This is a genomic window from Companilactobacillus bobalius, assembly GCF_002179915.1.
Taxonomy (GTDB): domain Bacteria; phylum Bacillota; class Bacilli; order Lactobacillales; family Lactobacillaceae; genus Companilactobacillus; species Companilactobacillus bobalius.
The window spans coordinates 173,015-230,685 of sequence record NZ_MYFM01000001.1; the positions used below are offsets into that span (position 1 = coordinate 173,015).

Sequence of the window (57,671 nt, forward strand, 5' to 3'; positions counted from 1 at the left end):
GAAGTATTTGAGGATCCAGAAGTTTTCTGAGTTCCTTGGATAAAGTTGGATTTAACCCAACCAGCAGTACCGTTATACAAGATCTGTGTCCAATCTTGTTCTTGATACATGATAGTAACCTTCTCCGATTGTTCGATTGTTCCGAGAACGTTACTATTAGCATCTGCATTTTTGAAAACAGTTGTGTTCGGTACTTTGACAATGCCCACTTTATTAGTGGCTGAACTTACTTCGGTATTATCAATTAGCCAGCTGGCAATCCAGCCGATTTTATCTCCGGATAATCTTACTTGATACCATTTGTTTTTTTCAGCTAGGATAGCTAGTTTGTCACCTTTTTTAACTTGACCCATATTAGCGTAGGCAAGTCCGGGTCCAACACGAACATTAACTGAGTTCGACTGAACGACGACCGAGTTAGCACTAGCTAAAGCAACCGTTGACCAACTCGACAAGGCAAGTAATAACAAAATAGCAACAAGAATCCGGTTTTTAATGAATAATTTAATTATTTTTTTCATTTAACTGATTCCTTTGTAGTCTAATTTACCGATACTACTATATGTATATATTACTGAAAAAAGCGCTAACTTGAAAGATACAATGTGAATTTTTTGGAAAAACTTCGTAGAAGAGGGAATAATTTTTCACATATTCCCAATAAATTCCAAATCTACCTTGACTTTAAAGGCTATTTCGGATAGTTTATAAATATATTCGAAATCAGATAATTACCTTACAGAGAATCTGGCTGCTGAGAACAGATAGTAATTGATTGCGTGACGTTTCTAATCGTTTGGCAGGCGTTAACTGCAGCAAAAATACTAGGTGGTACCGTGCAAAAGAGCACCCTTGTCTGAATTAGACAGGGGTGTTTTTTTATTAAGGAGGATTTTATGCGTTATCAAAAACCAAAAGGGACAATGGACATTTTGCCTGGAGAATCAGAAAAATGGCAATATGTAGAATCTGTTGCCCAAGATACTTTTAATAAGTATCGTTTTTCTGAAATCAGAACACCAATCTTTGAATCATATGAAGTTTTTGAACGTTCGTCAGGTGATACATCTGATATCGTTTCAAAAGAAATGTATGACTTTAAAGATAAAGGTGATAGACATATTGCTTTGAGACCTGAGGGAACAGCCGGTGTTGTTCGTGCTTATGTTGAAAATAAGTTATATGGACCGGAACATATCAAACCTTACAAAGTTTGGTACAAGGGTCCAATGTTTAGATATGAACGTCCACAATCTGGTCGTCAACGTCAATTCCATCAAATTGGGGTTGAAGCTTTTGGTTCAGATTCTCCTGAATTAGATGCTGAAATTATTACTGTAGGTCTAGAGTTCTTGAATCGTTTAGGAATCAAGAATTTGAAGGTGGCTTTGAACTCATTAGGAGATCCAGAGTCACGTGCAGCTTATCATAAAGCTTTAGTCGACTACTTCACACCATTTAAAGACCAATTGAGCGATGACTCGAAAGTTCGTTTGGAAAAGAATCCATTACGTATTCTTGATAGCAAGGATGCAGAAGATAAGAAAATTGTTGCTAATGCACCATCTATCTTGGACTATTTGAATGATGCTTCTAAGGAACGCTTTGAATATCTACAATCATTATTGGATGATCTTGATGTAAATTACGAAATTGATCCAACAATGGTTCGTGGACTTGATTATTATAACCATACTATTTTTGAATTCATGGTAACTGATCCTGCATTCGACAACAAAGAAATCACTGTTTTGGCTGGTGGTCGTTACAATGGCCTTGTTGAAGAACTTGGTGGACCAGAAACACCAGGTATCGGATTTGGACTTGGTGTGGAACGTTTAATGTTGTTGCTTAAGGACGAAGACATTCCTAGTCAAAATGATTTGGATGTTTACTTAGTAACAATTGGGGACAAAGCTGAACGTGCTTCAGTGAAGATTCTTTCTAACTTGCGTAAAGCAGGTTTTGTTGCAGATAAAGATTATCTACAAAGAAAAATCAAAGCTCAATTCAAGACAGCCAATAATTTGAATGCTAAATACACTGTAACTATTGGTGATACAGAGTTAGAAAATGATACAGCCAATGTTAAAAATATGGCAACTGGCGAACAAGTCAGCGTATCATTAGAAAACTTAGCCGAAGAATTGAAAAAAATCGAGGGATAAACATGGAAGAAAGAACAGATTATTGTGGCAACATTACTGAAAAGTATGTTGGTCAAAAAGTTTCTCTAGACGGTTGGGTTCAACGTCGCCGTGATTTAGGTGGACTAGTTTTCGTTGACCTAAGAGATTATAAGGGGATTGTTCAATTAGTATTTAATACAGATCATCAAGATGTACTTGATGTAGCTGAAACATTGAGATCAGAATATGTTATCAATGTTATCGGTACAGTTAGACTTCGTGGTGAAGGTGCTACAAATGATGATATGACAACCGGTAAAGTTGAAGTTGTCGTTGAAAAAGTTGAAATTCTTAACAAATCATTGACACCACCATTTGAAATCAAAGATGGTATCGACTCATCTGAAGAAACTAAATTAAAGTATCGTTATCTTGATTTACGTAGACCTGAAATGCAAAAGGCAATCAGAACTCGTGCTCAAATCAAGCATTCAGTTAATGAATACCTATATGAAAATGGTTTTATTGATATCGAAACACCAAATCTAACACCATCAACACCAGAAGGTGCTCGTGATTACCTTGTTCCTTCACGTGTTTACCCTGGACGTTTCTTTGCACTTCCACAATCACCACAATTGTTCAAACAATTATTGATGGTCGGTGGCTTTGACCGTTACTTCCAATTGGCTCATTGTTTCCGTGATGAGGACCTTCGTGGTGATCGTCAACCAGAATTTACACAAATTGATATTGAAACTTCATTCATGAACAAGAAAGAAATTCAAACTGTTACTGAAGGACTTATTGCCCGTGTTATGAAGGATGAAAAGGGTATTGAAGTTAAGACTCCATTCCCAAGAATTGACTGGGACGATGCTATGGACCGTTATGGTTCAGATAAGCCCGATGTTCGTTTTGGTATGGAACTACAAAATTTGAATGATGTTTTGAAAGATACAGAATTCAAAGTCTTCAAGAATACTATTGATAATGGTGGTCAAGTTAAAGCTATTGTTGTTAAAGATGCTGCTGACAAGTATTCACGTAAGAATATTGAAAGCTATCAAGAATATATCAAACGTTTTGGTGCTAAGGGACTTGCATGGTTCAAGTACAATGACGATGATATGACTGGTGGTGTATCTAAGTTTATTAAGGATCACAAAGATGCTCTTGTTGACCGTCTAGGCCTTGAAAATAATGACTTAGTACTATTTGTTGCTGATAAGAAGAAAGTTGTTGCTGACGCTTTAGGTTACTTGAGAAAAGCTATTGCCAAGGAACAACACTTATATGATCCAAATGAATTTGCCTTTATCTGGGTTGTTAACTGGCCATTATTCGAATATGACGAAGGAATTCAACGTTGGACTGCCGCTCACCATCCATTCACAATGCCAAATGAAGAAGATGTTCATTATCTAAACGATGGTGAAGATCCTCATAAAGCCTATGCTCAAAGTTATGATATTGTCTTGAATGGTTATGAGCTTGGTGGTGGATCAATCCGTATTCACGATTACAAGATTCAAGAGAAGATGCTTAAAGCCTTGAACTTCACCAAAGAAAAAGCTTATGAACAATTTGGCTTCCTACTAGATGCCTTGCAATATGGTTGTCCACCACATGGTGGTTTGGCTATTGGTTTGGATAGATTTGCTATGCTTCTTTCAGGTAAGGATAACATCAGAGATGTTATTGCGTTCCCTAAGAACTCAAATGCTACAGAACCAATGACACACGCTCCACTTGAAGTTGCAAAACAACAATTGGATGACTTAGGTATTGAAGTAAGTAAAAAAGACTAGAGAGCGAAGCAAGGGAGTTACCCTTTCGTAGCTCGTTTCCACAATTGAAAATGGAACAATGGTTCTCTAAAAACATCAAAATAACCGTGGTAATAATCAATTTAGATTATTATTGCGGTTATTTGTTTTGACTAAAAGTATTTCTGTTTTCATAAATAAATTGTAAAGTCCGCGGATGAGAGAATGTTTTCTAAAGTATTTTTATATCTGAATATTCCATTGCAATATAATAGTTTATTGTTGTAAACTTAGAACAATATTAGAAAACTATTTAAATTGTGTGCAATTTAACAAACTAACCGATTGCGGGAGTATGTTTTTGAGCATATTTGTAGATTTAATATTTCTGATGTTTATACTGGAACCTGTAGTAATAGAGAAGGAGTGTTTTTTATGGCAGAGTATAAGAAAAATTTAGAAGGTTTATCTAGTGAGGAATTAGATGTAACCCAAAATGCAGCAACAGAACGTCCTTTTAGTGGCAAGTATGATGATTTTTATCAAAAAGGAATCTACGTTGATATCACAAGTGGTGAACCTTTGTTTTCATCAGCTAAGAAGTATGATGCTGGTTGTGGTTGGCCTTCATTCAGTGAACCAATCGCTAAGTTAAAGGAAAAACGCGATACAAGATTGAGTAGAGAAAGAACTGAAGTAAGAAGTGAAAATGCTGATTCTCATTTAGGACATGTTTTCACTGATGGTCCACAAGAATTAGGTGGATTGAGATATTGTATTAATTCTGCAGCCTTGAAGTTTGTTCCATATGATGAGATGGATGAAAAAGGATACTCAGATTATAAGAAATACGTTGAAGAGGGAGATGCAGAATAAATGAAAGAAGAAACCGCAATTTTTGCTGGAGGCTGTTTCTGGTGTATGGTCAGTCCCTTTGATCAACAACCTGGTATTATTTCTGTTATTTCTGGTTATACTGGCGGTCACGTCGCTAATCCAACCTACGAACAAGTATGTACTGGTACCACAGGGCATACAGAGGCTGTTAAGATAACTTATGACGCTGATGTTATTTCTTACCAACAATTAGTTGAAACTTACTGGCAAGTCGCTGATCCAACTGACGCTATGGGTCAATTTCAGGATCGTGGCGATAACTACCGCCCAGTAATTTATTACGCTAATGAAGAACAAAAAGCCATTGCTGAAAAATCTAAAGAGGACTTAGCTAAGTCTGGAGAATTTGATGATCCTATCGTTACTCAAATTCTTCCCGCTAAGCCATTTTATGACGCTGAAGACTACCACCAAGACTTTTACAAGAAGAATCCTCTAAGATACGAACTTGAAGAAAGCGGCGGTCGTGGGGAATTTATTAAAAAACATCGTAAATAAATCTAAAATTCTGATCATTTGTGCTAATATGTTTAGGTAACTTAAGACAATTAGGAGAACTTTTAGTATGGGTGAATTAGATAAGTTGATCGAAAGACATCAATACTTATCCAAAGTTTCAGTAGCATTTTTATATTCAATTGCTGTATCAGTTGCGGTTAACATGTTTTGGACACCGGGGGGAATTTATGGTTCCGGTGTAACTGGTGCCGCTCAGCTGATTTCAACAATTTCACATCGTTGGCTGCCATTTAATTTATCGACAGCGGTAATGTATTTTGCATTGAATGCGCCACTGTTTGTGTTATCTTGGCGAAAAATTGATCACAAGTTTACTGTTTTTACAGTGATTGCGGTTGCTTTGGCCAGTACGATGATGCATTTGTTGCCTCCAATCAAAATCACTGCTGATCCGTTGGTGTGTGCAATTTTTGGTGCTGTAGCTAATGGATTTGGTACAGGGATGGCATTAAGAAATGGTATTTCAACTGGTGGAATTGATATTTTAGGAATCATTTTGCGTAAGAAAACTGGTAAGAGTGTGGGAACGATTAATATTATGTTTAATATCTTTATCGTTGCCTGTGCTGGCTTCTTATTTGGTTGGGTGCACGCTTTGTATAGTGCGGTCAGTATCTTTATCAATGGTCAAGTTATTGATATGATTTATAACAAGGATCAGAAACTTCAGGTTATGATTGTTACTTCCAAACCTAAGAATGTTATTACACAGATTCAAAATGAAATGAGACGTGGTATTACGATTGTGCATGATGCCGAGGGCGCCTATAAACATGAAGAGAAAACAATTCTGTTTACAGTTATCTCACGTGCTGAGTTACATGATTTAGAGACCGCGATGATTAATTCGGATCCACATGCGTTTGTCAGTGTCACGGATACTGTCAAGGTTATGGGACGATTTTATCAGGCTCATATATATTAAAAAGGACAAAACCGTTTGGTTTTGTTCTTTTTTTGTCGAAATTAGTTGCTTCATGTTTGACTGTATGACTTAAGAATAATTCTTTATATTTGCTGTTAATTTCATAATATTGATTGATTTTAGTATTAAAAATGCTTTTTTACTTGTCATTGTAATTAAAAAAAAGATTGATTAAGAATAAATATTTTATTAATTAAACAATATTGTCACAACTATCCTTGATATATCAATATACAATACAAATTTTTGTTTGTAGAAAATTTTCTACATAAAAATGGAATTTATAAAATATTTGCCACTTACAAAATGTTTTATAAAAGAGATATTAAATAATTCTTTATGTTGTATACTTCTGATGACGAAAGGATTGATATTTGTATGTTTTATTTTGGGAAGAAAATAAATATTTATAATGTAAATTATCGATTGTTTTTTGTGTTAATTAGTACTTTTTTTATGGCGGCAATTTTTTTAAAAAGTAATCAAACAGTTAAGGCGGATACCACAATAGGCATTCAGAAAATGATGACTATAAATAATGATTTTACGACTAACAAAAGTACGACTTCTTTATTATTCACACCGTTAACGACTACTATTGTTAGTAGTGGTAAAGATGGTACTTGTACGTGGGATATTGATAGTGATGGTAAATTAACAATTCATGCTGGAGTTTTAGCAGATGGTCAAGGAAGTTGGATTTCGTATGCTAGTTCAATTACTAGTGTTTCTGTTGATAAAGGGGTCAGTATTTTAGGTACAAGTGGGGATTATGGGCCCTTCTCGGGATTGACTAATGTTAAAACTATTGACGTTACAAATTTGGATGTTTCTAACGCTACTACCTTGAAAGCATTTTTTAGAAATGACTCTAATCTAATTCAAATCAGTGGTTTGAATACTTGGAATACTTCAAAATGTACAGATATAAGCTATTTATTTATAAATGATAAGTCACTGACTAGTATGGATATATCTAAGTTTGATACTTCTAATGTAATAAACTTAAATTATACTTTTTCTGGTGTTGATTTCACAAAGAGCGATTCCAATGAGATTAAAAACTGGAATGTTTCAAAAGTAAATACAATGAATTATTTGTTTAGAAATACAGTTTTTGATTCATTAGATTTAAGCAATTGGGATATTTCCAGTGTAACCAAAATGAATGGTATGTTTTCAGGTGATAATAACATTGATAAAGTGAAGAATATTGCTGATTGGAATACATCAAAAGTAACTAGTATGAGTAGTATGTTTAGTAATACTAAAGAGACTGATTTATCTTTTCTTGAAAATTGGGATGTTTCTAATGTCAAAGATATGAGTTATATGTTTTCGGGAAATTCTAATTTAACGGGACTCGATATTTCTAAATGGAAAACAAATAGTCTTTCCAATGTAGGGTATATGTTTTATAACTCTCGTTTATTGAATGAGGATAATTTAAAAGGGTATCAAACATTGGTAACCGACAAGGTTACAAACATGGCAGGAATGTTTAGTTTTACGAGTTTTAAGACTATTGATTTGTCTAAATATGATACATCTAGTATTAAGTCAATGGATTATCTTTTTATCGGTGCAAGTAATTTAAAGAAGGTAATTGGAGATTTTGATACCAGCTCGGTAACTAGCATGAATTATATGTTCAAAGGGACCAATCTTAGTGATACTAGTGAATTTAATATCGCCGACTGGGATACTTCCAAAGTAACATCAATGGATAATATGTTTGCTGACGCAGAAATATTTGATATTGATTTTTTAAAAAATTGGAATACCAGTTCATTGACCAGTATGAGTTCAATGTTTTCAGGATTTAGTGGTGCAAAAACAATTCCTTTGCAAAATTGGGATGTTTCAAAAGTTACAAATTTTTCCAAAACCTTTTATAACGCAAAAACATTAACGGATTTGCCAATAGAGAATTGGGATACTTCTAATGCAAAAAATTTTAATTCTATGTTTAATTCGATGACCAGTTTGGAAACATTGGATCTTTCAAATTTCGATACTATTAAAGCAGCCACGGTTGCCGATGCTGTTTCAACTAATGAAACTGAAAATAGTAATGTTGATAACATTTTTACTAATGACACTTCCCTTTGGAAAATAGAACTAGGTCCAAAAGTTGTATTACGGACGTCATCAGGAATCCCTGCACCTGTTTCAGGAACGGCTATTCCGGGTACATCTTGTAAAGCAGATAGTGATAGATGGCAAGAGGTAGATAAAGTAAATGGGGGTACTGATCATGTACCAGTCGGTGATTTGATAACTAATGAGGCAATTATGAAGAAATTCTCTTCACCTGGAAGTCCTGCCGTAACTTATGTTTGGCAACAACAACCTAAAATTGACGTATCTTTGAAGGTGCCTGACATAGAGTTCGGAAGTGTTTCAAGCTATTCAGGCTTAGTTCATCGAAAGACGAATGAATTTTCTATAGAGATCATGAATGATAATTATCCAGAAGAAGCTATGCAGGCATCTTTATCAGTTTCAATGGAAAGGCCTCTGACAGATATTTCTGATAACACAAATACTTTAAATAATGTACTGATCTTTAAGGGTAATGGTAATGATAATGATAATGTCCTTTCATCAGAACCAACCGAAGTTTATGATGGAAAAATTGGTGTGGGAACCAATGATTTGAAATGGGATGAGTATCATGGTGTTTTACTAAATATGAATAATGATAAGTATGCATTGAACGGTAATTATTCGACAATCTTAGATTGGACCCTTACGAGTAGTGTTTAAGACCTTTATGTCAGTAATTGAGTATCTTTGGTTCTTTAACTTACGATGATGTTCTATTTCGTTGAATCTGAAATCCTCAACTGAAACATTTTTAATGTTATTACTTTTTATGCCTGGTACACATAGTATAGAATCGTCTTAAAATATTATTTTTTGTGTTAGGTTCAGTGCTTGTGTTTTAATGTGGGAACAATAAGGTATAGAATCTAACTTGTTTGATTTGTTAAAGAGGGAGAAATTTAAATGATAATTGGTTCACATGTTGCCATGAAGGCACCTAAAATGCTAGCGGGTTCTGCTAGAGAAGCACATAGTTACGATGCTAATGCAATGATGATTTTTACCGGTGCACCGCAGAACACGCGTCGTAAGGATATTTCAGAAATGAATATTCCAGAAGGTCAACGTTTATTAAAACTTTATGGAATTGATCACATTATTGGTCATGCCCCATATATTATTAATTTAGGTAATACGGTAAAACCGGAAAATCTTAAATTTGGAATTTCCTTTATGCACGATGAAATAAAACGTGCTGATGCTTTAGGTATTGAGGCATTGAGTTTTCATCCGGGAGCACATTTGAAACAAGGTCCGAATATTGCGCTTAAACAAATTGGACAAGCTTTGAACGAAGCAATTGACCCTAATCAAAAAGTTTCCATAGCAATTGAAACAATGGCCGGCAAAGGAACAGAGGTCGGTACTAGTTTCGAACAAATTGCACAAATTTTTGATAATTGTGTTCAAAATGATAAGTTGTCCGTCACAATGGATACTTGTCACATGAGTGATGCCGGATACGACATTAAAAATGATTTTGATGGTGTTTTGAATGAATTCGATCATATTATCGGTTTGGACAAGTTGTCAGTGATTCATTTAAATGATTCTAAGAATGAACGTGGTTCTCATAAAGACCGTCATGAAGACATTGGCTTTGGAACAATTGGTTTCGATGCCTTGAATTATGTAGCTCATCATCCACAACTGGAAAGTGTCCCTAAAATCATGGAAACACCTTATGTAAAAAAAGATGAGAATGATAAAAAGGGAATCGCACCTTTCAAGCCAGAGATTGAAATGCTTCGTGCGGGTAGATTTGATCCAGAAATGAAAGAGAAATTAATTCAGAACAATTAAAAAAGCTAACTCATTTGAGTTAGCTCTTCTTATATCCATTAAAATTTAATTGTTCCATGATAATAGCAGCGGTTTCCTCAATTGAACGATCGGCTACATTGATCACAGGACAGCCCAATTTTTCGTAAATTTTATTTGAGTAGTCTAATTCTTTTTGAATTTCGTCTTCTTCAGAATAAGTAGTGTTGGCATCTAAGCCGTAAGCAATCATTCTTTGACGACGAATTTTTTGCAAAACATTCATATCATTAGTTAATCCAACTATCTTATGTGAATCAACGGCCCATAGTTCGTCTGGGATGGCTAATGAGGGACCTATAGGTAAATTAGCTACCTTGATGTTTTTATTAGCGAGATAGAGTGATAGGGGTGTTTTAGAGGTTCTGGAGATACCTAGAAGAACTAAGTCAGCTTCTAAGAAACCTTTAGGATTCTGACCGTCATCATTAGTTACAGTAAATTCCATAGCGGAGATCATGTCAAAATAATCTTTATCCAATTCATGTAAGAGTCCTTTTTTACGCAAGGGTTTTTGATGAACCATTTGAGAGAAAGTACCAATGATTGGATTTAGAATATCATAATAAACTATATGATTATCCTGACAAAATTCATTGATGACATTACAAATTTCGGTTGAGACAATTGTGTGTAAAATGACCGCTTGCTTCTTTTTTGCTAAATTTAGGATGTTTTCTAGCTGCGGATTATTTTTTACGAATGGATATTTAGTGTAAGTTGTATCCATGTTGGGGAATTGCGCAAATGCCGCTTTAGCAACTCTCAGAGCCGTTTCACCGACACCATCAGATAGAACGAAGACGTTTAATTTCTCTTTCATAATAAATTCCTCCAAAAAAATTTAAAAAAATATTTGAACATTATCTTCTTTTTGTTATAATAACATATGAACTGCAAGAGCAATAGACAGTTACGTTAGAATGCGGAAGGAGGGATTATCATATGGCAAAAACCGTCGTTCGTGAAAACGAGTCGCTTGATGATGCTCTTCGTCGATTCAAACGTTCTGTTTCAAAGAGTGGTACACTTCAAGAATATAGAAAACGTGAGTTTTACGAAAAGCCAAGTGTCAAGAGAAAGTTAAAGTCAGAGGCTGCTCGCAAGCGCAACAAGAAACGTCGTTAATAGTTTCTTTTAAGGTTAAAACAATTTAAATTGTTTTAACCTTTTTTTTGTCAAAAAAATTCAGCTTTGTGATATCATTCAAAGTAAGATGGAGGTTCGTTTTTATTGACAGAAAAAGTTGAACAAAGTAAAGAAAGCATTCAAATTAAGAATCCTCAAAACGCAATCAGTCTTTTTGGCGTAAATGATAGCAACTTACATTTAATTGAAGAAGGATTAAGTGTTGAAATCCATGCCTTTGGCGATCGATTAGATGTTACGGGTGCAGAGGACAATGTTAAGCATGCCGTTAATCTTTTAAATAAATTCATGGAATTAGTCAACAGTGGTGTGACTCTAGGGTCAGCTGATGTTGTAAGCGGTCTAAAGATGGACGAACGTGGTACGCTGGATTATTTTGGCGACTTATATAAAGATGAGTTGATCAAAGATTTCAGTGGCAAGCCAGTTCGTGTACGTAATTTTGGTCAGAGACAGTATGTCAATGCCATTAATCACAATGACATTACCTTTGGTATTGGACCTGCTGGTACTGGTAAAACTTATTTAGCCGTTGTTATGGCTGTGGCAGCCTTGAAACAAGGTAAAGTTCAAAGAATCATCCTTACTAGACCCGCTGTCGAAGCCGGAGAGAGCTTAGGATTTTTACCAGGTGATCTTAAAGAAAAGGTTGATCCATACATGAGACCTATCTACGATGCCTTGTATGCCATTCTAGGGTCTGACCACACTAGTCGCTTGCTTGAAAGAGGTGTGATTGAAGTTGCACCATTGGCTTATATGAGAGGCCGTACACTGGATGAATCATTTGTTATTTTGGATGAAGCTCAAAATACTACTAGAGAACAGATGAAAATGTTCTTAACACGTTTAGGGTTTGATTCTAAAATGATTGTAAATGGTGATATTTCTCAAATTGATCTACCTGGTCATACTCGTAGTGGTTTGATCCAAGCACAATCAGTTTTGAAGAATTTGCCACATATTGAATTTGTTAACTTCACATCAGCTGATGTTGTTAGACATCCAGTTGTTGCTGAAATTATTGACGCTTATGAGGATTCAGATAAAAAAGAAAAATAATATTGGGGAATTATTATGGACTTAGAAATTTTTAATGATGATAATTTGATCGACAAAGATAGAGAAAATTGGGTGAAAGATATTGTTCAATTTACTTTTAATCAATTGGAATTAAAGGAAAATACACAACTATCAATTCATTTTGTAACTAAAGATGGTATTCATGATATTAATAAAGAGTATCGTAATGTTGATCGTGCGACTGATGTTATTAGTTTTGCCATTAATGATGGTGAGGATTCACTAGACTATCTAGAAAATCAAATTCCTGATTTACCAGTTGATTTAGGTGATTTGTTTATTAGTACTGAGATTGTAGCGGAACACGCTAAAGACTATGAACATTCATTTGATCGTGAATTGGGTTATACAATTGTGCATGGAATTCTTCACTTGAATGGCTATGACCATATCAAGAAAGAAGACGAGAAAGTCATGATTGGTTTACAAGAAAAGATTTTGGGTGCTTACGGTTTAGAAAAATAAAATTGAGAGCAGGTAATCGTATTTTGATTGCCTGCTCTTATTTTTGAAAAAATAAGTGAGCTTTTACTTTTTAGTTTGCCTAATCTCTTGTATTATAAACATAGTAGAAATACAAAAAGGAGACTGAAACTAGTGGAAATTAACGAACAACAGCTATTTGATGTTGCTGATAAGGCTATGCAAAATGCTTATGCTCCTTATTCTCATTATCAGGTTGGCGCAGCAATTCTTTGTGATAACGACAAAATCTATTCTGGTGTTAACATCGAAAATGCTTCATTTGGTTTAACTAATTGTGCTGAAAGGACAGCTATCTTTAAGGCTGTTTCTGAAGGTGCTAAGAAGGCTAAGGCAATCGTAATCACTAATGGGACCAAAGAGATATCAAAACCCTGTGGAGCTTGTCGTCAAGTGATGAGTGAATTTATGGGACCAGATGATATTGTTTTCTTAGCTAATAATCGTAATGACTGTAAGAAATATACTTTCAAAGAAATTTTGCCACTAGCATTCAGTGATGAGGATATGAATTAATATGGATAATAAAAATTATAAATCGGGTTTTGTAGCAATTATTGGACGTCCAAATGTTGGTAAATCAACATTTATGAATCGTATTATTAAAGAACAAATTGCTATTACATCACCTAAAGCACAAACAACACGTAATAAGATTCAAGGGATTTTTACTGATGATGAACGTCAGATTATTTTCTTGGATACACCAGGAATTCACAAGCCACATAATGACTTGGATCAATACATGGATAAGGCTGCCATTTCAGCTCTTAAAGAAGTTGATGCTGTACTATTCATGACAGAAGCTGGAGAACAAGCCGGTCCTGGAGATAAATTTATCATCGAAGAATTAAAGAAAGTTAAGGCTCCAGTTTTCTTGATTCTAAACAAGATTGATTTGATCAATCCTGATGAAATGATGCCACAAATCGACGAATACAAAGATTTGATGGATTTTGCTGAAGTTATTCCAATTTCCGCAACTAATGGTAACAATGTTGATGATTTGATTGATTCTTTGACAAAGGCTTTGCCAGTTGGACCACAATATTATGCTGATGACCAAATCACTGATCACCCAGAATACTTTATTGTTGGCGAATTGATTCGTGAAAAGATTTTGGAAGATACACGTGATGAAATTCCTCATTCAATTGCGGTTGTAGTTGAATCGATGAATCAACGTAGTGCTGCCGGTAAACTTCAAATTGAGGCTTATATTTATGTTGAACGTGATAGTCAAAAACCTATTGTTATTGGACGTGGCGGTTCTATGTTGAAGAATATCGGTATTGGTTCACGTATTAAGATTGAACATTTGTTAGGTGAGAAGATCAATTTGAAACTTTGGGTACGTGTTAAGAAAAATTGGCGTGATGATCCAGCCTTTTTAGCTAGTGCTGGCTATTCATTGAAGGACTTGAATAATTAATGCATCAAACGGCAACTAATTTCTTCGGAATTGTTGTACGACGTCAACGTTATAAAGAACGGGATGCTTTGGTCACAATTCTGACGAAAGAATACGGGTTTAGAACTTTTTTGGTTCGTAGTACGCAAAACTCTAAATCAAAAATATCAGGTTCAGTGATTACCTTTTCGTATGGTGAATACTCAGGTGTAGTTCGAGATGATGGTTTGTCATATTTGAATTCAGCTAGTAATATCAAACAATTTGATGAGATCGTACAAGACATTGAATTGAACGCCTACGCTACTTTTCTATTTGACTTGTATCATGAAGCTTTTATTGATGATCCTGTACCAGATAATTGGTATCGAGAACTCTTTAAAGCTCTGCTGTACATTGATAATGGCTATGATGCGCAGATCATTGTCAATATCATGCAAATGAAATTGTTGGATGCTTTTGGAGTTAAACCCAATATGGATGCTTGTGTGGTTGGCGGTGAAACTGAAGGTGTCTTTGATTTTTCCGTCCTTTTAGGTGGATTAATTTGTTCAAATCACTTTGATAACGATATTCATCGTTTGCATATTCCAAAACGAATCATTTGTTTTCTACGTTTGTTCAGTAAAATCAATTTAGATCAAGTTGGTAAAATTGAAATTAAAGAAAATAATAAAGATTTGATCCAACATGCGATTGATGCTATTTATTTGGGGACAGTTGGATATTATCCTAAAAGTAAAACTTTTATCGATAAAATGAAGCGTTGGCGCTTTTAGCCAATTGACAATCTTTATGAAAATGGTTATATTTGTAAATGTGAAAACAGCGACAGGGGATGGTGGAAGCCCTGACTAAGATTTATGGCGTATAATTTTCATTTGAATATAAAAGAGCAGGACTTTGTCCTGAATTAGGGTGGAACCGCGAATAATCGTCCCTTGCAGAGAGTGCCTAAGTGTACACTGCAAGGGATTTTTTTGTGTTTTGCCTGAAGGGAGAAAACATGGTTAAGAAGTTAAATATACAAGATATGATTCTTACTCTTCAAAAATTTTGGGGTAGTAAGGGCTGCATGTTAATGCAAGCATATGATACAGAAAAAGGTGCCGGAACAATGAGTCCATACACATTTTTACGTGCAATTGGACCAGAACCATGGAATGCTGCCTACGTTGAACCATCAAGACGTCCAGCTGATGGTCGTTATGGTGAAAACCCTAACCGTTTATACCAACATCATCAATTCCAAGTAGTTATGAAACCAGCTCCAGAAAACATTCAAGAGTATTATTTGGATTCATTACGTGCTTTAGGTATTGAACCACTAGAACATGATATTCGTTTCGTTGAGGATAACTGGGAAAACCCATCAATGGGTTGTGCCGGTGTTGGTTGGGAAGTTTGGCTTGATGGTATGGAAGTTTCTCAATTTACATACTTCCAACAAGTCGGTGGACTTCAATGTCATCCAACAACTAGTGAAATCACTTATGGTGTTGAACGTCTAGCATCATACATCCAAGATGTAAACTCTGTTTATGATCTTGAATGGGGCGACGGTGTTTTGTACGGTGATATCTTTAAAGAACCAGAATATGAACATTCAAAATATTCATTTGAAGAAAGTAATCAAGATATGCTTTTCAAATTTTTTGATGAATATGAAAAAGAAGCTAACCGTTTGATGGATCTAGGTTTGGTTCACCCGGCTTATGATTACATCTTGAAGTGTTCACATACATTTAACTTGTTAGATGCTCGTGGTGCTGTTTCTGTTACTGAACGTGCTGCTTTCTTATCACGTATTAGAAAGATGGCTCATAAGGTTGCTAAAGCCTTTGTTGAGGAAAGAAAGAAACGTGGCTTCCCACTTCTAGCAAACAGTCAAGCAAAGGAGAACGAAAATGACTAAAAATTACTTATTAGAAATTGGATTGGAAGAAATGCCAGCCCATGTTGTAACTAAGAGTGTTAATCAATTTGCTCAAAGGGCAGAGAAATTCCTTAAAGAAAATCGTATTTCTTTTGATTCAATTGAAAAATTTTCTACTCCTAGAAGATTGACAATCCTAGTTAAAGGTATTGCTGATAAACAAACTGATATCGATGTCAAAGCTAAGGGTCCATCTAAGAAAATTGCCCAAGATGCTGATGGTAATTGGACAAAGGCTGCACAAGGGTTCGCTCGTGGACAAGGCATGACACCAGATGATATCTTTTTTGAAGAATTAAAGGGTGTTGAATACGCCTATATTCAAAAACATGAAGATGGTCAAAAAGTTGAAGATGTATTGAGCCATATGGATGAAGTTATTAAAGCTATCACATTCCCTACAAGAATGCGTTGGGGTTCATATGATTTCGAATATATCCGTCCAATTCACTGGTTGGTATCTCTACTTGATACAGAAGAAGTACCAGTTAAGATTCTTGATATTACTTCTGGACGTATGACTCGTGGACACAGATTCTTGGGTGAAGATGTTGAAATCGATGACGCTAAGAACTATGTTGAAAAATTAAAATCACAATTTGTTATAGTTGATGCTAAAGAACGTAAACAAATTATTTCTGACCAAATTAGTAAAATTGCTACAGACAATAACTGGGATATTGATGTTGATGCTGATCTATTGGAAGAAGTTAATAATCTAGTTGAATTCCCAACAACTTTCTACGGCTCATTCGATAAGAAATATTTGGAAATTCCTGAAGAAGTTCTAATCACTTCAATGAAGGATAACCAAAGATACTTCTATGTACGTGACCAAAGTGGAAAATTGGCTCCTTACTTTATCGGTGTTAGAAATGGTAATACAGAACATATTGAAAATGTTATTCGTGGTAATGAAAAAGTTCTTGTTGCTCGTCTAGAAGACGCTGATTTCTTCTTTAAAGAAGATCAAAAGAAGACAATTGCTGATTATGTTGAAAAACTTAAGTCAGTTAACTTCCACGTTAAAATCGGTACAATGTATGAAAAAATGGCTCGTGTTCACCAAATTGCAGAACATTTGGCTAAATTATTCAAACTAGATGAAAATGAAACTAAAGATTTGCTACGTGCCAGTGACATTTATAAATTTGACCTAGTAACAAACATGGTTGATGAATTCCCAGAACTACAAGGTGTTATGGGTGAAAAGTATGCTGAAATTATGGGCGAAACAGAAGCTGTTGCTCATGCTGTTCGTGAACACTACATGCCTATTTCAGCTGAAGGTGAAGTGCCTGCAAGTAAAGTTGGTGCAGCCTTAGCCATTGCTGATAAATTAGATTCGTTAGTTACTTTCTATGCAGTTGATTTAATTCCTAGTGGTTCAAATGATCCATACGCATTGCGTCGTCAAGCTTATGGTATCGTTAGAATTCTTAATCAATATCAATGGTCATTGAACTTGAATGACCTTCAAGATTACTTAAAAGCTAACTTAACAGTTCCTGCTAAATTAGACCTAAGCAAACATGAAAAAGATATTGATGACTTCATGATCGATCGTGTACGTCAACTATTGAAACAACAAGATGTTCGTGGAGATATTATTGATGCTGTTGCTGGTGGTTCAAATGTAGATCCGATTGCTATGATTGACGTTGCCAAAGTGCTACAAAATCATATTTCTGATGATGACTTCAAAGTTGTCATGGAAGCATTGGGTAGAATTGTTAACTTATCTAAGAAAGCTAAGTTTGGCTATTCAGACGATTTGACAGTTGATGATTCATTGTTTGAAAATCCATCAGAAGCTAAGTTAAAAGAACAAGTTGCTGAAGTTAGTGACGAGAATGCTGAGGATTTATTCAAACAATTGGCAGCTCTACGTCCAACAATTGATTCATACTTCGATGAGAATATGATTATGGCTAAAGATGAAAAAGTTAAGAATAACCGTTTGACACAATTAGTTATTGCTAACAATTTGATTGCTAAGCTTGGTGACCTTTCTAAGATCGTTACAAAATAGTTTTATATAAAAAATTAAGCTCTCAATATTCGTTGGAATATTGGGAGCTTTTTTTAGAATTAATTAATATATGTATGAAACTTTATTTATTAAAAAATTTGCCTTCTTTTGTTGTTCAAATAATAGTCAAATGTTATTTTGAAAATATTAAATTGAATAATGGTTGGTTTTTGCAAATGAATATAGAAAGATGCTATCATGGAACAACATTTGGTAATGCAAAAAGAATTATGAAAAATGGCTTTTTATTAGGTAAAATTCCAGGTAAGAATAATATAATTGGTCGTAAGAATTATAATCCTGGGTCTTTAGGATTAGGAATTTATTGTTTTGTGGATGATTATATTAGTGCAGTTTTATTCACCAAAAGAAGAAACAGTTGGACTAAGGAAAGACTTGCAGTTCTAGGCTTTGAAATAGAATCAAATGACTATATTTTAGATTTTACGGATATTAATACAATCAAAATTTTCAGAGCGTTTTGGTCTAAAACATCTCAGGTAATAAAAACATTACGATCCAAGTATAATAATGATGGATTTGCATCAAAACTTGACGGAGCAATTTTGGATTTGTTTATAATCTGGCTTGTAAAAAATAAAAAAGTAGATAAAATTCAAGGAATATATAAATTAAGTCAAAATAACCTGACAGATGTCAATATTTATATAACGGGACTTCCAAATTCAGCGGAACTATGTATTAAAGACAACGAAGTAATAAAAAAGAGTTCCATGTATTATGAAATAATAGATTAAATTGAGGAGGTGTAATTTATTATGAGATGGAATGAAAATGAAAAACAAATCATAAATGAAATAGAAAATACTGATTTAGAAAAATTTGTAGAAGATAATATAGATATTGTTGATTCAAATTTATCTCAAAATTTTGAAAAGCAAAGAAACGTTATTACTGAAATGACCGGATCAGAGGCTACTGGATATGCAATGATTGCACCGGATAAAAATAAACTTTCTGTTCCAGATAGATTAGTACTTGTACGGCTTGGTCCTAAGTCCTTAGGTAAAAGAAGTCGGATACGCGCACGAAATAGAAAGTTAAGAAGAATAGAAAATAGAAAAGCATTAGGTAGAAACCTTCTAAAAGAAGAACTCATATATAGAAATCAAAATTAATAATCATGTCTTTGGTGGCGTGATTTTTTTATTTGAAATTTTTCTACAAAAAATGATTATCATATTAAATAGGTTAATCACGTGACATTTATACCAAACCGTGTATAATAAATAGTTGACAAGCGACTAGTGGTCCCAGTTTGCACTTTTTTGTGGGAGCACTTTTTTATTCCTAGGTCGTTAGTGAGCAGTTCAACATGTTTGTTTTCTTGAAATGGATGTGTTAAATTGTGTGCCTGTCTTATAAATATTCTGTGAGGAGGTGTATGCTATGGCAACACGAATTCCTCAGGAATTCATCGATGAGGTTACTTCAAAGACTAATATTGTTGATGTGATTAGTAAGTATGTACAGCTGAAAAAATCCGGTAAAAATTTGTTTGGACTTTGCCCGTTTCATGAAGAAAGAACTCCTTCATTCTCTGTAGCGGAGGACAAACAAATTTTTCATTGTTTCAGTTGTGGTCGTGGTGGGAATGTTTTTAAGTTCATTATGGAAATTGAGAATAAGACTTTCCCGGAAGCTATAATTGAAGTCGCTCAAATGGGAAACATTTCTGTACCCGATCAGTACCAAGCAAGTACGCCATATCAGAATTCTGATAGTCACGTTTTGCTTAAGATGTATGCTGATGCCGCTAAATTGTACAGCCACATTTTACTAAAAACGGAAAATGGTACACAAGCTTTGAAGTATTTGAATAATCGTGATTTGGGTGAAGATTTAATCCAAACTTTTAATATCGGTTATGCTCCAAATAATAACGATCTCTTATTGCAATTCTTTAAGGGACGGGATGTCAGTGAAGATATCTTGAGAAAATCAGGATTGTTTGCTGAGAATCAAGAGGGACAATTATTTGATCGATTTCGTGATCGAGTAATGATTCCTATTACTGATGAATCTGGAAATATCATTGCCTTTTCTGGCCGTATTTTAGATAAAACTGCCTCGACAGCTAAGTATCTGAATAGTCCGGAAACGCCGATCTTTAATAAAGGGAAAACGTTGTTCAATTTGAACAATGCCAAAAAAGAGATTCGTGAAAAAAGTAATGTGATTTTATTTGAAGGATTCATGGATGTCATTAGTGCCTATAAAGCTGGTGTCACCAATGGTGTGGCTTCAATGGGTACTAGTTTGACGGATGATCAGTTATATACTTTAAGTCGTTTAACTAATCAAATTAATGTTTGTTACGATGGTGATGATCCAGGAGTTGAGGCTACTTATCGAGCTTTGACCCAGATGAATGATGATCGTTTCACCTACGGTGTTATCAGTATTCCTGATAAGAAGGATCCGGATGAGTTTATCCGTAGTGAGGGTAATGAGAAGTTTCAGAATTTAACTAATAATGGTGTACAGACACCGATTTCGTTTATTCTGAATTACTTTAAACGTAACTATAATCTAAATAACGAACATGATCAGTTAGAGTTTTTAAACCAATCTTTGCATGAGATAGTTAAGTTGCAATCACCGGTTGAAATCGATATGTATGTTGGTCGGGTTGCTGACGAAATGGGTGTTTCCAAAGAGGCAATCAATAAGGAATTGGATGCCTTGCGTCGACAACAAGCAATTAAGGAGCCAGCCAACAATTATAAAGATGTTCAACAGAGAGCTTTAGAGAAAGTAACTTCAAGTGTTAAGCCCAAGTATGATCGTTTGGAGAAATCAGAGCGCTACCTACTATATTGGGCAATTAATTATCCTGAAGTTCGTATCAATCTTAAAGGTGATGGATTCAAATTTATCCATCAGAGTTATCAACGTATTTTTGATAGTTTGTTATCTTATGTCGATTCAGACGATACGGAAGAAGAAATCAATATTTCTGATTTCATGAATGTTTTGGATAATGATGATAAGAATTTGTTAGCTGATTTGGAAATGATGAATATGCCGGAAGAATATAATGATCAAGAAATTGAGGATTATATCGGCAATATTAAGAATTCCAGTTTGGAAGAGCAGATTAAAGAAATTAATGAACAACTTAAAAAGGCGGCGATGGTCGGTGACAATAAATTGCAGTTAGATTTAACTAAGCAATTGATTGAGGTTAGAAGAATTCTTAGCAATTAAGCATACTGGAGGAATATAATATATGGCAACAAAGAAAACAACAGTATCAAAAGAATTAAAAACTGCTACAAAGAAGCTCATCAAGGATCTTAAGAAAACTGGTAAGATTACCGAAGATGACTTACAAGAAAAGATTATCAAACCTTACAAGTTGAAGGGTGAAGCTCTAAATAACTTCATCAGTGAATTGGAAGATGTTGGTATCGGTGTTGTTGATGACAAGGGTAATCCAAGTAAGCTTGCACTTCTTAAGGAAAAGAGCGAAGAAAAGAAGAGTAAGAAGAACGATACAACAGCTCCAACTGATATCAAGGTTAATGATCCTGTACGTATGTATTTGAAGGAAATTGGTCGTGTTCCTTTGCTTAACGCTCAACAAGAAGTTGATCTTGCTTTGAAGATCGAACAAGGTGACGAAGAAGCTAAACAAGCTTTGGCTGAAGCTAACCTTCGTTTGGTTGTTTCCATTGCTAAGAGATATGTTGGTCGTGGAATGCAATTCTTGGATTTGATTCAAGAAGGTAACATGGGTCTAATGAAGGCTGTTGAAAAATTTGATTACAGATTAGGATTCAAATTCTCTACTTATGCAACATGGTGGATTAGACAGGCTATTACGCGTGCTATTGCCGATCAAGCCAGAACAATTCGTATCCCAGTTCATATGGTCGAAACTATTAATAAGTTGATCAGAATTCAGCGTCAATTGCTTCAAGATTTAGGTCGTGAACCACTTCCTGAAGAAATTGGTGCCGAAATGGATATGCCTACTGGTAAAGTTCGTGATATTTTGAAGATTGCTCAAGAACCAGTTTCTTTGGAAACACCTATTGGTGAAGAGGATGATTCACATCTAGGTGACTTTATTGAAGATTCTGATGCTACAAGTCCTGAAGATCACGCTTCTTACGAACTATTGAAGGAACAACTAGAGAATGTTCTAGATACTTTGACAGATCGTGAAGAGAACGTTTTACGTTTACGTTTTGGTTTGGACGATGGTCGTACAAGAACTCTTGAAGAAGTTGGTAAAGTATTTGGTGTTACTCGTGAGAGAATTCGTCAAATTGAAGCCAAAGCTTTGAGAAAACTACGTCATCCTTCTAGATCAAAACAATTAAAAGATTTCCTTGAATAATAAAAAAAACACTCAGTATTCCTGTATAGGATGCTGAGTGTTTTTTTGTAAAATCCAAAAAAGACGTTAATTTATTACATAATTTGATGTTATTAAAATAAAAATATAAATGAATAATTTATTAAAATTAAATAATAATATTTGTGAGAATATTATTCACAAATTTATTAACCATTGTTATACTCAAGTCGGTTTTAGATGAAGTAATATTGGGGGAAATTATGAAAAAAATCTATGTACGAGACCGACTACTTAAGAATTCACTATTGACTTGTGTAACAGCTTTAACCGTTGGGGCTGGGTTAGTTATTAATACTCAGATCGTTAAAGCTTCTGACGTTGATAATGATTCTACAGAGGTCTCTCAATTACAAAATAGTGCTACGAATAGTACTACAAGTAGCGTTGCGACCAAAGCAGCATCTACAGTAATTTCAGATAAACCTGCAACAACTGCACTAAATTCCGATACAAAAACTACGGAAAAGCAAGTACCTGAGGAAACACAGTTAAAAGCAGCTACATCAGCAAATAGTACGACACAAAATGTTGATGCATCAGAACAGGAAAATGATAATAATGTATCAGATGCTTCAGTTTCCAAACCACAAGCAACACCGGTAACTAAAGCTGATGGCAACAATCAAGTTACGAATGTAAATAAGGATAATTTCAATGATTATTTCACAACTAATGGGACTGCTACCTATGATCAAAAATCAGGAGTTGTTACGTTAACACCTGACCAAAATAATAAAATTGGTAATTTCACACTAAATGAAAAAATTGATTTGAGCCAAGACTTTACTCTTAAAGGTGGAGTCAATCTAGGAAATAAAACGCAAAGTAAAGGTGGAGCCGATGGAATGGGCTTTGCTTTCCATAACGGGAATACCGGTGATCTCGGTAATGCTGGTGGCAATATGGGTATTGGTGGTTTGCAAAATGCCCTTGGATTCAAACTTGATACTTATCATAATAACTATCAGGCACCTAATAGTTCCCAAAATAATGCAGAGATAGATTACAATAATTCAAATGATTTTGGTTGGGCTGCCGATCCGACCAACTCGACTCAATTTGGTGCTTTCGTGACAACATCCAATCAAAACATCATTGCCAAAAATAAAAAACCGGCTCAAAGATGGTGGGCTGAAACTAATGCCAAATCTGTTAAGGCTTTAAGTGCTAGTGATTTGGACAACAAATTTCATGACTTTACAATTGCGTATACAGCCGACAATCGGGAAATAAAAATTAGTTATGCTGATAATAGTAAAGGTACCTTAGTATGGAATAGCGCAGTGCCCACATCTTATGGTGATTCATTAGCCTTGAGTGTTACTTCATCAACTGGTGGCAATAAGAATAAGCATCAATTTAGACTGGACAGTTTGGAGTTCACTAAGGCTGCATCAGTAAATGTTAGACATATTGATTACTTTACAGGTAAGGATTTGGTTGAAGACACAGTCAGCTACCCTAATGGTGCCTCCGTTGGAGGGACTTATCAAACAGCTGTTAAGGATATTCCTGGATATTATTATGTGGGACTAAATGGAACAACAGCAACAATAACTGCTCAAGGACAAAGTGTCTCCCTTCCTATTAAGGTAATTGATAAAGAAACGGGCAAAGCTGTTGAGAATAGCATTCCTGCTATGGGAGAGATGCAACAAGAAGGAAACAACGGAACTGTAGTTTATGTTTATATGCCAATCCCTGATAAAATTGATGTTAATAATGCTATTAAACAGAGTAATGTAAACGAAACAATTCATTACGTTGATGCGGACACTGGTGAAACGATTGCTACAGATTATAAGGCACCAGAAATCACTTTTGTTAAAGGAACTAAAGCCGGTAAGACAATCACGCTCTATCATAACGATAAGGATGGATCTAGTACAGACCAAACTACTTGGAGTGTAAGTAATAATGGCTCGTTTGAAGAAGTTGTAAACCCAGCAATTGATGGTTATAAAATTCAAAGTGTTGAAGAAAATGGTGTTTCACAAGCTGATTTGACAGCAGTTGAATCCAAAGGAACTTTCTTTGGCGATAAGGATAAAGAAATTACTGTTTATTATGTAAAGGATAACGATGCTTCAGTTCAAGTTCGTCATATTGATTATTTCACTGGAAAAGATATTGCAACTGATAATACTCTGACTTATTCAAATGGAGCAATTGTTGGCAGCACTTATACTACTAACCCAATGAATATTACTGGATATAAATATGTGGCTTTGAATGGTCAAACTATAGACGTTAAAGGAACAAAAATTCCTATTAATGTTAAGGGCGTAGAGTCTAGTTTGCCTGCTAGTGGTGATTTAATAAAGGGCGACAACGGGACTGTAACTTATGTGTATGTTCCAACAGATTTTCAAATTATCAAATCTCCCGTTAATGAGACAATTCATTATGTAGAAGAAAGAACAAATCTACCATTAGCCAGTGATTATCAGGCTGATCCAATTGTATTTGTTCAAGTAACTCGAAATGGTAAATCGGTAGTGATGTACCATAATGAAAATGATGGCTTATCAGTGGATGATCCTAATGCTTGGCATAATGCAGACGATCAAAATGCTAATTTCAAAGAAGTTAAGAATCCAGAAATTACAGGTTATCATGTTGTTAGAAATGATGCTAATTCTGATTTGAACAAAGTTGAAATGAAATCAACAAACTATCAAGGTGCTGACCAAGAATATACGGTTTACTATGCAAGGGATGTTGATGCTTTAGTCAATGTTAGACATATTGATTACTTTACAGGCAAAGATATCGTGCCAGATAATACTTTAACGTATCCAAATGGCGCTCATTCAGGAGAAAATTACACATCAAATTCAATGGATATTTCAGGTTATAAATATATTGGATTGAATGGATCTAGTGTAACTGTAAACTTAAATGGACAGACGATGACACTTCCTATCAATGTTAAAAATGAGGAAAAGAGTATTCCCGCCGCAGGAACCTTAACTAAGGGTGATAACGGAACTGTTATTTATGTTTATCTACCAACTTTGGATAGTGTCAAGACAAGTACTGTCAACGAAACAATCCATTATGTTGACTATGATACTAATGAACCAGTAGCTACCGATCATGTAGCAAATAAGATTACTTTTGTTCAAGCAACTAAGGGTGATAAAACAGTTACTTTTTATCACAATGGCAATAACGGAAGTTTGAAAGATCCTAAAAATTGGAACATCAGTAATACTGGTATCTTTAATGAAGTTAAGAATCCTGAAATTGATGGTTACAAGATTTATAAAGTTCAAGACCAAACTGATTTGGAAAACGTTGAAGCTAAGTTGACTGAATTTGGCGGCAAAGATCGAGACTATACAGTTTATTATGTAAAAGATACTGATGCCCTGGTTAAAGTAAGACATATTGATTACTTTACGGGTGAAGATATAGTTGATGATACTACTTTGACCTATCCTAACGGAGCTAGTCAAGGCAATGAATATTCATCTACAAAAGAGAATATTCCAAATTATACTTATATTGGTTTAAACGGTTCTAAACCAGAAATAAGTTTGGCTGGACTTAATCTGCCAGCAACCATTTATGCAAAAAATAATCGTGAAGTTAGTTTGCCAAGTAAGGGAACTCTAAATGAGATAGGTGATAATGGAACAATCATCTATGTTTATGTACCAACACCTTCAGGAATCAGTTATGGGGCACATACAGTTAGAGAAACAATTCATTATGTAGAAATTGGAACAAATGATACTTTGCATGCGGATTATGTTTCCCCATCAATCATCTTTGTTAGTGGAAGCGCAAATGATAGATCTGCACAACTTTACCATAATAATGCTGATGGACCAGTGACTGATACTGATAGTTGGTACTACGTTGGATCAAAACTTTCAAGAGCCTTGATTAGTAGCGGTGTACCACAATTTTCAGAAGTACCAAATCCAGAGATTGCTGGTTATCACGTTGTTTTAGTTGATAAGAATGAGGTTGATCCTGATAACTTGGATAGCGTTGAGGATAAAGTTACTGACCCTGAAAAGACTAATGCTGATCATGAATATACTGTTTATTATGCAAAGGATAAGGAAGAACCAAGTAACCCAGAAGAACCAGGCAATCCTGAAGAACCAAGTAACCCAGAAGAACCAAGTAATCCTGAAGAACCAGGTAATCCAGAGGAACCAGGCAATCCAGAGGAACCAAGTAATCCTGAAGAACCAGGCAATCCTGAAGAACCAGGTAATCCCGAAGAACCAGGCAATCCAGAGGAACCGGGTAATCCTGAAGAACCAAGTAATCCAGAGGAAGCAGGTAATCCTGAAGAGCCAGGTAACTCAGAAGAACCAGGTAATCCTGAAGAGCCAAGTAACCCAGAAGAACCAGGTAATCCTGAAGAGCCAAGTAACCCAGAAGAACCAGTCAACCCTGAGGAATCAATCGATTCTGAGAATCATGGCGATTCGAATGAAACAAGTAACTCTGAAAATACACTTGTCTCGTTAAATTCCGACGAGAATAGCGAAAATAGTACTGCCAATGTATTAAACAATGTGGTAAAGAAAGAAGTAGGAAGTCTTCCACAAACAGGAAATAAGAAGAATTCTTGGCTATCATATTTGGGAGCCGCACTATTGTTCTTCGTTCCAGCTATTTTTAAAAAACGTATTTAAATGTGTTAAAAGTCAAAAATTAATTTAAAGAAATAGTATTCAAGTTCAAACTAATAATAAGTGTTCATATTGATCAATGATTGGAAAGATTCCAATATAGGTCAGTACGGACACTTTTTTATTGAAATAGAATCTAGTTTAATTGGGGCAAGGGCCATTTAAAAACTGAAATAGGTATAGAATCGCTGTATTTGAGACATTTTTATTAATATGTTTCTGAAAATCAGTAGTTTTAGTTTATATTTTTTCACAATTTGATTTACAATTAATATATCTACTTTTTTGGAGGATGTTATGTTAGATAAAAAGATTTATGACGAAATATTTTCACGTTCATTTACTATTCCTATTAAGGTTGTTTTTTGGGACGGGAAAGAAAAGAATTATGGACCAGAAGGAAAGTCTGATATAACTATTAAGTTTAATGACAAAGTTCCTATTTCTGAAGTTGTAAAACATGCTACCCTAACTTTAGGTGAAGCATATATGGACAAGAAAATTGAAATTGAAGGTTCAATCCAAAAATTGATCACTTCTGCTTACACTCAATCTGATAGTTTTATGTCCAGTTTAAAGTTGAAAAAATACATTCCTAAGTTTAATCACTCAGAGGAAGGTAACAAAAAAGAAATTCAAGAACATTATGATATTGGTAATGATTTCTACAAATTATGGCTTGATAAGACTATGACATATTCATGTGCTTATTTCAGAACTCCAGAGGATACTTTGGAACAAGCCCAAATGAACAAAGTACGTCATATTTTGAATAAGTTAAACACTAAACCTGGTGAAACAATTCTTGATATCGGTTGTGGTTGGGGAACAATGATGTTCACTGCTGCTAAAGAGTATGGTTTGAAGGCAAAAGGTGTTACATTAAGTCAAGAGCAATACAATTATGTAAATCAAAAGATTCAAGATGAAAATTTGAGTGATCAAATGGAAGTTATGCTTGAAGACTATCGTGAAGTTAATGAAAAATTCGATCATGTCGTTTCTGTTGGTATGTTTGAACACGTTGGTAAAGATAATCTACCTGGTTACTTTGAAACAGTTAAGAATGTTTTGAAACCAAATGGTAATGCTCTAATTCATGGTATTACTGGTCAACACTATGGTGTCGGTGTAGATGCTTGGCTAGTTAAGTATATCTTCCCAGGTGGCTATATTCCTGATGTTAAAGAAAATGTTGGTCATATTTTAGACGCAGGTCTTCAAATTGATGACTTAGAACCACTTCGTCGTCATTATCAAAAGACTGTTGAAATTTGGGATCGTAACTTTAATAAAGTTGTAGATCAAGTTGATAAAATGTACGGTGAAAGATTTGTTCGTATGTGGGACTTGTATCTACAAGCATGTGCTGCTTCGTTTGAAAGTGGCAATATTGATGTTATTCAATTTCTTTTGACAAATGGACCTAGTGGTACAGCAATGCCAATGACACGTGAATACATGACAGACTTAGACAAAAAGACTGCAGAATAGAGGTTAAAGTGACTTTACTTTCAAAGAGATTACAAGCCGTTTACCAAATGGTTGATAAAGATACAAGAGTGGCTGATATTGGATCAGATCATGCTTATTTGCCAGTAGAATTAATAGAAGAAAAAATTTGTCAATTTGCAATTGCTGGTGAAGTTGCACCCGGTCCTATATCACGTTCTAAAGCAGACGTTGATAAGTTTGGATTAAGCAAACAAATTGATGTTCGTTTGGGTGATGGCCTAGCTGTTATTAAACCTGAAGATCAAATTGATACGGTCGTAATTGCTGGTATGGGTGGTATTTTGATTCAAAATATTCTCACACGAGCAACCGTAGATCAGTTGTCCAATGTTAAGACGTTAATTTTACAACCTAATATTGGTGAACCGCTGGTACGTCATTGGTTAGTCGAAAATAATTTTGAAATCGTTGATGAAGATATCGTTGAAGAAGAACATCACGTTTATGAAATTATTAAAGCTAACAAAGTTGAACAAGCTAAGCCGCTGAATTCAGCCCAATTTTTAATGGGTCCAGTACTAATGACCAAGAAGACTCCAACCTTTATTGCTAAATGGCAACATAAGCTCAATAGCTATCAAAAGGCTGTTGAGAATATGTCCCATGCAAAGAAGATTGATCAAGCCAAAATTGATTTAATGAACCAAGATATTAAATATATTGAGGAGATATTATAATGGTAGAAATTCAAGTTCAAGATATTATTAATCGAATTGAAGAATTTGCTCCATTGTCAATTAAAGAAGATGGCGATCCAACTGGTTTCCAGATTGGTAATCGTAAACAGACTGTTCATCGTCTTATGACGACACTAGATGTTCGTCCACAAGTAGTTAAAGAAGCTATCGACAAAAATGTTGATTTCATCTTAGCTCATCATCCAATCATGTTTCATCCAGCCCATAATTTAGATCTAACATCACCACAAAATCAAATGTATCGTGACTTGTTATCACACAATATTGCCGTACATGCTGTTCATACTAACCTTGATAAAGCTCACGGTGGTATGAATGATTGGTTAATGGAAGAATTGGGTTTAAATAATGTTAGTTATTTAAATGAAGACGATGATTACTCTTTGGGGCGTATGGGTGAATTGAAAGAGCCGATGGAGTTAGTCGATTTTGCTAAAATGGTTCGTGATGCTTATCATGTTCCTAATCTTCGTTATGTTAAATCAGATTTAGGTCAGAAAGTTAAAAAAGTTGCCATAATTGGTGGCGATGCAGGAAAGTTTTATCCAGAAGTTATTAAAGCTGGTGCTGACACCTTTATTACTGGGGATGTTTATTATCATACTGCACACGATATGATGGCTAATGGTCTTAATGTAATCGATCCAGGGCATCATATTGAGGCAATCTTTATTAAAGAAATGGCAAGTTTGTTAGAAGATTGGAAAAAATCTAATAAATGGGACTTAGATATAGTACAATCAGAAGTAGATACAGAACCATATAATTTCTTATAGGGAGAGTGTAGTAATGGCAATAAAATATGAAAAATTAATTCCTCGTTTCTTAGGATATGTTAAACAAAATACTCGTTCAGATGAAAATTCAACAATGATTCCTTCAACTGAAAGACAAACTGTTTTCTTGAAGAAATTGGCTGCAGAATTGGAAGAAATTGGTCTGAAAGATGTAAAAATTCGTAAGGTTGATTCATATTTGACCGCCGAACTACCATCTAATCTTGATTATAATGTCCCAGTCTTGGGATTGATTTCTCACATTGATACTGCTGATTTTAATTCAGAAGATATCAAACCTAAAATCGTTGAAAATTACGATGGCAAGAGTGTTATTAAGCTTGACGATGCTGGTGAATACACACTAGATCCAAAGGTATTCCCTTCATTAACAAAGTATGCTGGACAAACATTGATCACAACAAGTGGTGATACACTTCTAGGATCTGATGATAAATCAGGTGTTGCTGAAATTATCACGACTATGGAATATTTGATTGCTCATCCAGAAATCAAACATGGTAAGATCAAGATTGGTTTGGGACCTGATGAGGAAATCGGAACTGGTGCTAAGAATTTTGATGTTCCTGACTTTGGTGCTGATTTTGCTTATACAGTTGATGGTGGTCCTGTTGGTCAATTGGAATACGAAACTTTCAGTGCTGCAAGTTTGAAAGTACATATTACCGGTAAAGATGTTCATCCTTCAGAAGCTAAGGGTATTATGATCAATTCGTTGACTGTTGCTCGTGAATTTGAAGACGCTTTGCCTGCTAGTGAAGTACCAGAACAAACTGATGGACGTCAAGGTTTCTTCCACTTACTAGAAGAAAACGGAACTGTTGATCATACTGATATGTCTTATATCATTCGTGATTTTGAACGTGATGGTTTGGAAGCACGTAAGAATAAAGTTACTGAGATTGTTAAGCAATTGAACAATAAGTATGGTGAAGGAACTGTTAAGATTGATATGGGTGATCAATATTACAACATGATCGATGTTATCAAGGATCATATGGATGTCGTTAAGATTGCTGAAAAGGCAATGAAGAACTTAGACATTGAACCTGATGAAGCACCTGTTCGTGGTGGTACTGATGGCTCAACTATTTCCTTTAAAGGTTTACCAACACCTAATTTGTTTGCTGGTGGCGAGAATATGCATGGACGTTTTGAATATGTGGCTGAAGAGTCAATGGAAAAAGCGGTTGATGTTGTTCTTGAAATTATTAAATTAAACAGTGAGAATAAAAAATAGATTCAATTTGGCTCTAGTTGAGGGGAAAACCTTAGCTAGAGCTTTTTTTGAAGTAAGTACTTCATAGTAGTTTTGTTATGTAACCTTAGAACGATTGAATTGACTAAAATGATCAATAATGCTATCTTAGCGGTAATAAAATAACGGAGGAACCGCGTATGCTGTTCATTTAATAGGATTTTCATTAGAACATAGAAAAAATAGGTTTTAAACCTATCTTATTTTGTGTACCCTAATGCCTTGCGAATGGACGAAAGATAACTTTTTCTCTTTTTGTGGTGCAGTGGGTAAACTGCACCCTTTTTTTCGCAAGTTTTAGAGTACCGTCACTTGTGAAGGGAATAAAAAAATTGAATATTATTGAAAAATATGGTTTTACAGATGAAATCAAATCATCAGAGAATAATCTTGGAAAATTAGTTTGGGCACGTGTAACTAGCCAGCATCGAGACTTATATCAAGTCGTAACCAACCAAGGCTTTGTGCAAGCTAAGATCTCGGGAAAAATGAATCATCAAATTATTAATACAACTGAATATCCTGCTGTTGGCGATTGGGTATTAATTTCAGTAGAAGCTAACGCAACAGGAATTATTCGAAAACTTTGGCCACGTAAAAGTATTTTAGCCCGCGAGGCTTCGGGTAATGATAGTAGTGGTCAGGTTATTGCCAGCAATATTGATACAATTTTTATCTGTATGTCGTTGAATACTAATTTTAATCCACGTAGGGTTGAACGCTATTTAACAATGGCTTGGGATAGTGGAGCTACTCCAGTAGTAGTCTTGACTAAATCAGATTTATGCGCTGATATTACTGCCAAATTGCGGGAACTAGAAGATGTTTGCATGGGCGTTGATACAGTCGTTTGTTCGTTTGAAATGAAAACAGGATTGGACAAACTATCGGCTTATATTAAACCCCAAAAAACAGTTGCTTTCATTGGCTCGTCAGGAGTTGGTAAATCATCTTTGATTAATTGGTTTTTAGGAGATTCTGAACTAGAGACCAAGCAAGTCAGGGAAGGTGACGACAAGGGGAGACATACAACTACATCACGACAATTAATACTATTACCAAATGGAGGTATTGTTATTGATACTCCGGGTATGAGAGAATTACAATTATTTGTCGGTAATCTCTCTAAGACTTTTGAGGATATCACAGAGTTAGCAAAAGAGTGTCGTTTTCGTGATTGTAGTCATCAAAATGAACCTGGTTGTGCGGTAAAAGAGGCAGTTAAAGACGGACGTTTGGATGCTGACAGATTGAAGAGTTACCTTAAATTGCAACGTGAAATGTCTTATAGCAAGATGAATTCACGTCAATTGGAAAACGAAAAGATTAATCAAGCATTTGGCAGTAAAAAAGCTATGAAAAAATCACGGAAACATATGCAACAAATTAAACGTCGTTAAAATTTCGAAAGGTAGAACATCAAAATTGATGTTCTACCTTTTTTTTATAAACAATAACGATAGTCCTATTGTAAAATAAAATGTTTTACGAAAACATAACACAAAAAACAAAAAATAAACTTCATTTTCAAATGATCAATTTATGTAACAAAAATGGCAAAAATAAGTAAAAAATAGAATGCCAAGTTAGTTGATGTTCTATTTTTTATGCAAAAATGCAATTAAAAAATTCGAAAATATAATAGCAAATAAGTACAGTGACTCTACATGTTGTTTGTATTTGAAGGGACATGTAAAAAATGACATTCTTATTAATATTGAATTATTCATGTCATATTATGTCGGGGGTATTAATGGGAAAAACGGAAAATTGCTAAGGATTTATTTATAAAACTTATTTTTAGGGGAGAATATGTTGATAAAAAAACAATTGCTATATGCAACTTTGTTTGCTTCTAGTTGCCTTTTTTCAACCACTATCGTTAAGGCTGATGAAGACACCAGTGGTCAACAGCAAGCAATAACAACACAGGCAAGTTCTCAGACAAACACAACAGACAATGTTTCTGAGGACAACAAAAGTTCAGTTTGGATTCAAATTCCTGAGAATTCAAATGAAAAAACTGTTCAGAATAATACAGTTAATCAAAGTGGAGATAAACCTTCTGTAACAACATCCGATAATTCAAATGATGTTCAGACACCGGTTGCATCTCAAAATAGTCAATCTACTCAGGCCGTTCAAGAAGCTCAAGCAACTTATCATGATGAAGCCGTAAATGGTGTATTTACTATTGGTGGTAACGTTGTAAATTTACACGATAATAATGATCAACCAATTACGAATCGCTATTTAGGTCCAAATACTGCATGGCGTGCTGATTATCGTCGTACGTATAAGGACAAAGTCTATTACCGAGTTGCTACTACTGAATATGTAGATTCAACGATGGGAACATACCGTGATTACGCTCAGCCATATGATGGTGTAGCCACAGTTGTCTATAAGAGTGGTGCCAGTGTTCACGATTTCCAAGGTTTTGGTGATAAGGCAGTTTACTTAGGAAGTAATTTACCAACTGGTAGTAGTTGGAAAGTTAATAGTCGCGCTCAATTTGGTGGCAAGGATTGGTACCAAGTTGGAAGTAACACTTGGGTACCACAAGATTACGTTGTCCTTAGTCAAGGCCAATATCAAGATGCTAAATGGATTTCTGGTGTGCCTTTGATTGCTCAAAGACCTGAATTACCAAATGGTTGTGAAATCACTGCTGTAACGATGATGTTGCAATACGCCGGAGCCAAAGTTAATAAGATGCAAATGGCTAAGGAAATGCCTCGTAGCAGTAATCCTAATTATGGTTATATCGGTCAACCTTGGGATGGAACTGGAATTACAATTTTTCCACCAGCCTTGATGAATTTGGTCGAGAAATATACTGGCACGGCCAAAAATTTGACTGGTCAAAATTTCAACGCTATTAAGTATCAAATCAATATCGGTCATCCAGTTGTGACATGGAATACATTATATGGCTTCCCATATCATGCTTTAGTTGTGACAGGCTATGACAAGAATTACGTCTACTACAACGATTGCTGGACGAACCAAACACTCCAAATGGGGATTAATCAATTTATCAATAATTGGAACACGCAAAAAAGACGTGCAATAAGTTATTAAGGGGAAAGAAAAATGAATAAAAAGTTTCAATTTGCTTTTGTTTGCGGTGTAGCCTTGGCTGCAGTTACTTTGTCACAACAAAGTGTTAAAGCTGACACAACAATAGATAATGCTGATCAAACAACTGAACAAGTTGCTAAATCACAAGCTGTTTCACAATCACAAAAGACAGATCAGACTCAAAATCAAGAACAAGTATCTGATGATACTCAAGTTCAAACAGATCAAAATGATCAACAAGTTACTCAAACTGAACAAACAACTAACGATGATGTTCAAGCTCAAAATGTTGCTACTCAACAAACTGCTCAAGATACATCAGCTCAAGCAACAACACAAGCTGATTCTACAGCAAGTAATATCACACCATTAAAAGGAATCGTTGACACAACAGGATTCACACAACTTTACACTCAAGATGGTACTGCTATTTCTAACCGTGTATTAGGTGGAAATACTGCCTGGTTAACTGATCAAAAATTAGTTTACAATGGTCAAACTTTTTACCGTGTTGCTACAAACGAATATGCTAATGCCGACAACGTTGTTTTGACATATGGACACCAAAAGAGTGGTGTCGTTCGTGTTAAATCATGGGGAGCTGCTAGTTATTCTCGTAACGAAGCAGGATTTTACAAGAATGGACAAGCTAATTACGCTGCCAATTCAGTATGGAAATACAATCGTACAGATAGTGCTAACGGTAGAACTTACTACCAAATTGGTAATGATATTTGGTTGAACAGTGATGATTCAGCTGAAGGAGCCGCATATCAAAATCCAAACGGTTGGTTACAAATTCAAAACAGTCAAATCAAACCTAGTGGTGGTTCTGTTGGTTATGACTTATATAACGGTGTTGAAGGTGTCAAAGTTTGGCTAGTTAGAAGATACTTTGGTTACTCAAATGCACACACGATTTATGATGGATCAGTTGCTTCAAGTGTTAGATCCCTTCAATCAAGAAAAGGTCTACCTGTTACAGGTGTCGTCAACTTAGCAACATGGAAAGCCATGGGTTATTCAGAAGCTGATTGGTATGGTATCGATTCTTACGTCGCACCACTTCAAACAAATATTACAAGTACACGTTCACAACACATTGAAGCTATGATTAACCAAGCAAACAAGTATCTTGGTAAGACATGGATTTCTGGTGCCGGAAGTATGCCTGCTTATGGTGTTGACTGTTCAGGATTAGTTACACAAGCACTTTATGCTTCAGGTATTGATTCCGCACCAATTTCAAACATTCAACATGCACAACCAGGTCATGAATGGAACAGTCGTGATTACTGGGCAGATTCAAGAATTCCACATATCAACTTTAATGACCGTCAAAGAGGAGATTTGATTTTCTTCACTGACCCATCAACAGGAATTATCTGGCACGTTGGTATTCTATTGAACCGTGACACAATGATTGAATCATGGCCATACGCCGTTCAAGTACATTCAATTTACGGTAATCGTGGAAATATCGCTGGTGTTAAGAGAGTATTTGCATAATTAAAGTTATATTGAGGGGTTTGTAGAGAATGAATTTTAAAAAACAACGTTTAAATAAAGCGCTTGAGGACAAAATATACCGTGTAAAACTAGTTCATGGTAAAAAAGGTTGGTTGACAGTTGGATTAACTTTTATTACATTGTTAGGCTTTACGGCATTGGGTGGCAAAACAGTTGACGCCTCAGCTAATAATAATGTAGCGGTTGCCAAAGCAGCAAAAGGAAATTTTGTTCAATTATGGAGTGACGTTACATCCAATGGTATTCATAAAACTAATCGTGCTTTAGGTAATGGTACAGCTTGGAAGACCGCTGCCTCTGTTAAGGGTGTTGATGGTGAAACTTATCTATTAGTTGGTGGTAACGAATACGCTAACGTTAAAGATATGGCTCTTCAAAATGAGACATCAGCACAAGGACTACTAGGGGTAGTTCATACAAGAGCAGATAAGGAAATCACTAGACTTTATAACAATCCAACACAAGGTGCTAAATTAATTACTAATCGTGCTTTAGGCAGAGATACATATTGGAAGACCGATAAAAAAGTTGTCGTAAACGGGGAAACTTATTATCGTGTTGCTACAAATGAATGGGTCAAAGCTGAAGACGCTTATTTAACTGGTAACAGCAACAATAGCTCAACTGAGACAAATCAAAATAATAGTGGTTCTACTATCGATAATACCAACCATAATAATGGCGGTACTACTACACCAACAACTCAAAAAGCTACTATTATCGTTCATCATGTGAAAGCTGATGGTACTAAGTTTGGCAATTATGAAACTTTCACCAGAGAGGTTGGTTCAACATTTGATGCCGAATCACGCGATACTACTGGTTGGATGCCTGAAAAGATGACTCAAATTATCACAGTCCATAAAGGTACTAATGAAGTAACATTCGTTTATCACCAAACAAAAGAAGGAAATATTAAGGTTAACTATGTAGATGAGAATGGTAAACCTATTGCTGATGCTGATAACCAATCAGGTTATTACGGGGCTAATGTTCCAGTTGATGCTAAAGATATTGATGGTTACACATTAATTGGTGCTAAGAGTCAAACAGTTAAGGTTAGTGAGAATGGTAATACCGTTATATTTAAATATAAAAAGAATGCCGTTAAACCTAAAACTGCAACCGTTACATTGAACTACTTAGATACTAAGGGTAATGTGATTAGAACAGCTACAACTATGACTACAGAGGTTAATACAACACGTACTTTTACTGCACCTACTATCGACGGTTACAAAATGAATGGTGAAGCTAGTCAATCTATTAAAGTGAATGCAGATAATAACGTTATTAACTTTAAATATGATAAAGAGATTGAACCAGTCCAACAATCAACAATCACAACTAGATATATAGATGCCAATGGTACAGATATAGCTGACCCTCTAGTTAAAAAAACTGATAATGCTAAACCATATATTTCTAAGTCTAAGGATATTGAAGGCTATACAGTAGATGGTGATGATACTCAAACAATAAAATCCGTATCCGGTGATAAAACTTTGGTATTTAAGTATACGAAGAATGCCACTAAGGCTAAAGCTCCATTGAGCATTCAATTGATTAGCGCCGATACAGGTTATGTTGTTGGAAATGGAACTGAGAGAAGCGAAGAAATTGGTAAAAAAGTAACAGTTGACGCACCAAATGTTCTAGGATATGACGTTGTTGGTCCAACTCAACAGACCGTTACTATCAGTGGCAAAGGTGGTATCTATGCTGATACGATAGTTACATTTAAGTACAGAAGAAATGAAACTAAAATGAAGCAAGTAATCTCACAATTGAACGCTGAATTATATAAGATAGAGAATGAATTTAGGGCAGAGCACAATGTTTCACCTCTTGAGTTAAATAGTGATTTACAGGCAGGTGCTGAGGCTCGTGCTGCCCAAATTGTTTACGGAATAGATCAACAAGAGAACTTCATTGGACATAAACAACCAAATGGAACAGATTTCAGTGAAGAACCACACCTAGCTAAGTATGTTTACGAACACAGTGGTGTCGGTGAAAATATTGGAATGAATGGATCAGATGGCAACGATATTTCTCAATGGGCTCGTCACATTTTCAATGCGGAGACAGGTGATGAGGAACATGCTGATAATGCTCTGGATCCAAACTATGTAGCAGGAGGATTTGCAGTCGGAATTTCATCAAATGGAACAGTTTATGGTGTTCAGGATTTCGGTATGTAAGTAGTTTATATAGTGTCGTTGTTTTACTGCAAAAATAAAAACTCTAACAAAAATGTTAGGGCTTTTATTATGTCTAGTATTTTGAAAGGGATTTAATAATGAAAAAAGTATTACAAATTATCGGGGGAATTGCTGTTTTAGCAGTCGTTTTAATTGCTGGAATAGTTATGGGAATGGAACACAACAAACCTTCCGAAAGTAGTTCGGCTAGTGCCGACAAAACTGAACAAACTGTAAAAGTAAAACCTAAGAAAAAGAAAAAAGTTACAAAAACTGCTGTCGATACGAAGAAATCTTCAGACACTAATGATGACAGTAATAGTAACTCCTCAAAGTCGGACAGTTCTGATAAAACATCAGATTCAGATGCAAAGACACAAACTCCAAAGAAATATTTTGATGTGCCATATACTTGTACCTTTAAAGGTGACACCTACACACTTCTATTAAAGAGTAATGGTGAGTATATCTACAATTTGACTAGAGCAAATAATGCTACGGCAGATCCTGGGATTACTTTTGAAAAGGGTACATATGAAGTAAATAGCGAAGGTTATCTCAGATATCCTACACAGACTTCATTTGTTTTTGCTAAATGGCCAACAGTCGGCGATATCATGTCGACGACACCAACAGATGTCAGTTTTACTGGAAAAGGATCTCGCTATCCTCGTGCAGTTCAAACTGGTGCTCGTGCCAATAGTTTCATGATTGTTAATGATGGTGATGTGATTCAGGGTAATGAAGATGGCGTGGACTTAAAACCACAACCAGGATTGGAAGTAAAAGATCCTGAAAAAGTTGGTCCAGAACTCCATCAACAATTTATCGACTCACAGAATCACTAAAAATGAAACATAATTATTTTGGAGGGGTTTAAAGAGAATGCGAAGAGGAGTTATTGTATCAGTTATTTTCTGTACATTGTTATTAGCGGGATGTAGTGTTAACAATCATTCAAAAGCTTCTAATAATGACAATAAAGTAACTAAGGTTAGTAAAAAAGAATCATTAGATGGTCGAGGATTCATGAGCCCTTCAACAGATTCTATAGAAAATGGCATTGCATTTAAGGGTGATAAATTTATTTGGAAATATGGATATCCTGTATCAAATGCAGAAAATAGTGGTATTTTTGCTTTATTAACAGGTAATTATAGAGTTGAAGGCAAAAATATTCTTATGTATAACATTAAAAATACCAATTTTTATCAAGGAACATTAAAACAACTTAGTAAGAATCAATATACATTTTCTTCAAACTCTAATATTGTTCCAAAGAAGTTAAGATTTAAACTTAGTAAAAACAATAAGCTTCATCTAATGACAAAAAGTAAAAATTTTGGAACTATTGACATGCTGGACTATGGCACGGTAAGTGGCACTCCAAACTATAAAAAATGGTCTAAGGACTATGCAGTGGACGATATAGATAATGAAATGCAAAAAGTAACTCCTAAAGAAAACAATCAATCTACTGTTAGCCAAGAAAATCAAGATAAAGATGAAAATACAGACGAAAGCAGTTGGGATGACTCTGAATTTTCTGATAAGACACATATACATAATTTAAAAGATTTTCAAAAATTCATAGAGGGTAGTTACCTACTTAATGGAGATTCAGATACAGTATTTCATTATCGAAAAGGTGAATTCAACTGTACGGTCTATTCAAATGACGAAGACCTAAATGATGATAGTACAGAAGATGTAACTGCACACTATAAAGTTTATTGGCAAGATCCTGATGATACTAGCATAACAAACAAAATTATTGTTGCTGAAAACGGATATGTTTATATGAAAAGTGATACTGATGATTCATCTCCTTACCGTCGTAACGGAAATGCAACAAGTTGGTTATGGTACACCTTTGGCAGGGAGTAGACTTCAATTGACAAATAGACAATCGCTAAAGATTGTTTTAGTTATGGAATAAGTTAATTACTGTTTATGAATAAAGGTTAAAGACAAACTTTATGAGACCAATAACTCTGAAATGATAGATAACGATTAACGTAAGCATTTCGAGATTACGCTAGAAATTAGGAAATAAAAATAGGGAATTAATTAAGGGAGAGAAAAAAATGGATTTTAAAAAGAAACGTTTAAACAAGGCTTTAGAAGACAAAACATACCGTGTAAAACTTGTACACTCAAAGAAGGGCTGGTTAACAATTGGCCTAACTTTTGTTACATTGTTCAGTGCTACTATGTTGAGTCAAAAAACTGTTGATGCTAGTGCCGTTAATAATGTTGCTGTAGCAAACTCAAGTAATAGCACTTTCGTCCAACTTTGGAGCGATGTTACTTCTAATAATATTCATAAAGCTAACCGTGGTTTAGGAAATGGTACATCTTGGAAAACTGCTAAGGCTGTAAAAGGTGTTGATGGCGAAACTTATCTATTGGTTGGTGGCAATGAATACGCTAATGCTAACCAAATGGATTTAGCCGATGAAACATCAAAACAGGATTTGAAAGGTATCGTATTAACTAACACTGAATCTAAACTTTATACAAATCCATTAGCTGCCGGTGGTCTCCAACTTATTACTAACCGTGGCCTAGGCGACAATACAGCTTGGAAGACCGATACTAAAGTGGTTGTTGACGGTCAAACTTATTATCGTGTCGCTACTAACGAATGGATTAAAGCAAGCAATGTTTCTCTAACAAGCGTTTCTTCAAGAAGTGAAAAAACTTATACTAAGAACGCACCTGATGCAGAGGCTACTTCAACTAATAATGAAAATACTAATGCTAATAATGGTAGTAATGGTGGTTCAACTACTACTCCAGCTGATCCAGATAAAGAAGTTACTATTACTATCAACTATTTCAAACGTTCAACCACAACAAATGATCACTACATTCTAAAAACAGAAAAACGTAAAGTTAAATTAAATTCAAATATTACAATTGATGCACCTGTATTCAATGGTTATACGGTTGTACCTGGTGAAGATCATTGGACTTATAAAGTTCAGTTTGATGGCGAAGAGTTTAATGTTCCTTATACAAAAGATAGTGAAAATAATGGTGGTTCAACTACTACTCCAACCAATCCAACTGATTCTAATAAAGAAGTTACTGTTACCATAAATTACATTAAACGTTCAACTACAACAAATGATTCATACGTTTTAAAAACTGAAACACGTAAAGTTAAACTAAATTCAAATATCACAATCGATGCACCTAAATTTGATGGTTACACAGTAGTTCCTAGTGAAGAACATGGCACATATAAAGTTCTACTTGACGGTGAAATTTTTACTGTTCCTTATACTAAGGATGATGCTGATCCAACAGGTGCTCAAAGTAAGTTTGTAAGTATTCATTTACTCGATGAACAAGGTAAAGAATTAGTGGGCAGATGGGATATGGCTCCGCTAGGAAAAGAAAAGACTTTTACAGCACCTACTCTTGATGGATATACTCCAGTTGAAGCAAGCAAAACTATTGTTGCAAAAGCTGAAGGTGATACAGATATAAACTTTACATACAAAAAGAACAGCACTCCTATTGACCCATCAGCAAAAACAGCCAATGTAACTCTTAAATATGTTGACGAAAATGGTAAAGAAATCGCTGACAGTAAGACTGAAAAACAAGAAGTCGGCAAAGAACTTGTTGTTTTGGCTCCAAAAGTAGCCGGCTATACTCTATATTCAAATACAAGTGACAGAATTATTGTTAATGAAGCTGGTAACACAATCACTTTCATTTATAAATCAAGTGAAGACGCAAAAATCAATTTGCCAGCCGATGCCACTGCTAACGTAACTGTTATGTACAAGGATGAAAATGCAATCCGTATTGCTAAGGATAAAGTGACAACTGAAAAAGTAGGTTCAACGGTTACTGCTAAAGCAATTGATATTCCAGGATACAAATTAATCTCTATACCAACAACAGATTTGCTTGTTAATCCAGATGTTGGTAACACAACTACTTTCACTTACCAAAAGGATTCAACTACAACACCAGCAACTAAGTCTGCCAACGTAACTGTTAAATATGTTGACAATCAAGGTAAAGATGTAGCTGACGCTAAAACTTTGAAAGATCAAAAAGTCGATTCAACTATTAGTGAAGATGCTGTTAAAGTTAATGGTTATACAGTTGATCAAGCAACTAAGTCTGTTAAAGTAGCTGCTGATGGTTCATCAGTAATTACATTCACATATACAAAAAATGCTATTGAACAAAGTGTGGATACTTCTGTTGCTGCAAGTAAAATTGTTTCGTTATTAAATGAATATCGTGAATCAAAGGGTCTAAAAGCTCTTACTACAGATATTAATTTATCAAATGGTGCTGTAGCTCGTTCAATTACTGAGCAAGGTCATGTAAATGCTAAGAATAATATTTACGCTGCCAATCATGACGAATTTGCAAATCAAGCACAAGCAGATATTAATAAATATGCTTCATACGATAAGGCGGAAAATCTAGCTGTAACTAATGGTTCGACAGCTGATGAAGTAGCACAAAATGCCATGGAGCAATGGAAGAATTCACCATCACATAATGAATCTATGTTGGATGGTACATATATTGCTGTAGGTGTAGGCGTTCAAAAGTTGAATAATGGTATGTATGTTGCTATTCAAGATTTTGGTGGGGAACTTAATATGTACATGTAAGTTTTCAAATTTAAAATTAATTAAGGGGTTGGATCTTTATGGTTCGATTCCTTTTTGTTTTATTCAAAAGAAAGTCTTTTAAACCTTGATTGCTACATGGTATAAAAATTGTGAAACCTTGTTATTTCACAAAAGTTTGTTAAAGTAAAAATGTAGTAAAAATGAATATCAATCCATATATAAATAAAGGAGAAATTATTATGCCTCTAGTGCACATTGATCTTATCGAAGGCCGTAGTCCTGAGCAATTGAAGGGTATGGTTAAAGACGTTACTGAAGCTATTGTTAAAAATACTGGTGCTCCTGCAGAACATGTTCATGTCGTTTTGAATGAAATGGCTAAAGAACACTACGCTGTTGGTGGAATCTTAAAGAGTGACGAAAACTAAAAGCCGAAAGGCTTTTTTTAATTTGGAGGTAAAATGTTAGAATCAGTTTTTCCAAATAAGGACCTTACAAAGCAACAACAAATGATTTTTGATCAAATACTATCATTTACTAATCAAGGATTAAAAAGCCCTCAGAAGTCCATTTTTCAACTAAATGGGGATGCTGGCACGGGTAAGAGTGTTATCTTAACGCAACTATTCTTAAATATTGAAACGTTAGCAAAGCAGAACAAGACGGATAATTACTTTCTAGTTAATCATCCCGAGCTATTAAAGGTTTATCAAGAAAATGCCGGCGAATTCGATCAGTTACGCAAAAATCGTTTTCTCAGACCAACAACCTTTATCAATCGGATGCATAAAAATAAAAAACAGGCCGATGTAGTAGTAATTGATGAAGCACATTTATTACTAAGTGAGAGTGATAATTACAATAACTTTACACAGAAAAATCAATTAACTGAGATCATTAAACTAAGTAAAGTCGTAATCTTAGTTTTCGATGCTCATCAGGTTTTGAAATTAAAGAGTTATTGGTCAGACAACTTTTTACAACAAATTATTCCAGACCAAGTTAATTTTGAGAGTGCAACATTGACAACGCAAATGCGTATGCAAGCACCACAAAAAGTTTTACAGTGGATCAACGATTTAACCGATAATTTGCAAATCACCCCTTTAGAGCAAGAAAATACGGACTATTTATCAATGGATAGTACTTATGATTTTCGAGTTTATCAAGATGCTGAAAAAATGTATCAGGCCTTAAAGGAAAAGAATAAAGAAGTAGGAGAGTCAAGAATCGTAGCGACTGCCAATTATCCTTCGACTCTGGATGGAAAAAAACATTACGTCAATGAAGGTAACTTCCATCTACCATGGGATCAATATAATTATTCCAATACCACTTGGGCTCAGAAGCCAGAAACAATTAATGAAATTGGCTCAATTTATACTGTGCAAGGATTCGATTTGAACTATGTGGCAGTGATTATCGGACCGTCAGTTGCTTATGATAAAAATAGTCGTATCAAGATAGATATCGATAAATATGAGGATCAAGAAGCTTTCAAAAAGCGACATGATAACGATATTATTAATTTGAGTGATGTTAAAAAGAGAATTATTTTGAATTCAATGAATGTTCTATTAAAACGTGGGGTCAAAGGATGTTTTGTTTACTTTCATGATTCCAAAATATTTGATCAATTAAAAAAGTAAGGTATAGAAAAAGCCGACAATCAAAGGATTGTCGGCTTTTTAAGGGTAAACTACAAATATTGCATTATTGATGTAGTTTAATATATTCCAAAATAGTTTTTTCTTCGTCTTTAGTTGCTTCGTAGTCACCTGACTTCAAGTTATGAACACGTTCAACTGAAAGATGGCTTTCGAATGCAAATTGTGTATCATTCATATCTTTATCTTTTTCATACTGAATTATCATTTCAGCAATATTTGGTTTATCCATGAAACTACCTCCAATAAGTTTGTTTAAAACTTAAATCTAAAAGATTGCCCATCTAGTAAATGGCCAATAGCGCCACTTAACTTCACCAATGACACTCTTTTTATTAATGAAACCAATAATACGACTGTCTTTCGAAACAGTTCGATGATCTCCCATAACAAAGTAAGTTCCAGCAGGGACCTTGTTAGTTTTTTCAACTTTTTTTAGATAAGAATTGCTGTAACGTGTCTTATATTCGGGTGAATCCTTAGCTAGAGAACTTAAAGTGAAATCGTAGGTATAACTATAAGGTTTACCAGCATATAAACTAGTGTCAGGTTCCTTTAATTTAGAACCAGCCTTGAGGAAGTCCTCCTTGTATAGTTTACCATTAATATACATTTTGTTGTTCTTAGAAACCACTGTATCTCCTGGCAAACCGATTACCCGTTTGATATAAAATGAGCCAGCTTCGTCCGGAGCTTTCAAGACGATAACATCACCACGCGAAATCTTTGAGTGTCTAGCAGCGATTACTTTATCCCCATTCTCAAAGGTTGGTTGCATCGATGGTCCCGTTACCTTGTCATTAGAAAGAATGTACTTAAACCCTAAAAAGAAAATAGCGTAGATTGCAAGCGTCATAGCAATAGTTTGTAGCCAGAACTTCCAACCTGATTCTTCTTCCTTTTGAGGCCGACGTCTTCTATTATTTTCTGCCATGTTTCACCTCTTATATGTACTAACTAAGATATTACACTTTTTCGTAATTATTGGAAATAAATGTATTATTCTAACTAAAAATTTTAATATTATTTAATTTTTTCATGCTAATTATAACTTTATGTTGTATCAGGATTCTAGTAAACTATTAGCGGTATATTATAAATATCGGATCAATTGGGAGAAAAGATGGATTATATTAATAAATTGAAACAAGACGTAGCATTATTGCCAAATGGGATGAGATTCAATGTCAAAATTAGATTTATAGAACGTGTTTTTGATAGTTTATCTAATCATCAATTGCCAAAATATCATTTTCCTACTTTGGAATTAAGTGAAGATGAAATTACAGATTGCTTACGTGAGAATATGAATATCAAAGAGGCTGATTTTGAAGCTCTTTTGAAAAATTTGGAAACATTTGATCACGATCTCGACGAATTACGTACGCAATTACAGAATGAGTTTGGTTATTGGGCAACGATTACTCAAGATTTTGTTAAAAAATTAGTAACAGAATTTCCAAAACAAAGTTTTTTAGAATTGATGGCTGGTAATGGTTATTTATCTAAAGAATTACGTAATTTGGATGTAGAAACATACTGTACAGATGACTTAAGTTGGGCCAATCATAATCAAACGGGTAGAGATTTACTAACAAAAGTTGAATCAATGGATGCCCTAAAAGCTTTAGATGAGTACGGCAATAAAGTTGATAATGTTATCTTGGCTTGGAGCCCTGATCGTGAAGATATTGATGTTAAAGTGTTAAAAAGAATTCGTGAATTAGACGTGAATTTCTTGGTTATTGGTGAAAAATACGGTGCTACCAACAGCAAAGAATTTTGGGATCAGGCTAAACTGATTGATGATCCCCGTATTGAACGTATCAACCAAACCTATTCACATTATGATTTAGTCCACGATCAACTTTATCTAGTCAAATAGGGTAGAATAAGGTACAAGATAAAATAATAGGTGAGATATTTATGAAAAAGATAATATCAAGTATTGTTATTTTTCTGATAGTTTTGTTAACTGGCGTTGCTATCTCAAAAAGTGATTCGATCAAATACAACAATACAATGAACCGATTAGGTATGAGTGAACAAGCTATTGTTTTGCATACCAAATCTAAAAAGAATTTAGTTACGGCAGTTCAGGGATTAAGTAAGAAAAAGAAGGTTTCATCTTATCAACTGATCTTCTTTGAAAAAAGTAACAGTGATTTAGGATACATTTATGGGCATAATAAGATTAATAAATTACCGATAACTTCGGGACGTTATTTCTCGCAAGATGATTTTATCTCGCAAATTCCATTTGCAGTGCAAGGTAAATCATCTCAATTGGAATCCTATAAGCCTCAAGGCCAAGCGTACATTCAGATGGGTGATCGCTATATTTCAGTTATTGGTAATATCGGTTTTGACGGTGCGGATATTTTAAATGGTCAGACTTTGATCTCCTTGTCACCCAATCAACCAAAATCAAAACTTCATTTGAATCAGGTAACGACGGTCTTGGATGGTAATGCTCTTTCTAATAAGGAAAGTCTATCTAAAATTAAGAATGTTCTACATGCCAATTCATCTCACAAGTATGTACCACAGACGGATGATTTCACTAACGCTGAAACAGCTAATAATGGTGAAATGTATCTGGTTGGAATTGTTTTACTATTCGTTTTGATTGTCATTGTTGATTTCTACATTTTGGTTCCTTTGAAGTACGATCTATCTAGATCACACTTGACTGGTGACTTGAAGAATAATTATCAAAATGGTTTAATGATTCGTTACTTAATCTACACACTAGTTCCCTTTATTGCTGGTTATGCCGCAGTTAATTGGAAAATTGCTATTATTAGTCACAATACATTTAATATGTTCATATTAGTTTCTGTATTAATCACGATCCTAATAGGAATGTCACAAATAATCTTTACCAAAAAACGGAGTGAATAATTTAATGAAAGTCGATTTGAGTTCTGACTTTAAAGAAAAATATCGTAATTTAATGGGTGAACGTGCTGACAAACTATTTGATGCTATTCAACAAGATAGCCAAGAAGCTTTTCGCCTCAACCCACTTAAACCCAATTTTAAAAATGTTTCCTATTCTCTAGATCAACCACTTGAATACAGTAATATTGGTTATTTCGGTGAAATAAATGGTAATTCAATTGATCATTTATCAGGCTACGTTTACAGTCAAGAACCAAGTGCCATGTATGTTACTGAGATTCTTGATCCACAGGAAAATGAAAAAATTTTGGATCTCTGTGCGGCTCCTGGTAGTAAAACTACTTATATTGCTTCAAAAATGGCCTCTAAGGGCCTTTTAGTAAGCAATGAGATAAACACTAAGCGTGCCAAAGTACTGTCTTCTAACATCGAAAGAATGGGAATTTCTAATACTGTTGTTACTAACAATTCGCCTAAAGACTTTGAAAAGAAGTTTGGACAATTTTTTGACAAAATTCTAGTAGATGCGCCTTGTTCAGGTGAAGGAATGTTTCGTAAAGATCCTGAATCAGTCAAATATTGGTCTTTAGACTATGTGGAACAATGTGCTAACCGTCAGCAACATATCCTCGATTCAGCCTACAAATTATTAAATAATGGTGGTTCATTAGTATATTCAACTTGTACTTTTTCACCAGAGGAAAATGAACAAAATGTCGACTGGTTCTTGAAGAAATACCCCGATATGCATTTGGTAGATGTTAAAAAATATTCTGGTATGGAAGATGCTAAACCGGAGTGGGGGAATGACAATCCAGAATTGTCCAAAGCTTTAAGAATGTTTCCTGATCAATTCAATGGTGAAGGACATTTCATGTGCAAGATGGTTAAAGATGGCGATGTTGAAGAACCCAAAGAACGTCAAATCAGCAACAATTTAAAAAAAGACGATCTCAAGTTTGTTCGAAAATTTGCTAAAACCAATTTAACTTCTTTGAATGAAAATAACTGGTTACGCATCAGTGATTTCTTATATCAAGCTGCTAGCTTGGATAATCGTTTTAAGGGATTACATATCTTGAGAAATGGTTTAAAACTGGGAGAATTCAAAAAAAATAGGTTTGAGCCCGATATCGCTTGGATATTGGCACTCAAACCTGAAATATTAAAAACTGTTTTTGAATTAGATGATGATCAATTTGAAAAATATCTTCATGGTGAATCGATCATTTTAAAAGAGCGTCCTGACTTCGATAACAAATGGATTGGCTTGTCTTATCAAGGTAAACTCTTCAGTTGGGGACGTTACAGCAATTCTCAAATAAAAAACGTCTATCCTAAAGGATTAAGACGGTAAAATAATATTACGTTGTTTAGCGTAATTCACTAGTCTTCCATCAAAGATGATGGGGGCTTTTTTTATATCTGCGATTGATTTAGCACCAATGGCAGCCATAATCAATCGTAATTGTTTAACGAATTCATCAAAGAAAATTTCCGTTTCACTTAAAGAATACTTTTGTAAGTGATGTAAAACTAATCCGGACATACCAACTGCACTGGCTCCCATGCGGATAGCCTTGATGACATCCATTGGTGTTCTAATGCCGCCGGAAGCGAAGATAGTCATTTTATTTTGATAGGGGATAGACTCTAAAAGTGATTCGATAGTTGAAAGTGAAAATCTATCTAAATAAGTCAAATCCAATTCATGATTACGAGCACTCTCAATTTGGGCAAAATCAGTCCCACCAAATCCGGAGACATCAACGTATTTGACGCCAACTTTATAAAGATCAGCTAGATTATCTTTTGACATTCCAAAACCAACCTCTTTAACGATTACAGGTACATTGACTGAGGCAACAATTTGTTTAATATTGTCTAGCCACATGAATTCTTTGTCGCCTTCAGGCATTGCTAATTCCTGTAGAGCATTCAAGTGAACCTGTAGGGCATTAGCCTCTATCAAATCAATAGCCGTTTGAGCTTGTTGAGCATTGGCTTTAGCAGAAACATTGGCGGCTACGAATCCTTCTGGATCGTTATCTCGTAGAACAGAAAATGAATTTTTAGTTTCCTCGGGCAAGCGAAGATAGACTCCCATTGAACCACTGGAAACGGGAATATTCAATTTGTGAGCCAATTGAGCTAATTCAGTATTAAATCTGGTCGATTGCTTAGATCCACCAGTGATTGCGTTGAAGTATATAGGTAAAGCCATTTTCTGATTTATGAATTGAGTTGAAAGATCAATCTGTTTCAAGTTCAATTCGGGTAAGGCGTTATGTAATAATCTAACACCATCAAAATCAGCAAATGACTCTTCTGTGAAGTATTTTTCAGCTAAGAAAAGATGTTCAACTTTACGTTGAATTTGGGCATCTTGTTTAGGCATGAGCAATTATTTCTCCGATTTTTAAAGTAAGAGGGGTAATTCCAACTTTTTGCCACTCTTTTTTCAATTCAGCGACATTTAAGTTCTTATCGCTTAAGACGATTCCACAATCGCCTCCACCGGCACCGGAAGTCTTAGCGGAACCACCAAGCTTTTCAGCAATATCACAAAGGCTAGTTAGTAGGTCAGTTTCAATATGAACGTCACTGAATTCAGCCAAATCATCTAGTAAAGAACGATATTTGCTAAACATTTTCTTAATCAAGGCTGAATCATTGTTCTTAAAGCCTTTGATCAATTGTTCAACATTTTTACGGCTTTCTTGTAAGAAATGTTGATATTTTTTAACTTTTTGAGCCTTAGTCAAGGCAATACGATCAACTAGAATGGAGGTAGAAGCTGGAGAACCAGTCCAACCAACTGTTAATTCGAGGTCTTTAGGTAATTCTAAACTTTGAATCTTTAGTTGTGGCCAATCTAAGGATAAAATTTCAGTAATACTGTGATTGCGAATCATGTTAAAGATCCAGTTTCGGTCTGGAGAGTAATAGGCTACGATGCCACCAAAGGCACTAGCAGCGATATCTCCCAAACTACCATTTCCTTGAACGGATAGGTGTGAAATAGCAGCAATTTTGTAAATATCCATCGCTGACAGATCTAAGTGATAAAAATCGCCTAAAGTTTTAACTACGGCGACAGTTACGGCTGCCGATGAGCCTAAACCATATTTCTTACCATCTTGGGAATCAAGTTCACTTGTAACTAGTAAGTCGTAGTAACTTAACTTCTTACCACGTTCTAGGGCGTATTTTTCAATGAACTTAATAGCTGCCAGAATGTATTGGAGTTGACTTTCAGAATCATCAAAGACTAGTTCAGTTCCTTGACGATTCCAGTGAATAAGTTCCTTATTTAAGTTTTTTGACTGGATAGTTCCACCATTCTGGGTCTTATTGACAGTAACGGTAACGTACTTATTTACTGATGTAAGTACGGCGGGAAATCCTGTTTCAACAACAGCATATTCTCCAGCCAAATATAATTTTCCAGGTGCTTTTCCTGTAGACAAAATATCATACCTTTCAATTTATATCAGATGTATTGGATGCCACTACCGATATTAGCAACAACGCAAGATACATTGGATAATTGTTCCTCAATGTATTTTTGAACCTTAGTAATCGATTCATTAGTACATATAATTTTAACATTCGGACCGGCATCAATTGTAGCATATGCAAGGATGCCTTTTTGACGTAATTCTTGAATTATTTGAAAAATTCGAATCGTCTCTGGTTCGAAATATGTAAATGAAGGATTAGCTGAAAGCGTTAAAGCATGCATGCTCATAGCGTTGTGTTCGGCAATTTCTCCAATCCTTTGGATATCTTTTTTGGCAATTGCTTGCTTAATTTCTTTTATCTCTGAAGCCACTAGTGTAACCCAATTTGGATAAAAAGGGGAGGTTTTTACGCTATTTTCCATCCCTACGGTAGAAGAAATCTTTTTACTACCTTTATTAATAACTACAGATAATAACGTTAAATCAATTTGTGGATTCTCGTCAATAGGTGTAGCAAAAGAGGTTTCATTATTATCACCAGCAATCCATTCGACAAAACCACCATAAATTGACCGACTAGCGGAGCCAGAACCATTACGAGCTAAAATTGAAAGTTCTTTTTTATTTAAATTTAATTGTTTAGTTTCATTAATTGCAGCTGCTAAAGCCGCAAATCCTGAAGCCGAAGAGGCAAAACCAGCTGAAGTGGGAACGTGATTAACCGTATCTACGATGAAGTGATCGTCAAAACTATAAAACTTACGAACGGTATCCAAATATTTGAGAATACGTTTATTCTGAGTTTCATCCAATAATTTATGATTCAAATAGACTGTATCGTGATCATTGTCAGCTACCGTTAGTTTAGTATCGGTATAAAAGCGATCCAGTGTTAATGAAAGACTATTGGTCCATGGTAATTTTAAGGTTTGATCCTTTTTACCCCAATATTTGATTAAAGCAATATTTGTAAAAGCACGTGCTGTTCTAACCAATGTCTTCATCCTCCGCATAAATTGATAATGGTTGAATCCAGGTTTGTTCGGCACCAGATTTGATCAAAGCCTTTTGAATCATTTGAGCGTTTTTTAAATTTCTAGCTAAACAAATGATACAACCACCACGGCCACCACCAGTAATTTTACTACCTAAGGCACCAGCATGGTTGGCGGCTTCAATTAATTTGTCAGTTTTAGGAATAGCTAAGTTCAATTTAGTTAAGGCTTCATTAGCTAAAGTGAAGACTAGACCCAATTTTTTGAGATTGCCCTTAATAAGGTAGTCACTAGCTTGAGTAGCGTAGTCGCCTAATTGTTGTAAGTAGGCTCCAATTTTCTTAGGTTCTTGATCATACATTTTTCTAACGTCAGCAACCGTTTCTTTGGTACGACCTTTAACACCGGAATCAGCAATAACAATAAAGCCATCAGAATTAAAGTTGAAGTGTTCAGGTTCCACATCTTTACCGAACTTAATTGGATCATCAGAACTAACTGTCAAGGCATCCAAGCCGCTAGCTTTACCATGAGTAATAGTTTCTGATTTGTTGACGTAATCTAATAATAGTTGGTGACTCAAGTCTTTGTTGAAAAAATTGAAGAAGGCACGTGTGATTGCAGCCGCAATAGCAGCTGAAGAGCCCATACCTCGTTCAATTGGCAAACCACTATCTATATTGATAGTGTAGTTTAAATGATCTTTGTTCAACTCAGAATCCAGTAAGCTAACTAAATACTTTACGCCTGACAATGAGTCAGGGATTTTATCTATTTTTCCTGCATAGTACTTTGAAATTAAAGAATTTTCTTTACTTTGTTGCATTTTGACGATCACGGGGATGCTCAACAGTGGGATTGCAAATGCAGGGTAGCCATAAACTACCGCATGTTCTCCCATTATGATCGTTTTCCCATGACTTTTTCCTATTCCTTTAAGCACATGCTCACCTCAATTTCTCTAAGTCTTTATTTTATACATCTATTGGTGTGATTTCCACTTTCAAACGACCAACTATGATAGAATTTTTTCGGGTGATGAATAATGACATTAAATTTTGTACTAGGTAAAAACCAATTTGATCATCATAAAAAGATGATGAAGTTGTTCCAAGAGGATTATACCAAGGATCCGACCGGACAATTCTTCTTTTTAGTACCAAATCACATAAAATTTGAATCAGAAGTCAATATTTTAAAATATTTTCAAAAAGACAATGATTCATTAATCGCAACTAATAACGTCCAAACCTTTTCGTTCTCGCGATTAGCTTGGTACTTTTTGCGTGACAGTAGCGATTATAATTTAGAAACCTTAACACAAACTAAATCAGCTATGTTATTGAAAAATATTGTTCAAGAACATAAGTCTGAGTTAAAAATATTTGCTGGAATGATCGACAAGCCGGGATTCATTGACCAGATGATTTCTCAATTCGATGAATTCATGAATGGACAGGTTCAACCAGATGACATTGATCTAGCTTTAAATTCTGAACAACAAGGTATTTTTGTCGATAAAATCAAGGAATTGAATCTGATGTACGGAGCTTATTTAGAACAGATTCAAAACTACAATACAAATGACTTTCAACTGAATTCATTAGCTGATTTTTTGAATACTAAGATTGGAACCTTTCATTATTACTTTTACATTGAAGGTTTTTCATCCTTTACAGCGACGGAATCCAATTTGGTTAAATCAATGTTGATCAATAGTGGTAGTTTGAATATCTCATTGGTATTGGATCAACCCGTTTTTGAATCCACTGATGAGTCCGACTTTTTCTTCCGTCCAGCTGCAACGTATCAACAGCTTCACGAGATGGCTAAGCAAAATCGTATTGTAACAAGAAATTACTTTGCCGATGAAAAAAGAATTAGTCCAGATTTGAGTAAACTAGAAGATTACTGGATTGAATCTAATATTGGTGGTATTAAAAAGAGTGGTTTAGATAGTCAAAATTCCGTTCAGATTTGGAAATGTACTGATAAGCAGACCGAAGTTTCAGCTATTAGTACCTATATCCGCCAATTAGTGGCTACACAAGATTATCGCTACAAAGACTTTTTAATTGTAGCCCGTGATTTATCCGAATATGGTTCATTTATTGAGTCCTTTATGGAAAACAACCAAGTACCATATTTCATTGATCTACAAAAGAAGATGGCTAATCATCCCTTCAAACGTTTAATTGATTTACTGTTTGCTATCGTTAATCGTGGTTTACAAGTAGATGATGTGATTAGTTTATTAAGAACAGAATTGCTGATACCGGAAGGATTTAGAGATAACCTTCAACTTTTCCGACAAGCGGTCGACTTAACTGAAAACTATGCGTTGACTAACGGAATTACTAAACGTGGTTGGATGGGAAAAAGCTTTAAGCCAGATGTTAAATTAGATCCCGTAGTTGATAAGATCAAAATATCTGAATACCAATTGATCAATCAAATCAAAGAATTTGTAAAAAATGTTTACAATCAATTGGAAAAATTCTTGAAGAAAGAACACTCTTCAATTGATAGTGTCAGCTTCTTATATAATTTCTTAGAACAGAATCATGTTTTTGACACATTATTGCTATGGCAACAGCAAGCAACTGAACAAAAAAATCTAACTTTAGCAAATCAACCCGAACAAATCGTCAGTTTATTCAATCAAATTTTGGATGAGTATGTTTCAGTTTTCGGTGAACGTGAATTTGACTCCAAAGATTTTATTGAGATTTTGGATGCAGCTTTTGAAAATGCTACTTATTCACAGATTCCCTCAACTTTGGATGCTGTCAGCATTTCAGAAATAGGGATGATTCAACCTAACAACCGAAAAATCACATTTATTCTTGGTTCAACAACCAACAATATGCCCGGAACAACAGTTTCCAACGATATTGTAACCGATGATGAACGACTATTCCTCAATGGTGAGCTAACTGATGGCAAGTATTTGAATGAACCAGATGAAGTCATGAATAATTCTGAGCCATTCTTGCATGACATTACTTTCACAACTGGTTCCCAACGGTTAATTTTCACGTATCCTAACTTTACTGAAGATAATAAGCAGCAAGACTTATCAAGCTATGTAGTCCGAATTAAAAATCATTTTCGTTTAGATGAACAGTTAGTTCTATTGAATCCTTCAAGCGATGATCAATCTGAGAACGAAGTTATCCGTTATTTAGGATCTAAAGCTTCCAGTTTGAATTACCTGATTCGAGTTTCGCGTTCTGCATTAGACAATAAAACCGACTTACCAGATGCTTGGAAATATGTCCGCAGTGTCTTATTAAATGAGGAACCAGAAACTTCAGAATTTGCTTTAAGTTCATTGAGTTACCAAAACATTCCTCAAAGTTTAAATCTAGATACGGTCGAAGCTCTATACGGAAAAAATATCAATGTCTCTATTTCTCAATTAGAAACATTTTACATGAACGAATACGAATATTTCTTAAAGTACGGCCTAAGATTAAAACCCAGACGTTTATTTGAAATTACACCAGCACAGACAGGGTCAATTTTCCATGCGGTCTTGGATAGTTTGGTTAAATACTTACATCAGGAACAAGGCCGTTCATTGCGTGACATGTCTGATGGTGATATTCAGAACTTGGTTACTGATTTGTTTACCGCTCAAATTGATTTACCGGAGAATCGAATTTTTAACTCTTCTGCTCGAATGCAATATATTGCCAACAAGTTAAAGACTACTTTGATTCAATTAGTTAAAAATATGAAGCTACAGTTCCTACGTAACAGCTCTGAACCCGAGAAATCAGAAGTAACTTTTGGTCGTATCAACAATAAACAGGATCTACCTGGTCTTTCTTATCAGATTCCGGGCGGCCATTTAGTTAATGTTCGTGGAAAAATTGACCGTATCGATGAAATGGTTTTGGATGACATCACTTATCTAACTATCATTGATTACAAGTCTGGTAATAAAAGTTTTGATTTCTCACAATTCTTAGATGGAATCACTATGCAGATGCCAACTTATATTCAAAGTGTGCTGAATAATCTTCATCTGTTGACCGAACGTAAAAATGCCAAAGTTGGTGGGGCTCTATATGAACACATTCAGAATCCTTTGATCACTTTGGATCGTTCTTTAATCAATACGAAATCGTTAGATGATTCTGCAGATATTCAAGATAGTGATATTCAGAATAAGATTTTTAAGGAATTCCAATTAAACGGACTTTTAGTAAATGATGAAGAATTATTGGCTAACATCGATACCCAGGCTCTTACTAAGCAAGGGAAAGTTGCTAAAACCTCACCAGTCGTAAAAAAAGGTTCTAATAATGTTATTTCTGAAAATGATTTATTCAGAATATTGAATTACAACGATCACCTGATTCGTCAGGCTGGTGAAAAAATTTATTCTGGTAATTTAAATTTGAACCCTTATCGTTATGGTCAAATGACTGGTTTACAATACAGCGATTATCGACCTATTTTTGAATTCGATGCAATGTTGCCAGAGAACGAATATCATGATGTTATTAATTACAATAAAGAAAATGTTATTAAAGAAATACAAAATATTTTAGAGGATGGTGAAGAGGATGCCTAAATGGACTGACGATCAGGAAAAAGCCATTTATCATCGTGGACACGATATTCTAGTTTCAGCGGCGGCTGGTTCTGGTAAAACGACTATTTTGATTGAACGTATCGTTGAAATGTTAAAAGACGGCGAAAACATTGATAATCTTTTGGTAGCCACTTTTACTGATGCAGCAGCGTTAGAAATGAAAGAACGTCTTCTAAAAAGAATCAAAGAACTTGTAAACGATAGAGACTTGGATGCAGAAACTCACAAACATCTTCAAAAACAAATTTTTCGAGTTCCCATCTCTAATATCAGTACTCTACATGCATTTTGTTTGAGTATTATCAAAAAGTTCTATTACGTCATTGATTTAGATCCTAATTTTCGTCTATTGAGTGATACGACTGAACAGTCGATTATGAAAGAACAAGCCTATGATAATTTGCGTAATAAGTATTATGACAAGGATGATGCCGATTTTATTAAATTGACTGATAACTTTACGGACGATCGTAGTGACGATGGTTTGAAGGATGTTGTCTTTAAGTTGTATGATTTTGCAATCACCAATGCCGAAACGCAACAATGGCTGGACGACTTGATTGCTACATATCAGTTTACTGACAGTTTTTCTGAATCGGACTTTTACAAAAGGGACGTTGTTCCACAACTTAAACAACGTTTAGAACAATTAATTGAATTAGCTAATCAAGGAATTGATTTAGCAGGCGAAGATGATTTAGTTAATAATTCACTTTTCGAGACATTTGACGAGGCTAAGAAAAACTTGGGAGTCTTGGAAGATGAAGTAGGGGCAAAAACATATTCCGAGATCAGAACTGAATTGATTGGTTTCAAATTAAAAACTGCTAAACGTCTTTCCAAAGATGATAAAGAAGGTAACGATCTAACTCTATTAGAAAAAAGTAAAAAAGTACGTGACCAATTAAAACGTCAGCTAGATAAACTGTTTAACGATTTCTTTGTGCAATCAGAAGCGGGTGTTCAAGAATCCTTGGTACAATCACAAGCCATTATTGCCAAATTAGTCGAGGTTGAACGTGGCT

Annotated in this window: 46 protein-coding genes (2 of these 46 running past the window's edge); 38 read left to right on the top strand and 8 right to left on the bottom strand. The window is 34.9% G+C overall.

Going from position 1 to position 57,671, the window contains the following annotated elements; all coding sequences use genetic code 11:
* Window positions 1-521, bottom strand: the beginning of a protein-coding gene (locus tag LKACC16343_RS00890) for an N-acetylmuramoyl-L-alanine amidase (RefSeq protein ID WP_056952660.1). It extends 772 nt beyond the left edge of the window; only the first 521 of its 1,293 coding nucleotides appear in the window; it begins with the start codon at window positions 519-521; the stop codon falls past the left edge of the window.
* Between the two features lie 375 nt (window positions 522-896).
* On the opposite strand from LKACC16343_RS00890, the gene hisS reads away from it, so the two are divergent.
* From hisS to LKACC16343_RS00925, 7 genes are all read left to right on the top strand, one after another.
* The gene (hisS, locus tag LKACC16343_RS00895; protein ID WP_056952658.1) at window positions 897-2,168 is read left to right on the top strand and encodes a histidine--tRNA ligase; all 1,272 of its coding nucleotides are present in this window, start codon (window positions 897-899) and stop codon (window positions 2,166-2,168) included.
* A gap of 2 nt (window positions 2,169-2,170) precedes the next feature.
* Window positions 2,171-3,940: an aspartate--tRNA ligase gene (gene aspS, locus LKACC16343_RS00900; protein ID WP_056952657.1), complete on the top strand. Its 1,770-nt coding sequence runs from the start codon at window positions 2,171-2,173 to the stop codon at window positions 3,938-3,940.
* A gap of 393 nt (window positions 3,941-4,333) precedes the next feature.
* Complete coding sequence (msrB, locus tag LKACC16343_RS00905; protein ID WP_056952655.1) at window positions 4,334-4,774, top strand: peptide-methionine (R)-S-oxide reductase MsrB; 441 nt, start codon at window positions 4,334-4,336, stop codon at window positions 4,772-4,774.
* Window positions 4,775-5,293, top strand: a complete 519-nt coding sequence (gene msrA / locus LKACC16343_RS00910; protein ID WP_056952654.1) for a peptide-methionine (S)-S-oxide reductase MsrA — start codon at window positions 4,775-4,777, stop codon at window positions 5,291-5,293. It abuts the gene before it with no gap.
* A gap of 67 nt (window positions 5,294-5,360) precedes the next feature.
* Window positions 5,361-6,239, top strand: a complete 879-nt coding sequence (locus tag LKACC16343_RS00915; RefSeq protein ID WP_025086126.1) for a YitT family protein — start codon at window positions 5,361-5,363, stop codon at window positions 6,237-6,239.
* Between the two features lie 522 nt (window positions 6,240-6,761).
* Window positions 6,762-9,008 (top strand): BspA family leucine-rich repeat surface protein, encoded by a 2,247-nt coding sequence (locus LKACC16343_RS00920; RefSeq protein WP_158106695.1) that lies wholly within the window; start codon window positions 6,762-6,764, stop codon window positions 9,006-9,008.
* A gap of 243 nt (window positions 9,009-9,251) precedes the next feature.
* Window positions 9,252-10,151, top strand: a complete 900-nt coding sequence (locus LKACC16343_RS00925) for a deoxyribonuclease IV (protein ID WP_056952650.1) — start codon at window positions 9,252-9,254, stop codon at window positions 10,149-10,151.
* 19 nt (window positions 10,152-10,170) lie between these two features.
* Here LKACC16343_RS00925 and LKACC16343_RS00930 read toward each other — a convergent pair whose 3' ends face one another.
* A complete protein-coding gene (locus LKACC16343_RS00930; protein ID WP_056952648.1) occupies window positions 10,171-10,992 on the bottom strand; it encodes a pyruvate, water dikinase regulatory protein in 822 nt (273 codons plus the stop codon).
* Window positions 10,993-11,114: 122 nt separating this feature from the next.
* Between LKACC16343_RS00930 and rpsU the strand changes: the two genes are divergently transcribed.
* The 26 genes from rpsU (at window position 11,115) to LKACC16343_RS01060 (ending at window position 44,659) form a co-directional block, all read left to right on the top strand.
* Window positions 11,115-11,297, top strand: coding sequence for a 30S ribosomal protein S21 (gene rpsU / locus LKACC16343_RS00935; protein WP_010019742.1), 183 nt, complete (start codon window positions 11,115-11,117; stop codon window positions 11,295-11,297).
* 105 nt (window positions 11,298-11,402) lie between these two features.
* Window positions 11,403-12,380, top strand: a complete 978-nt coding sequence (locus tag LKACC16343_RS00940; protein ID WP_056952646.1) for a PhoH family protein — start codon at window positions 11,403-11,405, stop codon at window positions 12,378-12,380.
* Window positions 12,381-12,395: 15 nt separating this feature from the next.
* Complete coding sequence (gene ybeY, locus LKACC16343_RS00945; RefSeq protein ID WP_054642139.1) at window positions 12,396-12,866, top strand: rRNA maturation RNase YbeY; 471 nt, start codon at window positions 12,396-12,398, stop codon at window positions 12,864-12,866.
* Between the two features lie 75 nt (window positions 12,867-12,941).
* Window positions 12,942-13,400 carry a cytidine deaminase gene (locus tag LKACC16343_RS00950; protein ID WP_476728487.1) on the top strand — a complete coding sequence of 153 codons (459 nt, stop codon included), beginning with the start codon at window positions 12,942-12,944 and terminating at the stop codon, window positions 13,398-13,400.
* Window position 13,401: 1 nt separating this feature from the next.
* Window positions 13,402-14,316: a GTPase Era gene (era, locus tag LKACC16343_RS00955; protein WP_056952644.1), complete on the top strand. Its 915-nt coding sequence runs from the start codon at window positions 13,402-13,404 to the stop codon at window positions 14,314-14,316.
* Window positions 14,316-15,074 (top strand): DNA repair protein RecO, encoded by a 759-nt coding sequence (gene recO, locus LKACC16343_RS00960; protein ID WP_056952642.1) that lies wholly within the window; start codon window positions 14,316-14,318, stop codon window positions 15,072-15,074. Before era ends, recO begins: the two co-directional genes overlap by 1 nt.
* A gap of 227 nt (window positions 15,075-15,301) precedes the next feature.
* On the top strand, window positions 15,302-16,210 hold the full coding sequence (glyQ, locus tag LKACC16343_RS00965; RefSeq protein WP_034544297.1) for a glycine--tRNA ligase subunit alpha: 909 nt from the start codon (window positions 15,302-15,304) through the stop codon (window positions 16,208-16,210).
* Window positions 16,203-18,263: a glycine--tRNA ligase subunit beta gene (gene glyS / locus LKACC16343_RS00970; RefSeq protein WP_056952640.1), complete on the top strand. Its 2,061-nt coding sequence runs from the start codon at window positions 16,203-16,205 to the stop codon at window positions 18,261-18,263. Before glyQ ends, glyS begins: the two co-directional genes overlap by 8 nt.
* 176 nt (window positions 18,264-18,439) lie before the next feature.
* Window positions 18,440-19,021, top strand: a complete 582-nt coding sequence (locus LKACC16343_RS00975) for a hypothetical protein (protein ID WP_156638753.1) — start codon at window positions 18,440-18,442, stop codon at window positions 19,019-19,021.
* 21 nt (window positions 19,022-19,042) lie between these two features.
* Window positions 19,043-19,402: a hypothetical protein gene (locus tag LKACC16343_RS00980; protein ID WP_056952636.1), complete on the top strand. Its 360-nt coding sequence runs from the start codon at window positions 19,043-19,045 to the stop codon at window positions 19,400-19,402.
* Window positions 19,403-19,673: 271 nt separating this feature from the next.
* The gene (gene dnaG, locus LKACC16343_RS00985; RefSeq protein ID WP_056952635.1) at window positions 19,674-21,494 is read left to right on the top strand and encodes a DNA primase; all 1,821 of its coding nucleotides are present in this window, start codon (window positions 19,674-19,676) and stop codon (window positions 21,492-21,494) included.
* A gap of 22 nt (window positions 21,495-21,516) precedes the next feature.
* Window positions 21,517-22,632: an RNA polymerase sigma factor RpoD gene (gene rpoD / locus LKACC16343_RS00990; protein ID WP_056952633.1), complete on the top strand. Its 1,116-nt coding sequence runs from the start codon at window positions 21,517-21,519 to the stop codon at window positions 22,630-22,632.
* Between the two features lie 221 nt (window positions 22,633-22,853).
* A complete protein-coding gene (locus LKACC16343_RS00995; RefSeq protein ID WP_056952631.1) occupies window positions 22,854-27,314 on the top strand; it encodes a lectin-like domain-containing protein in 4,461 nt (1,486 codons plus the stop codon).
* A gap of 294 nt (window positions 27,315-27,608) precedes the next feature.
* Window positions 27,609-28,805 (top strand): SAM-dependent methyltransferase, encoded by a 1,197-nt coding sequence (locus LKACC16343_RS01000; RefSeq protein WP_056952629.1) that lies wholly within the window; start codon window positions 27,609-27,611, stop codon window positions 28,803-28,805.
* 8 nt (window positions 28,806-28,813) lie between these two features.
* On the top strand, window positions 28,814-29,503 hold the full coding sequence (locus tag LKACC16343_RS01005) for a tRNA (adenine(22)-N(1))-methyltransferase (RefSeq protein ID WP_056952628.1): 690 nt from the start codon (window positions 28,814-28,816) through the stop codon (window positions 29,501-29,503).
* The gene (locus tag LKACC16343_RS01010; RefSeq protein ID WP_056952626.1) at window positions 29,503-30,300 is read left to right on the top strand and encodes a Nif3-like dinuclear metal center hexameric protein; all 798 of its coding nucleotides are present in this window, start codon (window positions 29,503-29,505) and stop codon (window positions 30,298-30,300) included. Before LKACC16343_RS01005 ends, LKACC16343_RS01010 begins: the two co-directional genes overlap by 1 nt.
* A 13-nt stretch (window positions 30,301-30,313) precedes the next feature.
* On the top strand, window positions 30,314-31,561 hold the full coding sequence (gene pepT / locus LKACC16343_RS01015; protein ID WP_056952624.1) for a peptidase T: 1,248 nt from the start codon (window positions 30,314-30,316) through the stop codon (window positions 31,559-31,561).
* A gap of 350 nt (window positions 31,562-31,911) precedes the next feature.
* The gene (rsgA, locus tag LKACC16343_RS01020) at window positions 31,912-32,979 is read left to right on the top strand and encodes a ribosome small subunit-dependent GTPase A (RefSeq protein ID WP_056952622.1); all 1,068 of its coding nucleotides are present in this window, start codon (window positions 31,912-31,914) and stop codon (window positions 32,977-32,979) included.
* A 412-nt stretch (window positions 32,980-33,391) separates the two neighbouring features.
* Window positions 33,392-34,663 carry a C39 family peptidase gene (locus LKACC16343_RS01025; protein WP_056952620.1) on the top strand — a complete coding sequence of 424 codons (1,272 nt, stop codon included), beginning with the start codon at window positions 33,392-33,394 and terminating at the stop codon, window positions 34,661-34,663.
* Between the two features lie 12 nt (window positions 34,664-34,675).
* Window positions 34,676-36,172 carry an NlpC/P60 family protein gene (locus LKACC16343_RS01030; RefSeq protein ID WP_056952618.1) on the top strand — a complete coding sequence of 499 codons (1,497 nt, stop codon included), beginning with the start codon at window positions 34,676-34,678 and terminating at the stop codon, window positions 36,170-36,172.
* Between the two features lie 29 nt (window positions 36,173-36,201).
* On the top strand, window positions 36,202-38,397 hold the full coding sequence (locus tag LKACC16343_RS01035) for a MucBP domain-containing protein (protein ID WP_056952616.1): 2,196 nt from the start codon (window positions 36,202-36,204) through the stop codon (window positions 38,395-38,397).
* A gap of 98 nt (window positions 38,398-38,495) precedes the next feature.
* Window positions 38,496-39,245, top strand: a complete 750-nt coding sequence (locus LKACC16343_RS01040) for a hypothetical protein (RefSeq protein WP_056952614.1) — start codon at window positions 38,496-38,498, stop codon at window positions 39,243-39,245.
* A 37-nt stretch (window positions 39,246-39,282) separates the two neighbouring features.
* Complete coding sequence (locus LKACC16343_RS01045) at window positions 39,283-40,284, top strand: hypothetical protein (protein WP_056952612.1); 1,002 nt, start codon at window positions 39,283-39,285, stop codon at window positions 40,282-40,284.
* Window positions 40,285-40,484: 200 nt separating this feature from the next.
* Entirely contained in the window at window positions 40,485-43,049 is a 2,565-nt protein-coding gene (locus tag LKACC16343_RS01050; protein ID WP_056952611.1) for a MucBP domain-containing protein, read from the top strand.
* Between the two features lie 200 nt (window positions 43,050-43,249).
* Window positions 43,250-43,438, top strand: coding sequence for a 2-hydroxymuconate tautomerase (locus LKACC16343_RS01055; protein ID WP_056952609.1), 189 nt, complete (start codon window positions 43,250-43,252; stop codon window positions 43,436-43,438).
* Between the two features lie 33 nt (window positions 43,439-43,471).
* A complete protein-coding gene (locus tag LKACC16343_RS01060) occupies window positions 43,472-44,659 on the top strand; it encodes a DUF2075 domain-containing protein (RefSeq protein ID WP_056952608.1) in 1,188 nt (395 codons plus the stop codon).
* A gap of 64 nt (window positions 44,660-44,723) precedes the next feature.
* On the opposite strand, the gene LKACC16343_RS01065 is transcribed toward LKACC16343_RS01060, so the two are convergent.
* Window positions 44,724-44,909, bottom strand: coding sequence for an LBP_cg2779 family protein (locus tag LKACC16343_RS01065; RefSeq protein WP_054642159.1), 186 nt, complete (start codon window positions 44,907-44,909; stop codon window positions 44,724-44,726).
* Between the two features lie 36 nt (window positions 44,910-44,945).
* On the bottom strand, window positions 44,946-45,611 hold the full coding sequence (lepB, locus tag LKACC16343_RS01070) for a signal peptidase I (RefSeq protein ID WP_056952606.1): 666 nt from the start codon (window positions 45,609-45,611) through the stop codon (window positions 44,946-44,948).
* A 189-nt stretch (window positions 45,612-45,800) separates the two neighbouring features.
* Between lepB and LKACC16343_RS01075 the strand changes: the two genes are divergently transcribed.
* The 3 genes from LKACC16343_RS01075 to LKACC16343_RS01085 are packed head-to-tail and all read left to right on the top strand — an operon-like array spanning window position 45,801 to window position 48,938.
* Window positions 45,801-46,562, top strand: coding sequence for a hypothetical protein (locus tag LKACC16343_RS01075; RefSeq protein ID WP_056952605.1), 762 nt, complete (start codon window positions 45,801-45,803; stop codon window positions 46,560-46,562).
* Window positions 46,563-46,603: 41 nt separating this feature from the next.
* Window positions 46,604-47,581 carry a hypothetical protein gene (locus tag LKACC16343_RS01080; RefSeq protein WP_056952603.1) on the top strand — a complete coding sequence of 326 codons (978 nt, stop codon included), beginning with the start codon at window positions 46,604-46,606 and terminating at the stop codon, window positions 47,579-47,581.
* A 4-nt stretch (window positions 47,582-47,585) separates the two neighbouring features.
* The gene (locus LKACC16343_RS01085) at window positions 47,586-48,938 is read left to right on the top strand and encodes an RsmF rRNA methyltransferase first C-terminal domain-containing protein (protein WP_056952602.1); all 1,353 of its coding nucleotides are present in this window, start codon (window positions 47,586-47,588) and stop codon (window positions 48,936-48,938) included.
* Here the strand turns inward: LKACC16343_RS01085 and fni are convergent.
* The 4 genes from fni to mvk are packed head-to-tail and all read right to left on the bottom strand — an operon-like array spanning window position 48,927 to window position 52,983.
* Window positions 48,927-49,979 (bottom strand): type 2 isopentenyl-diphosphate Delta-isomerase, encoded by a 1,053-nt coding sequence (fni, locus tag LKACC16343_RS01090; protein ID WP_056952600.1) that lies wholly within the window; start codon window positions 49,977-49,979, stop codon window positions 48,927-48,929. The genes LKACC16343_RS01085 and fni overlap by 12 nt on opposite strands.
* A complete protein-coding gene (locus LKACC16343_RS01095; protein ID WP_056952598.1) occupies window positions 49,972-51,051 on the bottom strand; it encodes a phosphomevalonate kinase in 1,080 nt (359 codons plus the stop codon). Before LKACC16343_RS01095 ends, fni begins: the two co-directional genes overlap by 8 nt.
* 23 nt (window positions 51,052-51,074) lie before the next feature.
* Entirely contained in the window at window positions 51,075-52,049 is a 975-nt protein-coding gene (mvaD, locus tag LKACC16343_RS01100; RefSeq protein ID WP_082604529.1) for a diphosphomevalonate decarboxylase, read from the bottom strand.
* Window positions 52,033-52,983 (bottom strand): mevalonate kinase, encoded by a 951-nt coding sequence (gene mvk, locus LKACC16343_RS01105; RefSeq protein WP_087721245.1) that lies wholly within the window; start codon window positions 52,981-52,983, stop codon window positions 52,033-52,035. The genes mvaD and mvk overlap by 17 nt, the downstream gene beginning before the upstream one ends.
* A 102-nt stretch (window positions 52,984-53,085) precedes the next feature.
* Between mvk and LKACC16343_RS01110 the strand changes: the two genes are divergently transcribed.
* Window positions 53,086-56,625, top strand: coding sequence for a PD-(D/E)XK nuclease family protein (locus LKACC16343_RS01110; protein ID WP_056952594.1), 3,540 nt, complete (start codon window positions 53,086-53,088; stop codon window positions 56,623-56,625).
* A protein-coding gene (gene addA / locus LKACC16343_RS01115; RefSeq protein WP_056952592.1) for a helicase-exonuclease AddAB subunit AddA crosses the window boundary here: on the top strand, window positions 56,618-57,671 show its start. Its footprint extends 2,567 nt past the window's final position; the window shows 1,054 of its 3,621 coding nt (coding positions 1-1,054); its start codon is at window positions 56,618-56,620; the stop codon falls past the right edge of the window. Before LKACC16343_RS01110 ends, addA begins: the two co-directional genes overlap by 8 nt.

Coding starts and splice junctions, on each gene's coding strand:
- LKACC16343_RS01030 (WP_056952618.1), top strand. CDS start 34,676: ATGAATAAAAAGTTTCAATTTGCTTTTGTTTGCGGTGTAGCCTTGGCT.
- LKACC16343_RS01110 (WP_056952594.1), top strand. CDS start 53,086: ATGACATTAAATTTTGTACTAGGTAAAAACCAATTTGATCATCATAAA.
- aspS (WP_056952657.1), top strand. CDS start 2,171: ATGGAAGAAAGAACAGATTATTGTGGCAACATTACTGAAAAGTATGTT.
- glyS (WP_056952640.1), top strand. CDS start 16,203: ATGACTAAAAATTACTTATTAGAAATTGGATTGGAAGAAATGCCAGCC.
- rpsU (WP_010019742.1), top strand. CDS start 11,115: ATGGCAAAAACCGTCGTTCGTGAAAACGAGTCGCTTGATGATGCTCTT.
- LKACC16343_RS01055 (WP_056952609.1), top strand. CDS start 43,250: ATGCCTCTAGTGCACATTGATCTTATCGAAGGCCGTAGTCCTGAGCAA.
- ybeY (WP_054642139.1), top strand. CDS start 12,396: ATGGACTTAGAAATTTTTAATGATGATAATTTGATCGACAAAGATAGA.
- LKACC16343_RS00915 (WP_025086126.1), top strand. CDS start 5,361: ATGGGTGAATTAGATAAGTTGATCGAAAGACATCAATACTTATCCAAA.
- glyQ (WP_034544297.1), top strand. CDS start 15,302: ATGGTTAAGAAGTTAAATATACAAGATATGATTCTTACTCTTCAAAAA.
- LKACC16343_RS01025 (WP_056952620.1), top strand. CDS start 33,392: ATGTTGATAAAAAAACAATTGCTATATGCAACTTTGTTTGCTTCTAGT.
- fni (WP_056952600.1), bottom strand. CDS start 49,979: ATGCCTAAACAAGATGCCCAAATTCAACGTAAAGTTGAACATCTTTTC.
- LKACC16343_RS00975 (WP_156638753.1), top strand. CDS start 18,440: ATGAATATAGAAAGATGCTATCATGGAACAACATTTGGTAATGCAAAA.
- mvaD (WP_082604529.1), bottom strand. CDS start 52,049: ATGAAGACATTGGTTAGAACAGCACGTGCTTTTACAAATATTGCTTTA.
- era (WP_056952644.1), top strand. CDS start 13,402: ATGGATAATAAAAATTATAAATCGGGTTTTGTAGCAATTATTGGACGT.
- LKACC16343_RS01010 (WP_056952626.1), top strand. CDS start 29,503: ATGGTAGAAATTCAAGTTCAAGATATTATTAATCGAATTGAAGAATTT.
- LKACC16343_RS01000 (WP_056952629.1), top strand. CDS start 27,609: ATGTTAGATAAAAAGATTTATGACGAAATATTTTCACGTTCATTTACT.
- msrA (WP_056952654.1), top strand. CDS start 4,775: ATGAAAGAAGAAACCGCAATTTTTGCTGGAGGCTGTTTCTGGTGTATG.
- hisS (WP_056952658.1), top strand. CDS start 897: ATGCGTTATCAAAAACCAAAAGGGACAATGGACATTTTGCCTGGAGAA.
- LKACC16343_RS01050 (WP_056952611.1), top strand. CDS start 40,485: ATGGATTTTAAAAAGAAACGTTTAAACAAGGCTTTAGAAGACAAAACA.
- LKACC16343_RS01065 (WP_054642159.1), bottom strand. CDS start 44,909: ATGGATAAACCAAATATTGCTGAAATGATAATTCAGTATGAAAAAGAT.
- LKACC16343_RS01045 (WP_056952612.1), top strand. CDS start 39,283: ATGCGAAGAGGAGTTATTGTATCAGTTATTTTCTGTACATTGTTATTA.
- LKACC16343_RS00930 (WP_056952648.1), bottom strand. CDS start 10,992: ATGAAAGAGAAATTAAACGTCTTCGTTCTATCTGATGGTGTCGGTGAA.
- LKACC16343_RS01040 (WP_056952614.1), top strand. CDS start 38,496: ATGAAAAAAGTATTACAAATTATCGGGGGAATTGCTGTTTTAGCAGTC.
- LKACC16343_RS01060 (WP_056952608.1), top strand. CDS start 43,472: ATGTTAGAATCAGTTTTTCCAAATAAGGACCTTACAAAGCAACAACAA.
- LKACC16343_RS00995 (WP_056952631.1), top strand. CDS start 22,854: ATGAAAAAAATCTATGTACGAGACCGACTACTTAAGAATTCACTATTG.
- LKACC16343_RS00920 (WP_158106695.1), top strand. CDS start 6,762: ATGATGACTATAAATAATGATTTTACGACTAACAAAAGTACGACTTCT.
- LKACC16343_RS00980 (WP_056952636.1), top strand. CDS start 19,043: ATGAGATGGAATGAAAATGAAAAACAAATCATAAATGAAATAGAAAAT.
- LKACC16343_RS01075 (WP_056952605.1), top strand. CDS start 45,801: ATGGATTATATTAATAAATTGAAACAAGACGTAGCATTATTGCCAAAT.
- LKACC16343_RS01035 (WP_056952616.1), top strand. CDS start 36,202: ATGAATTTTAAAAAACAACGTTTAAATAAAGCGCTTGAGGACAAAATA.
- dnaG (WP_056952635.1), top strand. CDS start 19,674: ATGGCAACACGAATTCCTCAGGAATTCATCGATGAGGTTACTTCAAAG.
- pepT (WP_056952624.1), top strand. CDS start 30,314: ATGGCAATAAAATATGAAAAATTAATTCCTCGTTTCTTAGGATATGTT.
- LKACC16343_RS01085 (WP_056952602.1), top strand. CDS start 47,586: ATGAAAGTCGATTTGAGTTCTGACTTTAAAGAAAAATATCGTAATTTA.
- LKACC16343_RS01080 (WP_056952603.1), top strand. CDS start 46,604: ATGAAAAAGATAATATCAAGTATTGTTATTTTTCTGATAGTTTTGTTA.
- lepB (WP_056952606.1), bottom strand. CDS start 45,611: ATGGCAGAAAATAATAGAAGACGTCGGCCTCAAAAGGAAGAAGAATCA.
- msrB (WP_056952655.1), top strand. CDS start 4,334: ATGGCAGAGTATAAGAAAAATTTAGAAGGTTTATCTAGTGAGGAATTA.
- LKACC16343_RS00925 (WP_056952650.1), top strand. CDS start 9,252: ATGATAATTGGTTCACATGTTGCCATGAAGGCACCTAAAATGCTAGCG.
- rpoD (WP_056952633.1), top strand. CDS start 21,517: ATGGCAACAAAGAAAACAACAGTATCAAAAGAATTAAAAACTGCTACA.
- recO (WP_056952642.1), top strand. CDS start 14,316: ATGCATCAAACGGCAACTAATTTCTTCGGAATTGTTGTACGACGTCAA.